Annotated in this window: 37 protein-coding genes and 1 pseudogene; 24 read left to right on the forward strand and 14 right to left on the reverse strand. The window is 45.7% G+C overall.

Features of this window, described 5'->3' with window-relative positions; translation table 11 throughout:
- Positions 1-128 precede the first annotated feature (128 nt).
- From NBH15_RS23595 to NBH15_RS23620, 6 genes are all read left to right on the forward strand, one after another.
- A complete protein-coding gene (locus NBH15_RS23595; protein ID WP_250823694.1) occupies positions 129-671 on the forward strand; it encodes an FHA domain-containing protein in 543 nt (180 codons plus the stop codon).
- 467 nt (positions 672-1,138) lie between these two features.
- Positions 1,139-2,356, forward strand: a complete 1,218-nt coding sequence (locus NBH15_RS23600) for an MFS transporter (protein WP_007658741.1) — start codon at positions 1,139-1,141, stop codon at positions 2,354-2,356.
- Positions 2,357-2,430: 74 nt separating this feature from the next.
- Positions 2,431-3,864 (forward strand): TolC family protein, encoded by a 1,434-nt coding sequence (locus NBH15_RS23605; RefSeq protein WP_186961207.1) that lies wholly within the window; start codon positions 2,431-2,433, stop codon positions 3,862-3,864.
- Between the two features lie 156 nt (positions 3,865-4,020).
- Positions 4,021-5,013, forward strand: a complete 993-nt coding sequence (locus tag NBH15_RS23610; protein WP_007658739.1) for an HlyD family secretion protein — start codon at positions 4,021-4,023, stop codon at positions 5,011-5,013.
- A 12-nt stretch (positions 5,014-5,025) separates the two neighbouring features.
- A complete protein-coding gene (locus NBH15_RS23615) occupies positions 5,026-6,210 on the forward strand; it encodes an ABC transporter permease (RefSeq protein WP_128133313.1) in 1,185 nt (394 codons plus the stop codon).
- On the forward strand, positions 6,194-7,378 hold the full coding sequence (locus NBH15_RS23620) for an ABC transporter permease (RefSeq protein ID WP_128133312.1): 1,185 nt from the start codon (positions 6,194-6,196) through the stop codon (positions 7,376-7,378). The genes NBH15_RS23615 and NBH15_RS23620 overlap by 17 nt, the downstream gene beginning before the upstream one ends.
- Before the next feature lie 129 nt (positions 7,379-7,507).
- On the opposite strand, the pseudogene NBH15_RS23625 reads toward NBH15_RS23620, so the two are convergent.
- Positions 7,508-7,831, reverse strand: a pseudogene (locus NBH15_RS23625) (MBL fold metallo-hydrolase); the annotation flags it as partial.
- 86 nt (positions 7,832-7,917) lie between these two features.
- Between NBH15_RS23625 and NBH15_RS23630 the strand changes: the two are divergent.
- Both NBH15_RS23630 and NBH15_RS23635 read left to right on the forward strand, forming a co-directional pair.
- The gene (locus tag NBH15_RS23630) at positions 7,918-9,645 is read left to right on the forward strand and encodes a serine protease (protein ID WP_250823695.1); all 1,728 of its coding nucleotides are present in this window, start codon (positions 7,918-7,920) and stop codon (positions 9,643-9,645) included.
- Positions 9,646-9,654: 9 nt separating this feature from the next.
- Positions 9,655-10,113, forward strand: a complete 459-nt coding sequence (locus NBH15_RS23635; RefSeq protein WP_007658727.1) for a hypothetical protein — start codon at positions 9,655-9,657, stop codon at positions 10,111-10,113.
- Between the two features lie 1,059 nt (positions 10,114-11,172).
- Here NBH15_RS23635 and NBH15_RS23640 read toward each other — a convergent pair.
- Positions 11,173-12,396 (reverse strand): DUF763 domain-containing protein, encoded by a 1,224-nt coding sequence (locus NBH15_RS23640; protein ID WP_250823696.1) that lies wholly within the window; start codon positions 12,394-12,396, stop codon positions 11,173-11,175.
- 110 nt (positions 12,397-12,506) lie between these two features.
- On the opposite strand from NBH15_RS23640, the gene NBH15_RS23645 reads away from it, so the two are divergent.
- Together NBH15_RS23645 and NBH15_RS23650 are read left to right on the forward strand one after the other, a co-directional pair.
- Positions 12,507-13,025: a DsbA family protein gene (locus NBH15_RS23645; RefSeq protein WP_250823697.1), complete on the forward strand. Its 519-nt coding sequence runs from the start codon at positions 12,507-12,509 to the stop codon at positions 13,023-13,025.
- 2 nt (positions 13,026-13,027) lie between these two features.
- The gene (locus NBH15_RS23650; protein ID WP_250823698.1) at positions 13,028-13,639 is read left to right on the forward strand and encodes a hypothetical protein; all 612 of its coding nucleotides are present in this window, start codon (positions 13,028-13,030) and stop codon (positions 13,637-13,639) included.
- A gap of 55 nt (positions 13,640-13,694) precedes the next feature.
- Here NBH15_RS23650 and NBH15_RS23655 read toward each other — a convergent pair whose 3' ends face one another.
- From NBH15_RS23655 to NBH15_RS23675, 5 genes are all read right to left on the reverse strand, one after another.
- Complete coding sequence (locus tag NBH15_RS23655; protein WP_046144962.1) at positions 13,695-14,696, reverse strand: GGGtGRT protein; 1,002 nt, start codon at positions 14,694-14,696, stop codon at positions 13,695-13,697.
- A 7-nt stretch (positions 14,697-14,703) separates the two neighbouring features.
- Positions 14,704-14,895 carry a hypothetical protein gene (locus NBH15_RS23660; protein WP_007658685.1) on the reverse strand — a complete coding sequence of 64 codons (192 nt, stop codon included), beginning with the start codon at positions 14,893-14,895 and terminating at the stop codon, positions 14,704-14,706.
- Entirely contained in the window at positions 14,888-15,580 is a 693-nt protein-coding gene (locus NBH15_RS23665; RefSeq protein WP_007658684.1) for an iron-sulfur cluster assembly scaffold protein, read from the reverse strand. Before NBH15_RS23665 ends, NBH15_RS23660 begins: the two co-directional genes overlap by 8 nt.
- A 124-nt stretch (positions 15,581-15,704) precedes the next feature.
- Complete coding sequence (locus tag NBH15_RS23670; RefSeq protein ID WP_007658683.1) at positions 15,705-16,148, reverse strand: OsmC family protein; 444 nt, start codon at positions 16,146-16,148, stop codon at positions 15,705-15,707.
- 11 nt (positions 16,149-16,159) lie between these two features.
- Complete coding sequence (locus NBH15_RS23675) at positions 16,160-17,272, reverse strand: TlpA disulfide reductase family protein (protein WP_250823699.1); 1,113 nt, start codon at positions 17,270-17,272, stop codon at positions 16,160-16,162.
- A gap of 219 nt (positions 17,273-17,491) precedes the next feature.
- Here NBH15_RS23675 and NBH15_RS23680 point away from each other — a divergent pair, with 219 nt between their 5' ends.
- The 5 genes from NBH15_RS23680 to NBH15_RS23700 all read left to right on the forward strand — a co-directional run bounded on the left by NBH15_RS23680 (position 17,492) and on the right by NBH15_RS23700 (position 30,305).
- Positions 17,492-21,523, forward strand: coding sequence for a hybrid sensor histidine kinase/response regulator transcription factor (locus NBH15_RS23680; RefSeq protein WP_250823700.1), 4,032 nt, complete (start codon positions 17,492-17,494; stop codon positions 21,521-21,523).
- A gap of 281 nt (positions 21,524-21,804) precedes the next feature.
- Positions 21,805-22,929 (forward strand): basic secretory protein-like protein, encoded by a 1,125-nt coding sequence (locus NBH15_RS23685; protein ID WP_250823701.1) that lies wholly within the window; start codon positions 21,805-21,807, stop codon positions 22,927-22,929.
- Positions 22,930-22,946: 17 nt separating this feature from the next.
- Positions 22,947-25,283, forward strand: a complete 2,337-nt coding sequence (locus NBH15_RS23690) for a GH92 family glycosyl hydrolase (RefSeq protein ID WP_186961229.1) — start codon at positions 22,947-22,949, stop codon at positions 25,281-25,283.
- A 21-nt stretch (positions 25,284-25,304) separates the two neighbouring features.
- Positions 25,305-27,593 carry a GH92 family glycosyl hydrolase gene (locus tag NBH15_RS23695; protein WP_250823702.1) on the forward strand — a complete coding sequence of 763 codons (2,289 nt, stop codon included), beginning with the start codon at positions 25,305-25,307 and terminating at the stop codon, positions 27,591-27,593.
- Positions 27,594-27,980: 387 nt separating this feature from the next.
- Positions 27,981-30,305 carry a GH92 family glycosyl hydrolase gene (locus NBH15_RS23700; protein ID WP_250823703.1) on the forward strand — a complete coding sequence of 775 codons (2,325 nt, stop codon included), beginning with the start codon at positions 27,981-27,983 and terminating at the stop codon, positions 30,303-30,305.
- A gap of 110 nt (positions 30,306-30,415) precedes the next feature.
- On the opposite strand, the gene NBH15_RS23705 is transcribed toward NBH15_RS23700, so the two are convergent.
- Positions 30,416-30,793 (reverse strand): MmcQ/YjbR family DNA-binding protein, encoded by a 378-nt coding sequence (locus NBH15_RS23705; protein WP_250823704.1) that lies wholly within the window; start codon positions 30,791-30,793, stop codon positions 30,416-30,418.
- A gap of 138 nt (positions 30,794-30,931) precedes the next feature.
- On the reverse strand, positions 30,932-31,537 hold the full coding sequence (locus tag NBH15_RS23710; protein WP_250823705.1) for an HU family DNA-binding protein: 606 nt from the start codon (positions 31,535-31,537) through the stop codon (positions 30,932-30,934).
- Positions 31,538-32,820: 1,283 nt separating this feature from the next.
- Between NBH15_RS23710 and NBH15_RS23715 the strand changes: the two genes are divergently transcribed.
- The 9 genes from NBH15_RS23715 (at position 32,821) to NBH15_RS23755 (ending at position 36,473) form a co-directional block, all read left to right on the forward strand.
- Positions 32,821-33,036, forward strand: coding sequence for a hypothetical protein (locus NBH15_RS23715; protein ID WP_250823706.1), 216 nt, complete (start codon positions 32,821-32,823; stop codon positions 33,034-33,036).
- An 11-nt stretch (positions 33,037-33,047) separates the two neighbouring features.
- On the forward strand, positions 33,048-33,269 hold the full coding sequence (locus NBH15_RS23720; protein ID WP_250823707.1) for a hypothetical protein: 222 nt from the start codon (positions 33,048-33,050) through the stop codon (positions 33,267-33,269).
- A gap of 12 nt (positions 33,270-33,281) precedes the next feature.
- Entirely contained in the window at positions 33,282-33,713 is a 432-nt protein-coding gene (locus tag NBH15_RS23725; RefSeq protein ID WP_250823708.1) for a PcfK-like family protein, read from the forward strand.
- Positions 33,710-34,993: a PcfJ domain-containing protein gene (locus tag NBH15_RS23730; RefSeq protein ID WP_250823709.1), complete on the forward strand. Its 1,284-nt coding sequence runs from the start codon at positions 33,710-33,712 to the stop codon at positions 34,991-34,993. Before NBH15_RS23725 ends, NBH15_RS23730 begins: the two co-directional genes overlap by 4 nt.
- Positions 34,994-35,019: 26 nt before the next feature.
- Positions 35,020-35,277, forward strand: coding sequence for a DUF8466 domain-containing protein (locus NBH15_RS23735; protein ID WP_250823710.1), 258 nt, complete (start codon positions 35,020-35,022; stop codon positions 35,275-35,277).
- Positions 35,278-35,295: 18 nt separating this feature from the next.
- Positions 35,296-35,526, forward strand: coding sequence for a DUF3873 domain-containing protein (locus NBH15_RS23740; protein WP_250823711.1), 231 nt, complete (start codon positions 35,296-35,298; stop codon positions 35,524-35,526).
- On the forward strand, positions 35,466-35,771 hold the full coding sequence (locus tag NBH15_RS23745; RefSeq protein WP_250823712.1) for a DUF6956 domain-containing protein: 306 nt from the start codon (positions 35,466-35,468) through the stop codon (positions 35,769-35,771). The genes NBH15_RS23740 and NBH15_RS23745 overlap by 61 nt, the downstream gene beginning before the upstream one ends.
- Positions 35,772-35,824: 53 nt before the next feature.
- Positions 35,825-36,133: a hypothetical protein gene (locus tag NBH15_RS23750; protein WP_250823713.1), complete on the forward strand. Its 309-nt coding sequence runs from the start codon at positions 35,825-35,827 to the stop codon at positions 36,131-36,133.
- Between the two features lie 118 nt (positions 36,134-36,251).
- Entirely contained in the window at positions 36,252-36,473 is a 222-nt protein-coding gene (locus NBH15_RS23755; protein ID WP_250823714.1) for a DUF7688 family protein, read from the forward strand.
- Positions 36,474-36,517: 44 nt separating this feature from the next.
- On the opposite strand, the gene cap12 is transcribed toward NBH15_RS23755, so the two are convergent.
- From cap12 to NBH15_RS23780, 5 genes are all read right to left on the reverse strand, one after another.
- Entirely contained in the window at positions 36,518-37,456 is a 939-nt protein-coding gene (cap12, locus tag NBH15_RS23760; protein WP_250823715.1) for a CBASS system CD-NTase-associated NAD(+) hydrolase Cap12, read from the reverse strand.
- Entirely contained in the window at positions 37,453-38,490 is a 1,038-nt protein-coding gene (locus NBH15_RS23765; RefSeq protein WP_250823716.1) for a nucleotidyltransferase-like protein, read from the reverse strand. The genes cap12 and NBH15_RS23765 overlap by 4 nt, the downstream gene beginning before the upstream one ends.
- Positions 38,491-38,573: 83 nt before the next feature.
- Positions 38,574-39,101, reverse strand: coding sequence for a glycoside hydrolase family protein (locus NBH15_RS23770; protein WP_250823717.1), 528 nt, complete (start codon positions 39,099-39,101; stop codon positions 38,574-38,576).
- Positions 39,098-39,604, reverse strand: a complete 507-nt coding sequence (locus tag NBH15_RS23775; protein ID WP_250823718.1) for a DUF3872 domain-containing protein — start codon at positions 39,602-39,604, stop codon at positions 39,098-39,100. Before NBH15_RS23775 ends, NBH15_RS23770 begins: the two co-directional genes overlap by 4 nt.
- An 18-nt stretch (positions 39,605-39,622) precedes the next feature.
- Positions 39,623-40,507 (reverse strand): DUF8464 domain-containing protein, encoded by an 885-nt coding sequence (locus NBH15_RS23780; protein WP_250823719.1) that lies wholly within the window; start codon positions 40,505-40,507, stop codon positions 39,623-39,625.
- Positions 40,508-40,659 lie beyond the last annotated feature (152 nt).

Consider the following 40,659-nt stretch of genomic DNA (forward strand, 5'->3'; position numbering starts at 1 on the left):
GCTTATTGCTGGTAGGTTGCTCCTCAGCAGAGCCTACTTCCTCTTAACATCCTGATACAAAGATAAATTATAAAAGTTAATTAATAATGAATTATCCAACTTTGTTTGGATTTTAAATGGAAAAAGATATGAAAAGAATATTCTGCCCCAAATGTGATAATCAGTTATCATTCGATGAAACAAAGTATCCCGATGGGAAAATCCTGGCTTTTGTATGTTCTCAGTGTGGTTCCCAGTTTAAGATAAAACTGGGTAGAAAGACTGTGCGTACGGAGTCTGGACAGGAAAAAGAAGTGAAGGAACCCGATTTTTCCTGTGGTTATATCACTGTGATCGAGAATACTTTTGGCTTTAAACAGGAATTGCCGCTTGTGATGGGGGATAATATGATAGGACGAAGGAATAAGGATACGGAAGGTGTGGATGTTCCTATTATTACCAGTGACCCAAGTGTGGGACGCAAACATTGTATTATTAATGTGAAACAGGACAGGGATGGTAAATTCGTTTATACCTTGCGCGATAACCAGAGTATGACCGGCACATTCCTCCGCAGTGTACTGCTGGGAAAAAAAGAACAGGTACGGATCGGTGAAGGGGCTATCGTGACTATGGGGGCTACTACTTTTATTTTACATGTTCCGGGAGGGGAAGAAGAGGAAGATTTTTAATTTAAACTTAGATACTGCTCCGGAGTGAACGATCTCTTACATCAGGGCGATAAGGGAGATAGGGGGAATTGGCGTAGGTTTCGGGAGAGATGGATACAAGATTACCTTTCATCTCCGGTGCAGCTCTAAAGTTTAAATCTCATTATTCATGCTTTTTGTTTAGTTGTTCAACGATAAAACAACTATAAGTCTATTTGGCTCACGGCAATTTACGTAAAGAATCAAAAAGAACTGAAAGAAAAGTTTTGTTAAAGCCCTGTGTTAATGCAGGTGTCGCTTTATGAATCAAAGCGAGTTGTCTGTATATTACAATAATTATAAATGTTAATTGAGGAATTTTTATAATTGAACTCTGTCTGTTTTTAACACTTTAGATCATCCGTTTTACCTGATTATAATGAAAGGATGGTTCCTTGTCCGTTATTTTATATGTACTTTTGCAGCTCAATAGGCAATAAGGTTTACAAATGGGACAAAATAAGGTTGAATCGGCAAGTGGGATTACCTTCCGTATCTTAGTGGCATTGAGCATATCACATTGTATAAATGACTCACTGCAATCTGTAATTACAGCTGTTTATCCGTTATTTAAAGATGATCTGGCATTGAATTTTGCGCAGATTGGGTTGATTACACTGGTTTACCAATCGGCGGCATCGGTCTTTCAGCCGGTTGTTGGATTATACTTCGATAAACGCCCTTCTCCGTGGTCGTTACCGATCGGGATGAGTTTTACGTTGATCGGTTTGCTCAGTTTGGCGTTTGCAAACTCTTTACATTGGGTTTTGTGTTCTGTGGCTTTGATTGGAGTGGGATCGTCGATATTCCATCCGGAGGCTTCGCGGCTGACGTCGTTGGCATCGGGAGGCAAAAGAGGACTGGCTCAGTCATTATTTCAGGTGGGGGGAAACCTGGGGGGATCGCTGGGGCCGCTATTGGTCGCTATCCTGGTGGCACCTTACGGACGGAGCCATATTGCCTTGTTCTCTATTCTGGCTTTCGTCGCTATCCTGATCATGACTTCGGTAGGACGTTGGTACAAGGGATTGCTTTTGCGGTTTAAACGTGAAGATGTCGGAACTTCGAAACGTCATATCGAAATGCCGTTGCCGCTGGGGAAAACGATATTCTCCATATCCATCCTGTTGATCCTTATTTTTTCCAAATATATTTATATGGCGAGCCTGAACAGTTACTATACTTTCTATCTGATAGAGAAGTTCGATGTGAGCGTTCAGTCATCGCAGTTGTTCCTGTTTCTTTTTCTGATAGCGACTGCCCTGGGAACTCTGATGGGCGGTCCGATCGGTGATAAGGTAGGACGTAAATATGTTATCTGGGCATCCATTCTCGGTGCGGCTCCTTTTTCTCTGTTAATGCCGCATGTACATAGTTTATATCTAACGGCAGTTCTGAGTTTTTGCGTCGGACTGACATTATCGTCTGCTTTCCCGGCAATTCTGGTATATGCACAGGAGTTATTGCCTTATAAATTAGGACTGATCTCCGGTTTGTTCTTTGGTTTTGCTTTTGGGGTGGCGGGGATCGCTTCGGCTGTGCTGGGGAATCTGGCCGACCAGTATGGTATCGAGACGGTTTATAATGTGTGTGGCTATATGCCGCTGATCGGACTGGTGACCTGGTTTTTACCGGACTTGAAGAAAGCCTCGGAAAAAGGAAGTTAGTTCCCGCTGAACAATCCCCGAGAGGGTGTTGTTATTAATCATAAATTTCGCTCAAACTAAATTTAAACGTATTTATGATTAATAACTTAACGCATTTCAGTATTGGCTTGCTGTTCCTTTTTCCTGCCATTACTTCTGCCCAGACAGAGACGATAGACCTGACGCTGGAACAGTCGATGGAACTGCTTCAGAAAGGAAACCGTAGTATCCGGATGGCAGGGAAGGAGGTTGAACTGGCAAAGAATGAGCATCAAAAACTGAACTCATTCTGGTATCCTTCGGTTGGAGCGGCCGGCGCTTTTGTGCATATGTCGAATCCTATTGAGGTCAAACAGCCGCTTAACCAGTTCACCGACCCGGCAAAAGACTTTGTCCATTCCATCATCCCCGATGATCAGTTTATCTCTTCCATCCTGGATAAGATCGGTCAGAACACGTTGACGCTGCCGCTTATTTCGCAGAATATCACTTCTATCGACGCTAATGTAACCTGGCCCCTGTTTACCGGCGGTAAACGTATTTTCGCCAGTAAGATCGGGAAAACAATGGTCGGTATCGCTGAGGTAAACCGTGAACAGGTCAATGCCGACCAGCAATCGAAGTTGGTTGAATGTTATTTCGGTTTGCGTCTCGGGCAACGTGTTGTCGCCGTGAAAGAAGCTACGTATAATTCCCTGAAAACCCATTATGACCAGGCTCTCAAACTGGAACAGAACGGGATGATCAACCGTGCGGAACGTCTTTTTGCCCAGGTGAGCATGGATGAGGCTAAGCGTGAACTGGATTCCGCCCGCAAAGATTTGGAAGTGGCCGGGCAAGCGCTGAAAAGCCTGATTGATCTGGATGCCGATAAGGAGATCAGCACGACAACTTCCCTTTTCATCAATGAGAATATTCCTTCGGCCGATTATTTCAAAGAACTGGTACCGGTCAACAACTATATGGTGAACCAGTTGAAACTACAGCAAAATATAGCCGGCAACGAATTGAAGATAGGCCGTACCGGATACCTTCCCACTATAGCCTTATTCGGAAAACAGACGCTTTATTCAAATGGGGTGGATAAATACCTGATGCCCCGCACGATGATCGGTGTCGGTTTTACCTGGAATATCTTCGACGGTTTGAACCGGGAGAAAAAGATACGTCAGGCCCGTCTGACCAGCCAGACGCTGGCGATAGGAAAGGACAAAGCGGTCACCGAACTGAAGGTCGGCGTAGATAAATATTATACTCAGTTGCAGAATGCCCTCGACAATGTAAAGGCTCTGAATACAACTTTGGAAATGAGCGAGGAACTGGTCCGTATCCGTCAGAAATCCTTCCAGGAGGGAATGGCAACTTCAACCGAGGTGGTCGATGCCGAGGTAATGTTGTCAAAGGTAAAGACCGCTTTCCTGCTGGCTTATTACCAGTATGATGTGGCATTGATCAACTTACTTTCTATCTGCGGCATTCCGGAAGCATTCCAGCAATATAGGGTGGAAGGGATAACGGAGATAATTTAATCTACTTTTCCCTTGATGGAAAAGTAGCCAAAAGATCAAGGCTGCACCGGCTTCACTGCTCCGGAGGCTGTGCTGTTTGAGCGTAGCGAGTTCACAGACGACAGCGAACGCAGGATGCTATATCAATAATTGAATTAACAATAAACACAAATAATTATGGACAAGACTAAGAAATACCTGACGATCTCTTTTATAGTGGTACTGATCGCCGTTATCATCATATCCGCTGTGGGGATGCTGTTGCTGAAGAAAAAGCCGGTTATCCTTCAGGGGCAGATTGAATCTACCGAAATACGTATCTCCGGAAAGCTCCCTGGGCGTATCGATACTTTCCTTGTGAAAGAGGGACAGCATGTAAAAGCCGGCGATACGCTTGTCGTCATCAACAGTCCGGAAGCGATGGCTAAATACCAGCAGGTGAATGCCCTGGAAGATATTGCCAAGTACCAGCACCAGAAAATCGACGAAGGAACCCGTAAACAAATCGTTGCCTCCGTCCTTCAATTATGGAACAAGTCAAAATCGGATTTACAACTGGCAAAAACGACTTACGACCGTATCCAGGCCCTTTATAAAGACAGCGTAGTCACCTCCCAGCGAAAAGATGAGGTGGAAGCGCTTTATAACGCAGCCGTGGCTAACGAACGCGCTTGCTATGAACAATACCAGATGGCTCGTGACGGTGCCCGGATACAGGATAAGGAAAGCGCCCGTTCACTGGTGGCAGCCGCCCAGGGTACAGTCAACGAGGTAGAAGCCCTCTTGCAGGATGCCCGCCTGGTTGCTCCCGAATCCGGCCAGATATCGACTATTTTCCCGAAACGTGGAGAGTTGGTCGGTGCCGGAATGCCGATCATGAACCTGGTGGTACTGGATGATGCACATGTCGTGCTGAATGTCCGTGAAGACCGTCTGCCGTTATTTAAGATGGGCGGAACATTTCTTGCCGACGTGCCGGCTATTGCCGCAAAAGATATTGAGTTCAAGATCAACTATGTCAGTCCGCTGGGTAGTTTCGCTACCTGGAAATCCACAAAGCAGACCGGAAGTTATGATTTGAGGACGTTCGAGATACATGCCCTTCCGGTAAAGCCGGTCGATGGACTGCGTCCCGGCATGTCGGTCCTGGTTGATCTGGGAAAACAATAATGAGCATGATCTATGAGTAATAATAAACAACATAGTCCTTTTTACAATGTGCTCCGCCGCGAACTGCAACGGATGGTTTCACGCAGGCTCTATTTCGGGGTCTGCATCGTGTTGCCGCTGTTCTGTATCTTCTTTATGTCCACGATCTTCGGTAACGGGCAGATGGAGAATATTCCGGTAGGTATTGTCGATCAGGACCAGACTGCTTTATCCCGCGAATTGACCCGCCAGGTCGAAGCTGTTCCGACTTTCCGTGTCACGCATCATTATGCGGATGCCGAAACCGCACGGAAAGCGACGCAAGCCAAAGAAATATATGGCTATCTGGTTATCCCGAACCGTTTTGAGGAAGACGTGACGGGTGGGAGGCAGGCTACTTTATCCTATTATTATCATTATGCTTTGCTGAGTGTCGGCGGAGAGGTCAGAGGGGCTTTTGAAAGTCTGCTGCGTACCTTTTCGATGGCTCCGATCGTGGTACAGGCTACGGCAATGGGAATCAGCCAGAAAGAAGTGTCGACCTTCCTGGTCCCTATCCGGGCACAGAATCATCCGTTATTCAATCCGGACCTGGATTATTCCGTTTATCTGAGTAATCCGTTCTTCTTTATCTTCTTTCAGGTGTTGATTTTGCTTACGACGGTTTATGCGGTGGGAAGTGAGATAAAGTTCCGTACCGGTGACGATTGGCTGGCAACGGCGAAGATGAATATGGTAACCGCCCTTTTCGGAAAATTATTGCCTTACACCATCATCTTTTCCCTGATGAGCATCCTGGCTAATTATGTTATGTTCGGTCTGATGAATATACCTTTCTCCTGTGGATTCTGGCCGTTGAACCTGACCTCTGTCCTGTTCGTGATCGCATCCCAGGCTCTGGCGGTGTTCCTTTTCTCCCTTTTTCCGGCAATCAGCATCATCATCAGTATCGTGTCGATGGTCGGTTCACTGGGGGCGACCTTGTCGGGTGTTACGTTTCCGGCGCCGGCCATGTATGCACCGGTCTATTATACTTCTTTCCTGTTTCCGGTACGTCATTTCGTGGAGATCAATCAGAACCTGTTGTACGGCGATTATGGGTTTGCCTATACCTGGTGGAACTTCAGCGCGTTGTTCTGTTTTATATTGGTTGCGTTTCTGATGGTACCGCATTTAAAAAGTGCAATATTAAGTCATAAGTATGAAAATATCAAATAACATAAAAGCAGGTCTGAACAATATATCGTCCATTATCTTGAATGAGTTCAAAACCATCTCAGGCAGTTTCGCTATCGTGTTGGTACTGATGGGCGGTATATTTATGTACGGTCTGCTATATAATTATATGTACGCCCCTGATGTGGTCCGTAATGTCCCGGTTGTCGTGGTGGATAATTCGAAAACGGAGTTGAGCCGCGAGTATATCCGTTTGCTGAATGCCACTCCGCAGGTCGACGTGATTGCTACCGGTGAGGATTATCCGCAGGCACAGGAGTTGATGAAAATGGATGAAGCCGCTGGCATTTTATATCTGCCGTACGACTTTACCGACCGGGTTTCCCGTGGCGACGAGTCGGTCTTTATCATGTATGAAACGACCAATGCATTCCTCAACTACCTGGCGATGCAGGAAGCGTCGGCCGGTTCGATGCTGGCGCTGAACGACCGCTACCGGCCTGAAATGGTGGTATTTCTCCCCAGCCAGGCTGCTGCACAATTATCAGTAGCGAAACCGATCAATGTAGCCGGAACCGCCTTGTATAATTATACGGAAGGATATGGGACGTACCTGATCCCGGCTGTGCTGATCGTTATCATGTTTCAGACCTTATTGATGGTGATCGGGATGGTCAGCGGGGAGGAACGGCAGTTCAAACTGTTGCAGGTGTATCGCCCGACCTTCGGACAAGCCGGACGCCTTGTGATCGGAAAGACATTTGTGTATATGATGCTGTATGCCGTCTTTTCGCTTTTCCTGCTGGGATTGATCCCGCTGATATTCGACTTGCCGGATATCGGTAATGTATGGAATATAATCATGTTACTGATTCCTTTCCTGATGGCGACGAGTTTCTTTGGCCTGACAGCTTCCGTTATTTTTACCGATTCGGATGCCCCTTTGCTGATGATCGCTTTCTTTTCAGTCGGGTTGATTTTCCTGTCCGGTGTCTCTTATCCGTTGGAACTGATGCCCTGGTACTGGAAGTTATCGCATTTCCTGATTCCGGCAGCACCGGCAACCCTCGCTTACGTTAAATTAAATTCGATGGGAGCCTCGATGGCAGAGATCCATACGGAATATGTCACCTTATGGGTTCAATGTGCGGTGTATTTCGTATTGGCTTGTTGGGCGTATCGGTATAATATACGGAAGTCATTCCGTTGACACTCTGAAAAAGACAGGTGTTTTGATTATGAAAGTCCCTTATTTCATCGTCAAAACACCTGACTTAACATATTAAAGCACCCTTATTGTTTATTGCATCTCTCTGATGCGTACGTCTATATTGCTGTTTTTACTGCCGGCTTCGTTGGTAATTAACAGCGTTCCCGTTTTTTCAAGCGCACTGATTGCTTTCGGATCCAGATGATCGCCATGTTCATGGGTGATCAGTATAATGTCGGCTTTCGGGAAAGAGTTGTAGTCGGCATATTCCGAAACAGGGTCTATCTGGATGTGACGTCCGTTGAATGTAAGTTGCAAACTACCGTGTTTGATGAACGTAATTACAAGTTCTCCTCCATTCTTGGTTGTGAACTTGTCAGTCTCGAAAGTTTTGCCGGAAACGAGGAAGGCGGCTGATAAACTACACATAAGAAATAACATTTTAAGTTTCATAAGCGGATAATTTTATACTCAGACGATATGTACAAAGATAATAAAGTATTACATTTGTCGGCATATCTGATAACATGAGAAAAGAAATGAAACGAATTCTACTATTTATTTTGATTTGTTGCCACTTATTGCCGGCAACTGCGCAGAAAAACGCCCCTAAATGGATGGACAAAAGTAAAAAAGCGGTTGTTTTAATCACTACATACGGGAAAGACGGAGCTAAGCTGACCTCGGGTACCGGTATTTTTGTCTCTGAAACGGGAGATGTCCTTTCTGCCTACGAGTTATTCAAAGGGGCGGAAAAAGCGACTGTGACGGATACGGATGGAAAAACTTATCCGGTTACAAGAGTGATCGGTGCCGATGAATTGTATGATGTCATCAAGGTAAAAGCAGAAACACCGAAGAAAGTACAGTTTTTGCCGGTTGCGGCCGATCCGTTGGCTGTAGGTACTGTCGCTTATTTATTACCTTATTCGACTGAAAAGAAAGCAGATTTCGAACAGGGTACGATCACGGAAGTCAGCAAACTGAAAGATCCGTATAGTTACTATAAATTATCCGTTCCGCTGGAAGATGGCCGGGTGAATTCGCCGATATTGAATGCCGAAGGTGAAGTGTTCGGACTGGCACAGGCCGATGCTTCCGGAAAGAAGGATGTATCATATGCTGTCTCAGCCTCTTATGTGAACAACCTCGCCGTTTCGTCGACCGATTTCCTGAACTCCGTTTATAATAATATCGGTATCAAGAAAGCCTGGCCGGCAGATGTGGAGCAGGCTCAGGTGGCTCTGTTCCTGAAAGGAAGTACGCAGGATGCAAAAACATATCTGGAGACACTGAATGATTTTATTGCAACTTTCCCGAATTCGGCTGACGGTTATCTGAACCGTGCCAACCATTATGCCGGACGTCGTGCCGAACTGGCAGCTACTCCGGGCGAACAGGCTAATTATCTGAAACTGGCATTGGATGATATTGAAACTGCTTCCAAATACAGTGAAAAGAAAGGGGATGTATATTATAATAAAGCGAAACTGATCTATGGCGTGTCTGCCGGTGATACCACGCTGACTGATCCGGCATGGAGTGTACAGGCTGCACAACAGACTATCCAAAAGGCTATTGAAGAGGATGACGCTCCTGTTTACCATCAGTTGGCGGGTGATATTCATTTCTACCTGAAAGAATTCGACCAGGCTTATAACGAATATATGGTCGTGAATAACAGTGACCTGGCATCGCCTAATTCTTTTTACTGGGCAGCCAAGGCGAAAGAAAATACTCCCGGATTCAATATCGGCGATGTGATTGCTTTGCTGGACGGTGCAGTTGACAAATGCGGCTTGCCTCTTACTTCCGAAGCCGGGCAGTATATTCTGGAACGGATAGACTGGAAACTCCGTCTGTCTCAGTATGCAGAAGCGATTGCCGATTATGATCTGTATTATAAGGCAATGAGCGGCGATGTCGGCAGTAGTTTCTATTTTTACCGTGAACAGGCAAAATTCCGTGCCGGTGATATGGAAGGTGCTTTGGCTGATATCAAGGAAGCGGTTCGTCTGAGTCCTGATGTACCCGATTATCGGGCGGAAGAGGCATCTGTATATGTCCGCATGAAAAATTATACCGACGCATTGGCAAGTATTGAGGAAGCATTGAAAGTGGCTCCCGATTTTGCGGCTTGCTATCGTTTGAAAGGTATCTGTTATGTGCGTATGGAAAAGAAAGCGGAAGCCTGTGAAGCGCTGAACAAAGCGAAAGAATTGGGCGATCCGTTGGCTGAAAGATTGATAAAGGAACATTGTAAATAAGATTCGGATATGAATAGTGTAAAAAGTATTTTCATTGTGGTTGCCTTGGGCTTGTGTCTGATCGGTACAAGTAGTTGTAAAGGTAAGTCAGGACAAAAAGACAGTAAGGAGTCGGAGACTCGTACAACGGTTCAGACAACCCTTTTCGATAAGTCATTGCCCGAAATCAAAGAGCTGGTCGAGGGAAAATGGGAGTTGGTAAGCGGACAGAATACCACTCAGCTCTGTGAGTTTGAAAATACTTTCATTCAGTTCAACGGCGATAAATACGTCTGGACAGAAGAAGGCAAAGACGAACCGGGCGATCTGAACTGGCGGAAAGCCGATACGGGAGCAGGCTACGAAGCCTATCTGATGGATGTGTTTTTAGAAACGAGCCCTTCTTATCCGTTAGCTATCAAAGGCGATACACTATTTATCCAGGATTGTACAGAGACAGCCTATAAATATACGTTGGTGAGGCGTTGAATTAATTGACCTTACTTTTCCCTTGATGGAAAAGTAGGCAAAAGATCAAGGCTTAACCGGCTTCACTGCTTCGGTGAAAGACTCCGCTGTCGCATCTGAACTCGCTTCGCTCAAACAGCAGATGCTCCTATCGCTCCATCTTTCACCTTCGCGGACGTTCACCCGCTTAGGCCTTGGTAAGAACGCAAAGCGTTCTTTTTAGGATGGCCGAAACCGTCTGCTATATAGGTCAGTGTGTTTTATAGGTGTCGGTTTCGGCCATCCTAAAAGGAAGCTTTGCTTCCTCTGAAAGGCCTCATCTGGTGAGCGTAAAGCGAAGCATCCGCAGTGAGCGTCCAGAGGCTGTGCTGTTTGAGCGAAGCGAGTTCACAGACGACAGCGAACGTAGGATGCTGAGTAGCGAGGCAGATGCAGCCTTGATCTTTTGGTTACTTTTCTATCAAGAGAAAAGTAACATTCAAATCTGATAATAACTGAACTATAAAGCAATTACATCTATTGTTTTTGAAATCAACTATCATACTATCATAGTCTAATGTAATATGCCTATAATTAGTGTATTAGTCTATGATAGTTGTTATTGTTAACTGTCATTTATCTATCATTCAACTATCATATTAACATTGTTTTAACCAAACTATCGTTCCTGTATCTATTAAAAATCCTCTATCCTAAAGTCTTTTTTACCGGAATATACAGACCTATTTCATTAAAACACCTATTTATTGTTGTCAGGATGCCCGTTTTATCCTGTTTAACACCCGGATGTTGACGATGCTCAGACCCGGGTGTCGGCTACCTTGAGACCCGGGTTTCAAACAACAAAAGTAATTACGTCCTTGAAAATAAGTCATATACTTCAGCAAAATAAGAAGCTTGCATTGGGTTTCCGGATAGGACTATGATAGTTGCATGATAGATAAATGACAGTTAACAATAACAACTATCATAAGGTAATGCTTTTATAATTAGTATGTTACTTTTTTAAATGATAGTATGACAGTAGATTCGATGAAGTTGTTTTTAGGATACATTCAAATCTAGTCAATAATTGAATTTCTAATCCCACAAACTTAACTGTATCCCACCTTTCCCTTTATCCTCTTTCTTTTGCGGCTTTTTAGCATTGCCGAAAACGGTTTTCCCTCCATATTTATAAGACGTATCCCGTTCATGTTGAACCCAGTCGTCGAAATAGTTACTTGGAGTATAACTTTTCTCCATCTCCTGGGATATTTTGGACAGATTCTTTAAGGCATCCGATTTGTCCTTTTCTCCAAGTCGTGCCTGACGGATTGCCTTGTCAAAGACTTCGATAGTCTCATCATAAACACTTGTCGGAACCGGGAACGGATGTCCGTCTTTCCCTCCGTGGGCAAAAGAGAAACGTGCCGGATCGGAGAAGCGGGAAGGGGTTCCGTGTATTACTTCGCTGACCAATGTAAGAGATTGCAATGTGCGTGGTCCGACTCCTTCCAGCAAGAGCAACGATTCCATATCGGATACATTGGTTTCATGTGCCAGGATGAGGGCGGCTCCAAGCCGTTTGAGGTTTACGTCTTCGGCTTTTACTTCGTGATGGTTGGGCAGGATGATGGATACTTCACGCATCAGTTTGTCCGGCGATTCCTTTGTCAATTCCACGATACCTTCTTTGGTCGGAGCCGCAAGTTTATCCGTCAGGTTGAGGATCAGCCCCTGATTTCTTCCACAGACAGAAGTATGCGGTTCCTCCATAAAAGAACGTAAAGAGGAAGAAAGCCAGTGGTAGCGCCGTGCCATGCGTTCATTTGGGTTCATCCCTTGTTGGATGACAGACCAATCACCTTCTTTAGTGACAATAAATGTATGCAGATAAAGTTGAAAACCATCCTGTACAGCTGTGTTATCGACCTTGGCAGCCAGTTTGCTGTGTCTTACCAATTCATTCCCGTTTAGTCCGGTTTTGTTGGCTACCTCCAGCAATTGATTAGGGGTTTCTCTTGAAAAATTACCTCTTCCTCCGCAAATATACACGCCAAGTTCTTCCGAACGGCAATTGATCGCTTTTCTCAGGGCGTTCATAACAGACGTTGTAATACCAGACGAATGCCAGTCCATCCCCAGCACGCAGCCTAACGATTGGAACCAGAACGGATCACTCAGGCGTTGCAACAAAGCTGGACGTCCGTATTCAATGATGATGGCTTCTGCAATAGCTCCGCCAAGCAGGCTCATTCGTTCGGCCAACCAGGGTGGAACAGTCCCGTAATGTAATGGTAAATCAGCTGTACCTCTTTTCATAGATGCGAAGATAGCTAAAAAACAGGATCGGTTCAGTTAATGAAATGCTAATATAAACAACAAAAGAAAAGTCTGTGATGTTATTAATTAGAAATCAAATAGTAACAGCTATGTATTTGGAAGTAAATAAGAACGATCACGTTCAAGGTCCGGCCAATGCGCCGATAGAATTAATTGAGTATGCTGATTATCAGTGTCCTTATTGTAAAAAGGCTTATCATATAGTAAAGGATATACAGAAGAAACTCGGGGACAAGGTTAAATTTGTTTTTCGTAATTTCCCGTTGACAGAGTTGCATCCCCATGCTTTGCACGCAGCTATTGCTGCTGAGATCGCAGCTTCTCATGGAAAGTTTTGGGAAATGCACGACCTTCTTTTCGAGAATCAGAATGCTCTGGACGATTATTACCTGTTGGAATATGCCAGGAAGCTGGGAATAAATGCAGCGGAGTTTGAAACGGATTTCGGCAAAGACCGTTTCTATCAGAAAGTAAAAGATGACTACGATTCCGGATTGGAAAATGATGTAGAGGGAACTCCGACTTTCTTCGTCAATGGCGAACAGTTTGACGGGAACTGGATGAATTCAGAATTCATCGAACATCTGGAGTCATTAATTTCAAAATGAAAATGAAAAAAATAAGTTTGATCATATTGACCTCTTTCTTGTTGGTAGCTTGCGGAGCATATAAATACCTGGATTTGGGTATGTTGACCACAGGTATGACCGTAGCCGAGGTGGAGAACCTGATGGGGCCTCCCAACCGGGTATTGGCTGTAAACAAGAAAGATGGTTATGTGCAGGAAGTTTTGGAATATCGGACAGCGCGTGATGAAGTGTATGCGTTGGAGTTCTGGGATAACTATCTGACAGGATATGAATATTTGTATGATGATGTAACCTATATTCCACCGGTAGCTCCTCCGATGATATTCCCGGATTATGGCCGTCCTATTTATATTTACCCTCCGGATCATCATTACCCGAATCGTCCGAACAAGCCTAATCGTCCCGACTCGAATCGCCCGGAGTCAAACAGACCCGGCTCGAATCGTCCCGAATCGAATAGGCCAAGCCGTCCGGAAACCAATCGTCCGCAGACAAAACCTTCCGAAGTTACCCGTCCGTCGAATAATGGAACCAGTAACCGTACGGAACAGTATAGAAATCCAACAAATAGTGAGTCTAAAACGAATGACAGATCAAATACAAACGGAAGGAATGGGGGACGAAGACAATAAAAAACTCCTGCAACATATGACTGCAGGAGTTTTCATTTATTATATGAAGTTGTAATTACTTCTTCATAGCTTCCTCAATAGCAACAGCTACAGCAACAGTAGCACCTACCATCGGGTTGTTACCCATACCCAGGAATCCCATCATTTCTACGTGAGCAGGAACAGATGAAGAACCAGCGAACTGAGCGTCACCGTGCATACGGCCCATTGTGTCCGTCATGCCGTATGAAGCTGGGCCGGCTGCCATGTTGTCCGGGTGCAGTGTACGACCTGTACCACCACCTGAAGCAACAGAGAAATACTTGTGGCCGTTTTCCATACATTCTTTCTTGTATGTACCAGCTACCGGGTGCTGGAAACGAGTCGGGTTAGTTGAGTTACCTGTGATAGATACGTCAACACCTTCAGCACGCATTACAGCAACACCTTCACGAACGTCGTCGCAACCGTAGCATTTTACTTTTGCACGAAGACCTGTTGAATACGGATATTCTTTGATTACGTTCAAATCGCCTGTCAGGTAATCGAACTGAGTCTGAACATAAGTAAAACCGTTGATACGAGAAATGATCATAGCGGCATCTTTACCCAGACCGTTCAGGATAACGCGAAGCGGTTCTTTACGTACTTTGTTTGCCATTTCAGCGATCTTGATAGCACCTTCAGCAGCAGCAAAAGATTCGTGACCAGCTAAGAAAGCGAAACATTTTGTTTCTTCACGAAGCAGACGTGCACCCAGATTACCGTGGCCGATACCTACTTTACGGTCGTCAGCAACAGAACCTTTGATACAGAATGCCTGCAAGCCGATGCCGATAGCTTCGGCAGCGTCAGCAGCGCTTGTGCAACCTTTCTTGATAGCGATAGCAGCACCTACAACGTAAGCCCAGCATGCATTTTCGAAACAGATCGGTTGAGTTTCCTTACACATTGTATAAGGATCGATACCTTTAGCGTCGCAGATAGCTTTTGCATCTTCGATACCGTTGATACCATATTCTTTTAAAACCGCGTTGATAGTATCAATACGACGGTCATAACTTTCAAATAAAGCCATATTATTTTTACTTTTTTAAATTCTTATTTACCAGGAATAAAGATATTAGAAAGTTGAAAACAAGTACACCGCCGCAACAGGCCATATAGAATGCCATCCAGGGACGGTCCGGCTTCATGACGAAGTAGGTGATTACCGTCGCGATAACAGTCAGAATGATCAGCCCGGTCAGGACGCGTGTCAGTGTTTTCTTATTCATTACGAGGATCGATATATTTTACAGCTTCTTTGAAACGACCGTAAGAACCTTTAGCTTTTTCCAGAGCTTCGTTAGCATCGATGCCTTTCTTTACCATTTCCATGAATTTACCCAGGTGGATGAATTCATATCCGATTACCTGATCGTCAGCATCCAATGCCATACGAGTACAGTAACCTTCAGCCATTTCCAGGTAACGGGTACCTTTAGCTAATGTACCGAACATGGTACCAACCTGGCTACGCAGACCTTTACCTAAGTCTTCCAGACCGGCTCCGACAGGCAGACCGCCTTCAGAGAAAGCAGACTGTGTACGTCCGTAAACGATCTGCAGGAATAATTCGCGCATGGCAGTGTTGATTGCGTCGCAAACAAGGTCAGTGTTCAATGCTTCCAGAAGTGTTTTGCCCGGAAGGATTTCTGATGCCATCGCAGCAGAGTGAGTCATACCAGAACAACCGATAGTTTCTACCAGCGCTTCCTGAATGATTCCTTCCTTTACGTTCAGTGTCAGTTTACATGCACCTTGCTGAGGAGCACACCAACCCACACCATGAGTCAAACCTGAGATGTCAGTGATCTGAGTAGATCTAACCCATTTTCCTTCTTCAGGAATCGGAGCACAAGGATGGTTGGCTCCCTTCTTTACAACACACATGTGTTGAACTTCATGTGAATAAATCATAATCGCTAATTTATTATATTAAAGTGATAATAAAACTTTTTGCTAATTTCTATGTAATATCGCTTTCTTTAAAAACCGCACAAAGATAAAATTTTTAATCCAGCCATGCAAGACGCTAAGTTCGTTATTTATCGGTTGGCTGAATATTCAGTTCGGAGCCATTCAGCAAGATGCGGTGAGTGACAGGTCCTATCTTTTTCATCATTGCCGAAACACCGCAGTACTCTTGCGACAATCGGATTGCTTTTTCAATCCGGGCACTTTCCTCTGCCTTACCGGTTACGTGGAAAGTGATGAAGAATGCCGAGTAAAGCATCGGCACGGTATCGGTTGTCTCTGCTTTGACGTCGATAGATAGTTTTTCAAAACCGATTCGCATCTTCTTGAATAGAGAGATCACATTGACCCCGCTGCATCCGGCCAGGGCGACCAGCATCAAGGCTTTCGGGCGGACACCGGAACCGGTGCCGCCGTCTTCTTTGCTGGTATCGATTGTCACCGTATGACCATCCATCTGGGTTTCAAAGGTCGAATCCTTTTTCCAGTCGAGAGTGATTTGGGCAGACATATCGTTCTCTTTTATTTTTTAAGTGCTTCCTGTAATTTGGCGTCTATTTCTTCACCATGGATATTCTTGGCGATGATTGTGCCGTCTTTATCGACCAGTACAGTATGAGGAATGCTGTTGACGCCATATAAAGCGGCACCGGTATTCTGCCATCCTTTCAGGTCGGAAAGCTGTGTCCAGGTAATATTCAGGTCTTTTACGCCTTTTGCCCAGGCTTCGGGTTTGCTGTCCAATGAGATACCGACAATTTCGAATCCTTTATTCTTATATTGTTTATATAATTCGACCAGATGCGGCATTTCTTTGCGGCAAGGGGGACACCAGGAAGCCCAGAAGTCGATCAGGACAACTTTACCGTTACCGACGAACTCAGACAATTGGTGTACTTCGCCTTTTGGGTCAGCCATTTCAAAATCAGTGAATTTTTTGCCGACAGCTACGTTTTTCAGAACATCCAGGTGGCTGATCATTTTGTCGATGTTCGGCTGTGCCTTAAAGGTTGAGTCGGCTTTCGACAGTATTTCGTTCTGCTGCTCTTCACTCAGGTTGTAGCGGTTTTCGTATAAATATTTGGCAGACATTTTCTGGTCCATATGAGCCAGAATGTAATTGCATACGGCTTTGGTTATTTTGTCGCTGATTTCATCATATTTTTTTTCAGCCGCAGCCGCAATTGCCTTGTCTTCGGAACGGATTTCATCTCCGAGTTTTCCCATTTCGTCAAAAAAAGGTTTGAGGCTATCTTTCATTGCTTTTTCTGCATCGTTGGCCGGGGTGCCGGTTACGATTGACAAGGTATCCAGGTTGATAGTGAGTTTGCCGTTTTCAAGTGTAAACGTTGTCTTGAACGGAGTTGCCATACCGCGTTCAGCCTGGACAACGTCGGGCGAAAACTGAATGATCGTAATCTGTGATTCATTCCGGGTACCTTTGAACTTGAATGCATTGTTTTCTACCAGCGCGCTGTCGAAAGGTAAAACGTCCGGTTTTCCGTATTCATAAAGATATACGTAGTTTCCGTTCAGATCGGCGTTTGAAACTGTACCGGTTATTTCGTAACCCGGTTTTTCGCTGCAAGCTGCAAGAAGCAGAGCGGAGGCAGCCAATGGAAGATACTTTTTCATATATTATATGTGTTAAAACGATGTCATCACCTTGTGATTCGCGAAGTTATCGCTTTATTAATTATAGTTTATTTCTTTAGGCTTAAAAAGTTCTAATATTACCGAAAAGATGGATTATATTTGTTGCCTGATCGATATACCAGGGTTTACCGGCAGTTATCGGGAGATTATTCTACAAATATTAATACTATGACTCGGACCAATAATAACAAACGGACAATGCTACGGCTTTTATTTATGAAATTGATGATACTCTGCTGGTTTTTGCTTTGTGCTTTACCAGGCGGGGAGGCGTCGGTTTCGCTGCATAAAGCAAATATCGACCTGTCGAATAATGCAATTATCGATATATATCAGGATGATGACGGTTATATGTGGATCGGAACTTACGATGGCCTGAACCTGTTCAACGGGAGAAATACGTATGTCTATCGTTTTGAACCGGATAATAAGAATACCCTTTGCAGTAACATTATCAATAAAATTTCAGACGGCGGTCCCGGGTATCTTTGGGTGTCTACTTCGATGGGACTGAACCGGTTTTCGCTGAAGGACCGTAAAGTGACCGAATCATATCCTGAATATCCCGAATGTCTTCTTATAGCAACGGATTCTTTAGAAAATACCCTGGTTGTCAGCCGGAAGAATTTTATATCCTGCCATACTTCCCGTACAGCTTCTTTTCAGGACATTTATACGCGGGACATAACACCGGAAACAGCAAGGCTGTTATTTGCAGGCGAACAAGGCCGTTTTTATCTTCTCTCATCAGACGGGGTTTTGAAGCAGCTCATTCCGGACTATTCGAAACTACCTTTAACCATACAGACAAAGGAAAACAAGATACATGATAAACCGATAGAACAGGCTTTTTATGAAGAGGGCGTTCTTTATTATGTCGATGTTGATAATAAACTGTACCGATACCGGACGGAGGAGAACAAAGAAACATACTTGTCTGATCTTTCCGGATGGATGGAAAAGTATGGTAAGGTAGCCCGTGTAGTCTCTTTTCAGTCGAAACTGTATCTGGTGTTCAGGAACGGCCTGTTGCTTGATCCTGATAAACCGGAAGAAGCTGTCGATCTGAATATAGGTATCTTTAGTATGTTCAAAGACAAAAAGCAGCAAATACTCTGGATTGGTACAGATGGGCAGGGACTCAGAATGTTGTACGACAAATATGAGCGTTTTGACGGATTGGCTTTGGAAGATTTGCCTTTTGTAATGCTCAATCCGGTTCGTTCCGTTTATACGGATGAAGATAAGACACTATGGTTCGGAACGAAAGGGGATGGCTTTGTTCGTATAAAAGAGTATGATTCCTATGCAAAAGGGGAGATTCCGCTAAACCGGATTACCCGTTATACAACGGCAGACGGCTTGTCCAACAATCGGGTCTATTGTTTTTACAAAAGCCTGTATCATCCTTTGGTGTGGATTGGTACAGACGGCCCCGGCCTTTCCTATTATTCTTATGAGGATGAGAAAGTCCATACGCTTCCCAGCAAGATAGATACCCGGATAAGATATGTTCATTCTATCTGTGAGATAAATGATTCGACACTTTGGATGGCAACGACAGGCGACGGGTTGATCGAGGTTGTTCTGGAACGGGATAAATCCGGTCTGACGGTTAAGTATCTTCAGTCTTACCTGTTGGAAAAGGACGGAAAGATATGTAACGAATTTTATTCCATGTATTATGACGGCAAATCCACCCTGTATCTGGGAAGCCGCGGAGGATATGGGATGGCACGTTTCGACCTGCTCACGAGACAGTATGATTTTATGTCGATGAACAATTCGGCTAATCAGGCGATCGGTGATGTCCTTAGTCTGTGTTATAGCAGTGATTCGACCTTTTACTTGGGAGCCAGTTCCGGTATGACGCGGATGAAATGCGATCGATCGGGGACATGTGAGTTTTGGCAGTACGACAGGAGTGACGGCATCAGCAACGATATGATTCATGGCATATTGGAGGACAAAGATAAATGTATCTGGTTGAGCTCCAATAAGGGACTAACCAAATATAATCCGCATAATAACTTTTTCCATAACTATGGAAGCCAGGAACTGATGGTCACGGAATTTTCCGACGACGCTTACTGGAAATGCCCTTATACCGGACGTCTGTTTTTCGGGGGCGTCGATGGTCTGGTCTGGATCGACCCGCAAAACGACCGGCAGGAAAGCTATAGTCCCGACCTGCATTTCTTTGAGTTGAAGATGGGGGACGAAACCATTAGTCTTTACGATTATGCGGATGCGAATCCCGGCCCTGTTACAATTCCTCCGGACGTTTCGACTTTTACCATTTCATTTATTGCCACCGACTATATTCATGGCGACAATTATGAATATTCTTATCTGTTGCAGGATTATAATACGGCCTGGACGGAATTACAAAAGAGCAATGAAATATCGTTTACCAAGCTGCCTTACGGGAACTATACCCTGAAAGTCCGTTATAAAAACGATGTTTACGATTCCAATGCGCGGGAATATCTTTTACCGTTGAAAATACTTCCTCCGTGGTATCTCAGTGCCTGGGCGATAGCAGTCTATATTCTTCTGGCCATCCTTCTTGCAGGAGTACTGGTTTATTGGATCAACCGGCGCATCGCAGAAAAACAACAACAGGTGGCCCGTAAAATCCATGAAGAACAGAAAGAAAAGCTGTACGAAGCCAAACTGAACTTCTTTGCCAATATCACCCACGAACTTTGTACCCCGCTGACTTTAATCAACGGAGTAGGGGACTATATTCAAGCCTATGCCGAAAATACTTCCGACAACAAACTGAAAAGGTATATCCGCATATTGAGGGATAACGTAGCGAGCCTGAATGAACTGATTCAGGAAATCCTGGATTTCCGTAAGATAGAAGAGGCCGGGCTGAATTATTTCAGTATCAGGCGCATCTCTGTCCCGGATATTATCCGCAGGCAATACGAGTCTTTTACTCCTATTGCCGAGCAGAATGGGATAAAATTCGTGTTGTCTCTTCCGGACCAGCTTTACTGGAATACAGACCCTACCGGGTTAAAGAAGATATTGGTCAATCTGATTTCCAACGCTTTTAAATACTCGGATGAAGCCGGAGAAATACGTATTTCGGCTACTGCGGAAAATAAGTCCTTGATAATCCGTGTCTATAATTCGGGCAAAGGAATATCTGAAACAGACCTGAAGACTATTTTTGACCGTTACCGTATATTGGGTGACCTGGAGGGTAACAATTATACGCAAACAACATCGAGGAACGGACTGGGATTGTTTATCTGCCATAGTATCGTACAATCCCTGCATGGCACGATAGAGGTGAAAAGTGAAGAAGGTCGGTTTGCCGAATTTATTGTCCGCTTGCCCCACCTTGAAGCCGAGGAGGAGGAAGCCGAACCGGAAAATGAGGAACCGGAAGCGGTGCCTGTCCTTTCGTCTCCCATCGATGAAACCGGATTGCCGGGAGTTGTCTCTCCGGAGAATAAACCCTGTGTCCTGGTGGTGGACGATAATAAGGATATTGTCTGGTTGATTAAGGAATCTTTATCTGAGGCTTATACGATAGTGGAGGCCTACAGTGTGGAAGAGGCGATCCGTTTGATGGAAAAACAAACGCCGGCCCTTATTATTACGGATATTATGATGCCGGAGATCGACGGGATGGAATTGATCAGCCGTGTGAAATCGGATAAGTTTACCCGCCATATTCCGTTGATAGTCGTTTCTGCCAGAATATCGGAACACGACCAGGCGGAAGGACTCGATCTGGGAGCAGATGCCTACCTGACTAAACCGTTTTCTGCGGTGGTGCTCCGCTCCGTAGTCAACCGGCTGATGACAAGTAAAAAAGAACTGAAAGATTATTACTATTCACCGGAGAGCGCCTACGAACAATCCGGCGGACAGCTGATTCATCAGGAAGATAAAGAATTTATGGATGCCGTAACTGCCATTATCCGAGAAAATCTCGATAAGGAAACCCTGCGCCTGGAGTTGATAGCCGAAAAGATGGGCATGAATACCCGGTCGCTTTACCGCCGTTTCAAGAAGATATCTCCGCTCACTCCTTCCGATTTTATCAAGGATTACCGGTTTAACTATGCTGCGCAGTTATTGGTGACGACTAATCTGAGCGTACAGGAAATTATCTATAAAGTCGGCATTTCGAACAGGTCTTATTTCTATCGGGAATTTGCTGCCAAGTACAACCAAACGCCTAAAGAGTACCGGAATAAGGGATAAGTCGCTGATTTCCTGTTTGTGTCCTGATTTGCCAAAAGAGTGTCATAATGTGCCAGGTGCATATTGTGACACTCTTTTGGTATTTTAGTAGTAATGCGGGAAAAGAACAATCTGGTAATATTGCATTCAGATTTGTGAAACCCGATAATGCTTTTTTAATATGAATACAGAATGATTTGAACAATGAATAGAAACACTTTGCTTGATTGGCATTTGAGGCGGAAGTGTATCAGGGAGTTGTTTTATACTTTGGATAGTGAATACTTTATTGTTTTAATTTTATGAAGTTGTGTTGCATTAATATATTTGTAATTGTAGTTGGTAGTTTTTTGCTTTCAGCATGTCGGGAAAATGTTTCGGTGAATGTACCTGAGTTGTCGGATGGGGACCCGACAACATACTATACAGGAACCCGGAAACTGAATCGGATTGTTTTTGATCCTCAATACAGTATTCCTATCCAAAGTTATAAAATCTATTCATCAGGCGAATCACCTGTACATGACCCGGCGAGCTGGGTGCTGAAAGGCTCCTACGACGGAAAGAACTGGGTGGTGGTAGACGAACGGAAAGACCAGCGCTTCAGTTCACGTTACCAGGAAATCCTTTGTCCGATAACCAATCCTTCCAATTATAAACAATATATGCTGGAAGCCGAAACGGCAGGCAGCGATACGCTGGTGATCGGCGATGTCCTGTTTTCCGAAAAGAACCTGGTTACAGACTGGGAAGATTTCAAATATCCCGCAGTAGACTTTGAAGTATTGGCTCCGGAAACAAAAGGTGCAGCTATCTATGCAGACCTTGTACAAGACCCGGATGCCTACCTGAAATACCATGCCCGCAAGGTGGCGGAAATCCTTTTCTATACGGCAAAAGATACTATGAATGATGTTCAGACCATTCATTATACGTTGAAGGATTATGATGGCGTTTCTGCCAAATCCGGGAATCCTCCGGCTATTTATATCGAATACAGTACCCGCCATATCGAGAAGTCGGCGAACGAATCGCTTTACAAGCTCGATTTTGAAACACGCGGTGTCTTATATCATGAGCTGGTCCATGCCTATCAGTTCGAACCGAAGGGGATTGGTTCATACTCGACGAATAAGGAATTTTGGGCCTGTATAGAAGGAATGGCGGATGCCGTGCGGGCAGAGTCCGGATTTTTCGACATGAGTACCCGTAAGCCGGGTGGTAACTGGATGGATGGTTACCGTACGACCGGCTTCTTTATCCAGTGGCTGAAAACAAAAGACCCGGATGCCATACGTAAATTCCATCTGACTGTCCGCGACCTGGATGTGTGGAGTTTCGACAAGGCGATCAAGTGTATTTTCGGCGAAGAATCCGGTATTGAAAGCATGTGGAATGAATACCAGGCGTTTCTGACAAAAGAATAAATAAATACTACATACCTATGAAATCTGTAAGATGTTTAGCCTTATTTCTGTCTGCTGCGCTGGCAGGTGGAACGTTGTGGGCACAGGAGAAAGTATCCTTTGTCAATCCGATCATCGGAACAAACGGGATGGGGCATACGTTTCCGGGGGCTTGCGTGCCGTTCGGACTGGTGCAGCTAAGTCCGGATACCGACACGATCCCGCATAATGTCGATGGCAAGTATCAACCCCGTTCGTATGAATATTGTGCCGGATACCAGCATAAGGACAGCAGTATCGTCGGTTTCAGCCATACGCATTTCAGCGGAACCGGTCATTCCGACCTGGGTGACATATTGATCATGCCCGCCACCGGCTGCCTGAAACTGAATCCTGGAACAGCGACCGATCCGGACGGCGGTTACCGCTCCCGTTTCTCACACGACACGGAGATATCCCGTCCCGGCTATTACGAAGTCATGTTGTCCGATTATGGCGTAAAAGCGCAACTGACGACCACCAAACGGGTGGGAGTTCATAAATATACTTTTTCCGGCGATGGCGGAAACCAGCGTATTATTCTCGATATGATTCATGGTATTTACAATTACGACGGAAAAGTCCTGTGGACAAATATCCGCGTAGAGAATGATACGTTGGTTACCGGTTATCGCATAACAAACGGATGGGCACGGACCAATTACACCTATTTTGCGATGTCTTTCTCCAAACCTGTCATTCATTATGGTTGCGAGGAAAAGGCGAAAGTGAATTACCGTGGCGGTTACGGCAAATTTAATATGAAAGAGAATTTCCCGGATATCGGCGGACGGAAGATCGTCGCTTATTTCGATTTCGATCCGGCAACCTCCAAAGAATTGGAAGTCAAAGTAGCCCTTTCCGGTGTGAGTACCGACGGCGCCCTGAAGAATCTTCGTGCGGAAGCATCCGGTTACAGCTTCGACCAATTGGCGGCAAAGGCTTCGGATACCTGGAACAAGGAGCTTTCCTGTATAGAGGCAAAAGGTAACAACGACCAGCTGGCTATGCTTTATACCTCTTTGTATCATACCATGATTAATCCGTGTGTCTATACCGATGTCGACGGGCAGTACCGCGGCTTGGACGGAAATATTCACAAGGCCGACGATTTTACAAACTACACGGTCTTCTCTGTCTGGGATACGTATCGTGCCTTGCATCCGTTATTCAATATCATCAACCGCCAGGTAAATACCGATATTGCCCGTTCCATGCTGAAACATTGCGAACAAAGCGTACATAAAGCGTTGCCGGTATGGAGCCATATGGCAAATGAAAACTGGTGCATGATCGGTTATCATTCCGTATCCGTGCTGGCCGATGCCGTGGCAAAAGGATTGCCGCTGGATAAGGAGGAAGTCCTGCAAGCGATGGTCAGCAGTTCTACCATTCCTTATTATGACGGAACGAAGGAATATATGGAAAAAGGATATGTTGCACTCGACCATAACGGAAGCGCCGGTTCCTTAACGCTGGAATATGCCTACGACGACTGGACGATTTATAATACCGCCCGCCTGGCAGGAAACGACCAGGTGGCAAACCAATATAAAAAACGGGCAGCCAACTATATCAATGTGTTCGACACAAGTATCGGTTACGCCCGTCCCCGTTATTCGGACGGACGCTGGAAAGAAAACTTCAACCTGTTGAGTACGCATGGCGAAGGGTTTATCGAAGGAAATGCCCTGAACTATTCTTTCTATGTTCCTCAGGACGTCAACAATATGATTCAATTGATGGGAGGCGACAAGTCTTTCGTATCCAAACTCGACTCGCTGTTCACGATGCATCTGCCGGACGAGTTTTTTGCCGAAACGGAAGATGTTACCAAAGAAGGACTTTTAGGCGGCTATGTGCATGGCAACGAACCGAGCCATCATATCCCGTTCCTGTATGTCTGGACTACCCAACCTTGGAAAACCCAATACTGGCAGCGTGAAATCATGAACAAGATGTACCGAAATAATATCGACGGCCTGTGCGGAAACGACGATTGCGGCCAGATGTCGGCCTGGTATATCCTGTCGGCTATGGGATTCTATCCCGTTTGTCCGGGAACCGACCAATATGTGTTGGGTGCTCCCTACCTGCCTTATATGAAGGTATCGCTTGAAAACGGAAAGACTTTTGAAGTCAGGGCAGATAAGGTCAGCGACAAGAACCGCTATGTCAAATCTGTCCGTCTGAACGGCAAACCGTATACAAAAGCCTATATCACGCAACAAGATATTATGAATGGGGGAGAGCTGACTTTTGAAATGACCTCTTCACCGAATAAGAAGCGTGTATTTACCGGGGACGACAAGCCCTATTCGTTATCTGCTAACTAATCATTATTCTATATATTATCCATGAAGAAGTTATTTATTCTGGCTATTGCCTTTTGCAGCAGTCTTTTCACGATGAAGGCTGCGGATAAGACCGAACTGGTGGATTACGTGAATCCCCTGGTCGGCTCCCAGTCGAAAATATCCTTGTCCACAGGAAATACCTATCCGGCGATTGCAATGCCGTGGGGTATGAATTTCTGGATGCCTCAAACCGGAAAGATGGGAGACGGCTGGGCCTATACCTATGATGCCGACAAGATACGGGGGTTCAAGCAGACACACCAGCCCAGTCCCTGGATAAACGATTACGGTCAGTTTGCCATCATGCCGATAACCGGTAAGGTGGTGTTCGACCAGGATAAGCGTGCCAGCTGGTTTTCCCATAAGGCGGAAGTGGCCAAACCGAATTATTACCGTGTTTACTTGGCCGATCATGATGTGGTAACGGAAATCACGCCGACAGAACGTGCCGCCATGTTTCGTTTTACTTTTCCCGAAACGGATAAGTCGTATGTGATTGTCGATGCTTTCGACCGTGGTTCGTATATCAAGATCATTCCCGAAGAAAATAAGATCATCGGTTATACCACCCGTAACAGCGGAGGTGTTCCCGAGAATTTCAAAAACTACTTTGTTGTCGTGTTCGATAAGCCTTTTACTTATAAGGCAACGGTCGGCGACAGCGAAATCCGCAAGGGTGAAACGGAAGCACAGGAAAACCATACCGGTGCCATCATCGGTTTCTCAACCCGTCGCGGGGAAGTTGTTCATGCCCGTGTCGCTTCTTCTTTTATCAGTCCCGAACAGGCAGAGTTGAACCTGAAAGAGTTGGGCGGACGGTCTTTTGATGAAATAGCGGATGCCGGTCGTAAGACGTGGAACGAAGTGCTGGGACGCATCCGGGTGAATGACGATAATGTAGACAAATTGCGTACTTTCTATTCCTGCCTGTACCGTTCCGTCCTCTTCCCACGCAGCTTCTACGAAGTGGATGCCAATGGAAAGATCGTGCACTATAGTCCGTACAACGGGGAAGTATTGCCGGGTTATATGTTTACCGATACCGGTTTCTGGGATACTTTCCGTTGCCTGTTTCCGTTCCTGAACCTGGTGTATCCGTCGATGAATGTGAAGATGCAGGAAGGTTTGGTGAATACGTATAAGGAAAGCGGATTCCTGCCGGAATGGGCGAGCCCCGGCCATCGTGGCTGTATGGTAGGGAATAATTCGGCTTCGGTTGTTGCTGATGCTTATCTGAAAGGTTTGCGCGGTTACGATATAGAAACCCTTTGGGAGGCTGTCGTACACGGAGCAAACAATGTTCATCCGAAGGTGAAATCGACCGGCCGTTTGGGTTACGACTATTATAATAAGTTGGGTTACGTGCCTTATGATGTGAAGATCAACGAAAGTGCCGCTCGTACATTAGAATATGCTTACGATGACTGGGCCATCTATAAACTGGGAAAAGCGCTGGGTAAACCGGAATCTGAAATAGCCGTCTTTGCCAAACATGCCATGAACTATAAGAACCTGTTCGATAAGGAAACCAAGCTGATGCGTGGCCGTAATGAAGACGGCGCATTCCAGTCTCCGTTCAACCCGCTAAAATGGGGGGATGCCTTTACGGAAGGTAATAGCTGGCATTATACCTGGTCTGTCTTCCATGATCCGCAGGGATTGATCGACCTGATGGGAGGAAAGTCCGGTTTCAACGCAATGATGGATTCCGTATTCAATGTGCCGCCTTTGTTCGATGACAGTTATTATGGAGGTGTTATCCATGAGATACGTGAAATGCAGATCATGAATATGGGTAATTATGCTCACGGTAACCAGCCGATCCAGCATATGATCTATATGTATAACTACTCCGGTGAACCCTGGAAAGCGCAGTATTGGGTACGCGAAGTGATGGATAAGCTGTACTTCGCCACTCCCGACGGCTATTGCGGTGACGAGGACAACGGACAGACTTCTGCCTGGTATGTGTTCTCTGCACTCGGCTTTTATCCGGTCTGTCCGGGAACTGACCAGTATATCCTTGGTTCCCCGCTATTCAAAAGCGTGACGCTGAATCTGGAAAACGGCAAGAAGGTAGTGATCAATGCCAACAACAATGATGCCGCGAACCGCTACATCTCGACCATGAAGGTGAACGGCAAGAATTACACCCGCAACTACCTGACACACGAAGACTTGTTGCGTGGCATGACGATCAACTGCACCATGTCCGCCACCCCGAACAAAACCCGTGGCACAGAGGAAAAGGATGCACCTTATTCATTCTCTAAAGAGATAAAAGAATAATAGAAAATGAGCTATTTATAGTGACAGGTTGTACCTGTCTCCCCTCTTGAGAGGGGGTAGGGGGTGTGTTAAAGCCAGTCAATAAAACAGGCTTTGTTACAGGTTCATTTGCCGTCTGCTTCAGCTGACGGATTAGTAAAGAATCTATCTCATTGGACTTTAGTCCCATTTCTTACAGTTTTCTATCTAAGAGACATGTGGCTGAAGCCAAAAGAGAGAAACAACTTGTAAACCGTCAGCTGAAGCAGACGGCAAATGAACCTGTAATAGTCAAGCGGCTCTGATTGTGGTGGTTATATAGGTGAGGATATGACACACCCCCTTCCCCCTCTCAAGAGGGGAGCGAGTTACAACCAGTCACTATAATTAGCTCACATCTGATAAAATATGAAACTACGAATATATACATTATTAGCCATGTCTTGTTTTACCTTGACAGGCATGGCCCAAAACGAGAAACTGACCGACTACGTCCGCCCCTTGGTCGGAACAGACGGATACGGGAATGTCTATCCCGGTGCACAAATCCCGTTTGGTGGTATCCAGATCAGTCCGGATACAGACTCCAAATACTACGATGCGGCAGCCGGTTATAAATACAACCATACTTCCATCCTCGGATTCAGTCTGACGCACCTGAGCGGAACAGGCATCCCCGACCTGGGTGATTTCCTGTTTGTCCCCGGCACCGGCGAAATGAAACTCGATCCGGGAACCCGCGAAAATCCCGATGAAGGTTACCGTTCACGCTATACCCATGACCAGGAGTGGACTTCTCCCAATTACTATGCCGTCCTGTTGCAGGATTATGGTGTCAAAGCCGAAATGACGGCCGGACTGCGTAGCGGAATGTTCCGCTTCACCTATCCCAAATCGGATAAGTCTTTCATCATGATCGACCTGAACCATACGCTATGGCAATCCTGTGAATGGTCGAATCTCCGTATGGAGAACGATTCGACCCTGACCGGCTATAAGTTGGTGAAAGGCTGGGGACCGGAGCGCCATGTCTATTTCACCGCCGTCTTCTCCAAAAAGCTGAAAGATTTCCACATCATGCAGGATAAGAAGCCGGTCATTTACAACACTTCCCGTTTCAGAAGCACGAACGAAGCCTGGGGAAAGAACCTGATGGCTTGCCTTTCCTTTGCTACGGAAGAGGGGGAAGAAGTGATTGTAAAAACTTCCGTATCGGCAGTCAGTACAGCCGGGGCACAACTGAATATGCAGGAACTGGACGGCATGACCTTCGACGGCCTGAAAGAAAAAGGTATCGACTTATGGGAACAGGAACTCGAAAAGTACCGTGTGACAGCCGACCGGAAGACAAAAGAGACCTTTTATACGTCTGCTTATCATGCGGCTTTGCATCCGTTCATCTTCCAGGATGCCGACGGTCGTTTCAGAGGACTGGACAAGAATATCGAACAGGCCAAAGGCTTTACGAATTATACTACTTTCTCTTTGTGGGACACCTATCGCGCCCTGCATCCCTGGTTTAACCTGGTGCATCAGGACGTGAACGCCGATATCGCCAATTCCATGCTTGCCCATTACGATAAGAGCACGGAGCGAATGCTTCCGATCTGGTCGTTCTATGGTAACGAAACCTGGTGTATGATCGGTTACCATGCCGTATCCGTTCTGGCCGATATGATCGTTAAAGGTGTCAAAGGTTTTGATTACGAACGGGCATACGAAGCCATGAAGACAACCGCAATGAATAAACATTACGATTGCCTGCCGGATTACGATCGTAACGGTTATGTTCCTTTCGACAAAGAAGCCGAGTCGGTTTCCAAAACTTTGGAGTATGCCTACGACGATTATTGCATTGCCCGTGCTGCCCAGACTTTGGGAAAGACAGACGATTATAAGTATTTCCTGAACCGTTCCCTCTCTTACCAGACTTTGATTGATCCGGAAACCAAATACATGCGTGGCCGTGACAGCCAGGGTAACTGGCGCACCCCGTTTGCCCCGATCGCTTATCAGGGACCGGGTTCGGTAAATGGTTGGGGAGATATTACCGAGGGATTTACGATGCAATACACCTGGACCGTTCCGCACGACGTACAGGGATATATCAACCTGGCGGGAAAGAAACTGTTCGAGAAACGGCTGGACGAACTCTTTACTGTCGAGTTACCGGACGATATCCCGGGCGCCCACGATATCCAGGGACGTATCGGCGGTTACTGGCACGGCAACGAGCCTTGCCATCATGTCGCTTATCTGTATAATTACCTGGGCAAGCCGTGGAAATGCCAGAAATGGATACGCGAAATAGTAGATCGTTTTTACGGCAACGAACCCGGTTCGTTGAGCGGTAATGACGACTGCGGGCAGATGTCGGCCTGGTACATGTTCAACTGTGCCGGTTTCTATCCTGTCGCTCCTTCCAGTAATATATATAATGTAGGTTCCCCTTGTGTTGAGGCGTTATCTATCACGATGAGCAACGGCAAAGAGATAAAGATGACGACCGAGAACTGGTCGAAGGAGAATGTCTACATTAAAGAAATGTATGTAAACGGCAAGAAATACAACAAATCTTACCTGACATACGATGACGTGAAATCCGGTATATCCCTACATTTTGTGATGAGTGACAAGCCAGCCTTCAAACGTGCAGTATCGGCAGATGCCTGTCCGGCTTCCCTGTCATTGCCCGGTAAGACAATGCTTTACCAAAAGCCTGGCGGCAACTAAACAGATGGTTTTTCAATATACACATATTATTTCAATTAACGATGAGAGAGTTTTTCCCCTTTAGGTGAGGGGCTGGGGCGTGTGATATGGGAATACCACACGCCTCTTTTTTATTCCTGTTGCAGCAACATCTCCCGTTCCTTTTTAGTGAGGCTTCCGACGACAATCTCATAGGATTTCTTCACAAGTTCCTTTATTTTATTGTCCGGCACATCCTGATTGAAATAGACACTGATCCAATACTTCTTATTCATATGCCAGCCCGGAGTTATTCCCGCATACCGTCCCTGCAATTCTCCTGATTCATCCGGATTACATTTAATGCAGCAAAAATCAAAAACTTCGATATTCACGAAGCAGAACCACTTATCCGCGATGTAAAAACACAAAACGTCCCGACTGTACTTATCCGCCACATTCGGAAACGGCATCTTCTCATGAACTCCCTTCAAGGAAAGACAGTATTCTCTGAACTCTTCGATATTCATAATTCTGATTAATTTGGATAAGACAAAGTATATCCTTTTCCATATGGGAAAGAGATGGCAATCAGGCTACTATCAAGTACAAAGATATATCTTTTTTCGGAAGTTTCCCAATGCTCACACGTAGTCTGGATACTCTTATTATTCTTCCTCTTCTTTGGGTGGCAGCGAATACACCCTGTGCGTCCTGTATCCCATCTTGATCACTATGCCGTCTTTTACAAACAGTTTCATGTCTTCGGTTGCCCGGTAACGGCTGCAATGGTTTATTCCTGCATAATCCGTCAGATTGATATACGGATTGTTTTGCAGGAATTTAAGCATCTTATTTTTCCTGTCCGTCAGTTCATTAGAGGTGACATTCTCTCTTTTTATTTTCAGTGGGCGGTCCTTGTCGACCAGTTCCCTCAATCGTTTGGCGCAGCGGAAGTTAACCCCGTCCGCCCTGGCAAAGAAGACGGTTTTGCCCTTCTCATCCGTTTTCTGTAACGTCTTGAGGGCAGGGGAGAAGTGCCCTAATCCCTCCAGTTCCACACAATAGCCGTTCGATAAGTTCCGTCCGATATAGGTGGTCAGCGCCTCTATCGCCCCTTTCACATCGGCCGAAGTTAGCGAGCACGAATCCGAGAGGTATTCGCAAATATCTTCCATCCGCATGGTCCCTTTGGATATAAGCCGGGCACAAGACTGTTGCTCCTTGCCGCTGGTGTTTGGTGCCTTGTATACTCCGAATCTAATTCTTCCCATGGTAGTTTAATTTTAATACTGGTATAATTATTATTACCTCGGATGTATCTTTGACAAGGTGCGTCCGAATCTTACTTTTCTGCCTATGTAAGTTGTTGTCGACGTTGTCGGCAATATTGTTGACACTGTCGAAAACTTTGCCGACACTGTCGTTTATTTTGCCGACAGCGTCGGCAACAACTTACCTGCCTTCCAAAGATAATACATGTCCGAGGTAAAAGCAAGTAATATAAGGGATAAATGAAACTATCCCGGTGATAATTTTATCTTTTGCACGTGGAAGTTACGAAAAGAGTGTAATTTATTGGAAATGAGCGTAGGTTAGATGCTCATGATAGTAATAGGTTACGATTTAGTTAGTTATCCACTGCATTATTCCTCTGCGCGTTGCGTAACCTTCAAAGAACTCTTCGTATGCAAAAGTAACAATAAAACGGGAGATTTTGAAATGAATCTCCCTGTTTTTTTCTTTCCCCCACATAAAGTTTTTCCGTAAAAGCGGTTTTATCCGTCGGCACACCATCGCCCAAAAGGATTTTGAACGGACGTGTGCCGACTGCCGCATAAGTGGTGAAAAGGGCTTTGCCTCACGCCTAAACGACAGTTTAGACTGATGATGCAAGGCCCATTTCTTTTGTGCTTATGCCAAAGTGGTGCTTTTACGGGTTTTCAGATAATTTTCTTTTTCGCTGTCCACTTGAGCCGGATGCGGAAAGCCGTATATGACCGCTTGATCCATGAATGTAACAAGCCGTCATCTACGGCAGGCAAACCGGGAAGAATGGTTTTATCCGCCCGACCCGACACGTCTGGCCAGACAAATAAAACCATACTTCCTTGCAGGTGGTTTGCCCGGTTTCACACTCCCGGCTATGTTCTTTTTTTGTTGGGGGCTTCTTTTTTCACGGATTTCTCTTTTGAAGTTTTCAGTCTAATCTGCCTCTACTTCCGTTTACCTCCATTTTCGCGCCTTTCAGTGAGCCGCATCAGGCGGTCATTTCCGTTCTGGGTGCAAAGGTAATTACGGGATTGGACGGGAAAGCAAGGTCAAGCCTCCTGTTTTCGGGAAAAATCTCCAGCCCTTCGGGTAGTATTTTGCCCGAAAAACCTTGCATTCCCTAATCCCTACATTTCCTTGCACCCGAAACGAAAACGACCGATGCGACAGAAAGACGCATTAAAAAAATGTCGGATAAACGAGAGGCAGATAAAATAGTTTGAAACTCAACTCCCTCAGCTCTTGAATCCGCATTAAAAAACAAAAAATCAAAAACAGCGAAGATATGACGGCAACGACAGATTTCAGACAGACAGCGCAATACATCGGGTTTGCGATATGCACCCTGACCATGCGCACCGCCTTTTGGGTGTCCGGCATCCTTTGGGGCATCGTCAGAGAGATAGCAAACGGAGTGTTCCGAGTGGCGATAGGCATAATCGTGGCAATCCTTTCCACAATCGCCTTCTTCGGCTTCATCCTTTGGTTATTCACCCTTTAATCCCTATCGACATGGCAAAGAGAAGAAGCAAGACTGTGGAGCAACAATGCAGATACTACGAGGTGGGCAACATCTTCGAGTACATGGTGGAAACGTACATCAACGGCAACATATCCGTGTTCCGTGAACTATACCACGAACTGAACAAGGACGCACGTAAGGACTTTACCGACTTTCTTTTGAGCGAGGTGGAGCCGATTTATTGGAGAGAGATACTGAAACAGACAATCTAAAACGACAGCGATATGAAAACGACAGACCATTTCAAGAGAACGATACAGACGTATTTGGAGCAACGTGCGGCGGAAGATGCGCTCTTTGCCAAGAACTACCGTAACACTGCCAAGAACATCGACGACTGCGTGACCTACATTCTGAACTATGTGCAGAAAAGCGGTTGCAACGGCTTCACGGACGGGGAGATTTACGGACAAGCCGTACACTACTATGACGAGAACGAGATTGAGGTGGGCAAGCCGGTGAACTGCCAAGTGGTGGTGAACCACGTGGTGGAACTCACCGCAGAGGAAAAGGCGGAGGCACGTCAGAACGCAATCCGCCAATACCAAGACGGACTGATGCGTGAAATGCAGAACCGCCACAAGCCGAGGACAACAGCCAAAGCGACCGCAAGACAAGAAACAGAACAACCCAACCTATTCGATTTGATGTCATGAAACCGAGAACACGCATACAGCAGGAAGTCGCACGGCTGAGCAAGCGACTACCGAAACTGACCGCCACACAGAAGGCATACGCTTTCCTCCATTGCTTCAAGCATTACGCAATCAAGAGGGCGGACGGCACGAACATCTGCACCGAGTGCGGACATTCGTGGAAGAGCGACCACGACCTTGCAGACACCCTTTGCGGATGCACCTGCCCCCATTGCGGGATGCAGTTGGAAGCGTTGCGCACCCGAAACAGCGTGCTTAAAGACAACGAGTATTTCTCCATCGTCACCACCTGCAAGCAGTACCAAGTGATACGCTTCTTCTTCGTCAAGTCCCGATACAAGGCAGGGCAGACAGCCGAGTATTCCATTTATGAGGTGGTGCAGAGGTGGATTTCACCCGAAGGCACGACGACCACCGTTGCCCGACTGCGTGGTATGTTTACATTGTATTACGACCTATGGGCTGAACACAGCGACATGGAGGTACGCAAGCAAAACAAACTCCGTGCCTACGACATATCCCCCGTATGCACCTATCCCCGACAGCGTTTCATCCCCGAACTGAAACGCAACGGCTTCAAGGGCGATTTTCACAACATCCTGCCGTATGACCTTTTCACGGCTATCCTTTCCGACAGTCGAGCCGAAACACTCTTGAAAGCAGGGCAATACGCCATGTTGCGCCACTACATCCGCAGTTCCTTCAACATGGAGCGATATTGGGCATCCGTCAAGGTTTGCATCCGCAACGGCTACACCATTTCTGACGGCTCCATGTGGCAGGACACCATCGACCTACTGCGTCATTTCGGCAAGGACACGAACAACCCAAAATATGTCTGCCCCTCCGACCTCAAAGCCGAACACGACAAGTTGGTGGCAAAACGCGACCTGCAAAGGGAACGTGAACAGACGGAACAACAGCGTGTGAAAGCGATTGAGGACGAGAAAGACTATCTGAAAGCCAAAGGCATCTTCTTCGGACTTGTGTTCTCCGACAACCTTATCCGTGTCAAGGTCATTGAGAGCGTGAAGGAAATGGTGGAGGAAGGACGGATGATGCACCACTGCGTGGGTGACTACCATCGCCGGAAAAACTCCCTTATCCTGTCCGCCACCATTGACGGCAAGCGCATCGAGACGGTTGAGGTGTCACTGAAAACATTTGAGATAGTGCAGAGCCGTGGCGTATGCAACAGGAACACGGAATACCATAACCGCATAATCTCCCTTGTGAACAGCAACGTGAACCTTATCCGTGAACGGATGAAAGCGGCATAATATCAACCCTATAAAATCATAAGAATATGGAAATAAGATTTGAAAGCATGGTTTGCTTGTGGGATGATAAAATCCCCACGATGTTCCTTGAATTTATGAACCTCCTCACTTTTTGTCAGAGTGAGGAGCAGTTAAGGGCAAGTGTAAAGGACTTTGCCGAGAAGAACGGACTTGACAAGTTCTTCTGTTACGGCTTCGGCTCACATCATTTTTACCTGCACCAACGCTACACGAGCAACCCCGAAATGGTGATGACAAACAGAGTGCTGTCAGTACATTTCTAACCATCTAAAACAATGATTATGAGTACACGAATGACCATCAACGGAGTAAGCACCTGCAAGGAAGCAGGAACGGAGAAATACGAGCGTTTCCAAATTGGTATCGGCAGACGCAGGCGGACACTTGTGCAGTACGACTACCGCCACACGGACGGAGAACTGTTCTCTTGTGTCAAACCTACTTTGGACGAGTGCCGAGCCGCACGGAACAAGTGGCTGACGGCAAAGGAAGGAAAGGAGGGCAAGCGATGAACGAAGCAGCATACCAAACGCTGATAGTCAAGTTCAGCGAACCCATCACGGCATTGGACGGCATCTTTGACGATGCCGAAGCGTGGGGAGTCGATAGCCTAAAAGGGTGGATTGACAATTATGAGAGCAGTCGGTTTACCACGATTGACAGCCATACGGCAGTCATAACGAGCGAGTACAACATGGAGTGTCTGAAAGCGTGGCTGGAAAGATACACGCCCATAACCGAGAAAACAGAATTTTAAGCGTTCAGGCGGTGTCCGCACTGCCTGAACATGACACCTAAAAGAGAACAGACATGATAGCAAAGACAATTTTGGAGCAGATAGGCGGCAGACGCTTTATCGCCATGACGGGAAGCAAAGACTTCATTGACATGGGCAACGGCTTACGCATGAGCCTTGCGAGGAACAAGACGAGCGCGAACCGCCTTGACATCATTTATGATGAAGGCTTAGACCTTTACAATATGCGTTTCTACCGCAGGACATTCAGCAAAAAGACTTTTGAGTGCAAGACGAAGGACATCGAAACGCACGAGGGAATATATTGCGATATGCTGGAGGACATATTCACGATGGTGACAGGACTTTACACCCGTTTTTAAGAGGCAGGCGGCGAAAGCCGCCCTACTTTCTTTCGGTGAGCATGATGGCGGACAAAGAAAGTAGCAAAGAAACCTCTGTCTCAATCTTCGATAGTGTTCACAAAAACAAGTTTTAATCATGGAAACAATCAGACAGAACGGAAAAATCATCTTGCACAGTGATGACGGAACAGGCATGAAGATGATTTTCAAAAACCTCACGGGAAAGAATTTTCAAGGTCAGAAATATGTGGAGTACATCCGGCATATCGCAATCGGAGACATGGGATTTTCGCCTGGCACCATTGAACATTGCAGGGATGGTGAAGTTGTCGGCAAAGGAATAATCCCGAATGTATGAAAGCGGAAAATCCGATGAAGTTGTGGCTTCATCGGATTTGTAAATCATATAATTATAACACATTCTCGACAAAAGGCATCCTCGTTGATTAAAAGTTGTAAGACCCTCCGAAAATTATTCATCTCATTCTCTTCCGCAAGTTCTTGTTCTATCTTTTTCCCTATATGTCCTACCCGGAAATACATATCAATTGCCTTATCTATGCCTGTCAAAATAGTTGGCATATCATAGATTTCTAAAGAATCGTCACCATCTTTTGTCGCAAAATGAATAGGGTAACTTCTTTGTTTTGTGTCAATCTTAGTCTCTTTTAACCCCAATTTCTTGTAATACAACATCGCACTCTTTTTTATATCTGCGTCAAGAGAATCCGGCATTACAATTTTTAAGATACCCTTGTCATATATAGTGCCATCAATTTCCAATCCTGGCGTGTTTTCTGTAAGCCATTCGGCCGCAAGTTTAACAAATCCCTCAAAATAGGAAATTGCCAAAACAGTTGATGGCAATAGTCCTAAATGACCGAGATTGATGTTTTCATCAATTTGTTTTTTTAATTTAGCTAAACCTTTTTCCAATGAATCTGTGGCGACTTTCTTCCCGTCTGCACCAATTTTCACTTCATACCGCGTAGCCGTTATGCCTAACAAATCGGTAGGTATTTTTGCTTCTTTTTGAGCAATAATAAAAGCTCGATCTAATCCTACCCGACCAAGGAAAAGACCATATTCAAATAAAACATTATCACGGGCCGATTCAAAATGTGTATCTCTGACAATAAGTTCGTCATCAGCTGAAAATACCATAAAGCCGAAATCAAATAAGCTGGCAGATTTGACCAATGTTTCAAGAAAAGATTCATTGTTCTTAAAGATATTATCTGTCCAAAGATAACAATCGTAATCCTCCTTGAAAAAGTCCTTGATTCGTTTGGCAACGTCAAGACCTTCGCTTGATGAGCCGATAAATATTCTTGGTTTCATATATTACCTAAATCCTTATTTATTTTATAAACTTCGTCTTCCAATACTTTTAATGCCGCAAGTTTTTCTGGCTTATCTTTAAAAACATATTCGTTTCCAACCACTGACTTCAGGTCATCTTGCTTGCCGTCATTCCATAAATGGAACATCGTATGCCACAAGATATAAACCAAATCCTTGTATTCTTTTTGTACGTAATCTTGTACTGGTATTGAGTAGCAGATAGCATTGATTTCAAAACTTGTAAGTGGGATATCTTTCTCAGAATCTGTACGAACATTTTTAAGGAATCTAATCATTCTTTTCAACCGTCCATTTGTATCTGCACTTCTTTGATTTATTCTTGATATGCTTAGAAACGGATAATCCGGCCCTTCGGAAAGTCCGGTGCTTTTATTATATATTTTTATACCACGTTTATCCTCTGGCATTCCATCCAATACATAATCCAATGATTGGAACCAAGATGATGTTACAATATCTACGTCTCGATGAAGATTTTGATTAGTAATTTTTACCGCCTTGGGCTTTGATATGTCACATATAGTATATGTACGTAACATTGTCTTTTCAATTTGAGTCCGCAAAGATGCCATATCCTGAGAACTATTCCCCTCATATTGAGAAAATGAGTTATCGAACTGACATAATCTGCCAATTTGGCGGTCGTTATATTTCCATGTTTTCGCTAATTCTTGTCTTACCTTAAAAATGTCTGTTCCGACAAATTTCTCACATAGTACAAGCAAGTCTATATCACTGGCTCCCCTTATGTGTGTATCTGTCATAACAGAGCCTTGGTATTCATACGATACATTCGTTAGAGATTCTCTCAGATGCTGTTTAACGACCTCCCCTGCGGCTTTGGTCCGTTTTGTGTATTCTTCATCAACGGATTTCATGGCTCGCAATACATACCTTGCCACATCTTTATCATATACAGACTCTCCACTGAACATTCTTTGCTCTACGAGCATTGACGAGTCTGGATTGTATCGATTATTTATTTGTTTAAGTTTTTGGGAATAATCCATATTTTTTCACTTTTATTACAAATAAGTGCAAAAAGCGTGCCAAATGACAAAATGGCACGCCTAACTATTATTTATCAGTTCTTTTAAGGCTCGTACAGCAGCGCAAACTCCGCCTTTCTCCGTTTGAGCAGCATGGCGTGCTGTTTTCCCTTGTAGTTGCAGAAAGCGATATACTCCCGATAAATGTTCCTGTCGCCCGCCTCCAGCTTCCGGATCAGCGTGCTTTTGGGTATCTTTCCGCTTCCCAACAGACGGTACGGACCGACATTGTAGGCAAGCGTGGCAAGGAGCAGGCTGTCTTTCCCGAACTGCCGGAACATCGCGCAGAACTTGCGCAGGTCTTTCCGCAGGAGCGCGTCCGCCTGCCGTTTCGTCATGGTGCGTGCCGAATACCTTTCGCCCGGCTGCAACCGATGTCCATACCCTACATACGGGTGGTGTTTTTCCGAGTGCCAGCCCTCAAAATACTTCGTGCATCGCACCGCCCTCTCGAACGGTGGCAGCCGGCAGATAATCGCCTGCCCGTCCGTTCCCTCATGACGGCTGTTCCGTGCGGACACGGAACAGACCGCCAGAAGCGAACAGAGTACAGCCATGAATACACGCATCATATCGACAGTGGCTTGTAATTGCCGATGGGGAAAACCGAAATAACCCCGTCATCCTTCACGTTGCGATTGTTGAAATCAAACTCCAGCTCGTAGGAATTGCCGAAATTGTCCTCCACCACCACGATGAAGTTGTGCGCCTCGTCGCCCTCCGCCGTGTAGTACAGCCGGAACTTCTCGTTTTCGAGCAGGTAGCGGTCGTTGGGCAGGAACGTGATTCCGTTGTCCATTTTCAGCGTGCCTTCCCCCTCGAACTGGAAATAGCGGATGGTATAGAGAGTGTTGGCGAAGTCGCCCGTCTTTTTCAGCTCACAGCGGATTTCCACCGTCTGCCCCTTCGTCACCTTGTTCGGCACGGGCATGGTCTCCACCGTGAAGGGATAGGATTGCTGGATGTCCATGTCGTCGTCACACGACACGAGCGTGAGCGACACGGCGGCGAACAGGCAGAGTGCCAACGCCTTGAAGATTGATGTTCTCTTGTTCTTGTTGTTCAGTATGTTCATTGTCCTTTGATTTTTAAGTTATTGTTCATTTCTTTTTTTCGTTGTCAGTTGCAGATACTCGTTCAAGTCCTTGCAACCGTCATAGAGTGCGGAACGGTCACAGACACGTTCCCCATAATGTCTTTTCAGCGTTTCCAATGTCCGCTGTCCGGCTTCGTCACGGTCGAGATAACAGTCTATGCGCCCGTAACCGTCCAGATGCTTCATAGCCTTTTCCACATTGGCAACGGAGTTCAACACAAGGCAGTCACCCGTTTCCAATCCGAGCGTGGCGGCGGAAAGAAAGTCCATGAAGCCCTCGAACACGCTGCACACGCCAGCCGAAGAGCCTTCCACCTTGACCGGCGACACATCCTTCGGCGGCACGCATCCTTTGAAAAAGCGGCTGCGGATCTCATAGCCACCCGACACATTCGGAAAGCCGACGGCGAAATAACGTTTGCCACGCACTCCGTAATTCAGACGGCAACAGTAGCGTGATGCGACAGCGTAAGGGATGCCCCGTCCCGCCAGATATTCCGTCAATGGTGAGTGAAGCAGCGGGACGGCTTCCACTCCCTCAAAGGCAGGTTCTGACGGTTTAGGCAGGAAAGTCGGTCTGCTCACTTCGGGAACAGGCATAGGCATATTGGCGGTTTCCGTTATGAATTTCACTTGTTCTATGAAATCCTCGCTTCGGGCAAACTCCCCGGCAAGCGTGAAGATGTCGCCACCCTTTCCAAGACCGAAGTCGTACCAGAGTTGTTTCGCCACGTTCACGCGGAAAGAGGGCGTGCGCTCATTGCGGTATGGCGCACGATACCACAGCTCGTTTCCGCTTCTTCGGACAGGCTCATGCCCCAGCCGTGCGAGGAAGTCCGCAAGGGGTATATACCTCATGGCGTCAATTTCCGTCCGTTCCATGCGGCGTGTCAGTTAATGATGAACTTGACACCATATGTTAGCTTTCAATTTATGTTGTATAATAATTGTATTTAACTTGTGAACAGTTAGTTGTGTGTTTTGGGAACAACATATTTATTTATATAATCCATTGAGAAAAGCTATGATGTCAG

This window comes from Parabacteroides caeci, from assembly GCF_023656795.1.
Taxonomy (GTDB): Bacteria; Bacteroidota; Bacteroidia; order Bacteroidales; family Tannerellaceae; genus Parabacteroides; species Parabacteroides segnis.

Excerpts from the sequence above, each read along its gene's own strand:
- NBH15_RS23635 (WP_007658727.1), top strand. The coding sequence starts at position 9,655 with ATGAATAGTGTAAAAAGTATTTTCATTGTGGTTGCCTTGGGCTTGTGT.
- NBH15_RS23630 (WP_250823695.1), top strand. The coding sequence starts at position 7,918 with ATGAAACGAATTCTACTATTTATTTTGATTTGTTGCCACTTATTGCCG.
- NBH15_RS23725 (WP_250823708.1), top strand. The coding sequence starts at position 33,282 with ATGAAAACGACAGACCATTTCAAGAGAACGATACAGACGTATTTGGAG.
- NBH15_RS23715 (WP_250823706.1), top strand. The coding sequence starts at position 32,821 with ATGACGGCAACGACAGATTTCAGACAGACAGCGCAATACATCGGGTTT.
- NBH15_RS23690 (WP_186961229.1), top strand. The coding sequence starts at position 22,947 with ATGAAATCTGTAAGATGTTTAGCCTTATTTCTGTCTGCTGCGCTGGCA.
- NBH15_RS23660 (WP_007658685.1), bottom strand. The coding sequence starts at position 14,895 with ATGAATAAGAAAACACTGACACGCGTCCTGACCGGGCTGATCATTCTG.
- NBH15_RS23595 (WP_250823694.1), top strand. The coding sequence starts at position 129 with ATGAAAAGAATATTCTGCCCCAAATGTGATAATCAGTTATCATTCGAT.
- NBH15_RS23705 (WP_250823704.1), bottom strand. The coding sequence starts at position 30,793 with ATGAATATCGAAGAGTTCAGAGAATACTGTCTTTCCTTGAAGGGAGTT.
- NBH15_RS23605 (WP_186961207.1), top strand. The coding sequence starts at position 2,431 with ATGATTAATAACTTAACGCATTTCAGTATTGGCTTGCTGTTCCTTTTT.
- NBH15_RS23735 (WP_250823710.1), top strand. The coding sequence starts at position 35,020 with ATGGAAATAAGATTTGAAAGCATGGTTTGCTTGTGGGATGATAAAATC.
- NBH15_RS23695 (WP_250823702.1), top strand. The coding sequence starts at position 25,305 with ATGAAGAAGTTATTTATTCTGGCTATTGCCTTTTGCAGCAGTCTTTTC.
- NBH15_RS23730 (WP_250823709.1), top strand. The coding sequence starts at position 33,710 with ATGAAACCGAGAACACGCATACAGCAGGAAGTCGCACGGCTGAGCAAG.
- NBH15_RS23750 (WP_250823713.1), top strand. The coding sequence starts at position 35,825 with ATGATAGCAAAGACAATTTTGGAGCAGATAGGCGGCAGACGCTTTATC.
- NBH15_RS23645 (WP_250823697.1), top strand. The coding sequence starts at position 12,507 with ATGTATTTGGAAGTAAATAAGAACGATCACGTTCAAGGTCCGGCCAAT.
- NBH15_RS23740 (WP_250823711.1), top strand. The coding sequence starts at position 35,296 with ATGAGTACACGAATGACCATCAACGGAGTAAGCACCTGCAAGGAAGCA.
- NBH15_RS23775 (WP_250823718.1), bottom strand. The coding sequence starts at position 39,604 with ATGAACATACTGAACAACAAGAACAAGAGAACATCAATCTTCAAGGCG.
- NBH15_RS23765 (WP_250823716.1), bottom strand. The coding sequence starts at position 38,490 with ATGGATTATTCCCAAAAACTTAAACAAATAAATAATCGATACAATCCA.
- cap12 (WP_250823715.1), bottom strand. The coding sequence starts at position 37,456 with ATGAAACCAAGAATATTTATCGGCTCATCAAGCGAAGGTCTTGACGTT.
- NBH15_RS23710 (WP_250823705.1), bottom strand. The coding sequence starts at position 31,537 with ATGGGAAGAATTAGATTCGGAGTATACAAGGCACCAAACACCAGCGGC.
- NBH15_RS23620 (WP_128133312.1), top strand. The coding sequence starts at position 6,194 with ATGAAAATATCAAATAACATAAAAGCAGGTCTGAACAATATATCGTCC.
- NBH15_RS23770 (WP_250823717.1), bottom strand. The coding sequence starts at position 39,101 with ATGATGCGTGTATTCATGGCTGTACTCTGTTCGCTTCTGGCGGTCTGT.
- NBH15_RS23685 (WP_250823701.1), top strand. The coding sequence starts at position 21,805 with ATGAAGTTGTGTTGCATTAATATATTTGTAATTGTAGTTGGTAGTTTT.
- NBH15_RS23680 (WP_250823700.1), top strand. The coding sequence starts at position 17,492 with ATGCTACGGCTTTTATTTATGAAATTGATGATACTCTGCTGGTTTTTG.
- NBH15_RS23700 (WP_250823703.1), top strand. The coding sequence starts at position 27,981 with ATGAAACTACGAATATATACATTATTAGCCATGTCTTGTTTTACCTTG.
- NBH15_RS23655 (WP_046144962.1), bottom strand. The coding sequence starts at position 14,696 with ATGGCTTTATTTGAAAGTTATGACCGTCGTATTGATACTATCAACGCG.
- NBH15_RS23650 (WP_250823698.1), top strand. The coding sequence starts at position 13,028 with ATGAAAAAAATAAGTTTGATCATATTGACCTCTTTCTTGTTGGTAGCT.
- NBH15_RS23600 (WP_007658741.1), top strand. The coding sequence starts at position 1,139 with ATGGGACAAAATAAGGTTGAATCGGCAAGTGGGATTACCTTCCGTATC.
- NBH15_RS23670 (WP_007658683.1), bottom strand. The coding sequence starts at position 16,148 with ATGTCTGCCCAAATCACTCTCGACTGGAAAAAGGATTCGACCTTTGAA.
- NBH15_RS23755 (WP_250823714.1), top strand. The coding sequence starts at position 36,252 with ATGGAAACAATCAGACAGAACGGAAAAATCATCTTGCACAGTGATGAC.
- NBH15_RS23720 (WP_250823707.1), top strand. The coding sequence starts at position 33,048 with ATGGCAAAGAGAAGAAGCAAGACTGTGGAGCAACAATGCAGATACTAC.
- NBH15_RS23610 (WP_007658739.1), top strand. The coding sequence starts at position 4,021 with ATGGACAAGACTAAGAAATACCTGACGATCTCTTTTATAGTGGTACTG.
- NBH15_RS23615 (WP_128133313.1), top strand. The coding sequence starts at position 5,026 with ATGAGTAATAATAAACAACATAGTCCTTTTTACAATGTGCTCCGCCGC.
- NBH15_RS23675 (WP_250823699.1), bottom strand. The coding sequence starts at position 17,272 with ATGAAAAAGTATCTTCCATTGGCTGCCTCCGCTCTGCTTCTTGCAGCT.
- NBH15_RS23640 (WP_250823696.1), bottom strand. The coding sequence starts at position 12,396 with ATGAAAAGAGGTACAGCTGATTTACCATTACATTACGGGACTGTTCCA.
- NBH15_RS23780 (WP_250823719.1), bottom strand. The coding sequence starts at position 40,507 with ATGGAACGGACGGAAATTGACGCCATGAGGTATATACCCCTTGCGGAC.
- NBH15_RS23665 (WP_007658684.1), bottom strand. The coding sequence starts at position 15,580 with ATGATTTATTCACATGAAGTTCAACACATGTGTGTTGTAAAGAAGGGA.